The following is a 56,247-nucleotide window of genomic DNA, read 5'->3' on the forward strand; positions in this document are numbered from 1 at the left end:
GCGAACAGCCGGCGCTGCCGCTCGGCCTCCTCGGCGGGGAGCTCGTCCAGTGCCTCGGTGGCGATCCGGCCGGGGGAGACGGTGTTGACCCGGATGCCCTGCGGTCCGAGCTCGCGGGCCAGCGAGCGGGTCAGCCCGACCAGGCCGGCCTTGACGGCGGTGTAGTGGGCGCCGCCGGCCATCCCGATCCCGGTCACCGTGGAGCCGAGGTTGACGATCGAGGAGCCGGGGCCGAGCAGCGGCAGCGCGCGCCGGGTGACCAGGTGAGTGGCCGTCAGGTTGCCCTGGACGGTGGCCGCCCACTCGGCGGGGTCGAGGTCCCGGTAGGGCACCGGCCGGAACGCGCCGGCGTTGTTGACCACCACGTCCAGCCCGCCGAGGCCGGCGTCGCACTCGTCCAGCAGCCGCTCGACGTCCCGCTCGTCGGAGGCGTCGGCGCGCAGCACCCGGTGCTTGCCCGGGGTGGCGGCCAGTTCCCTTTCGAGCGAGCCGACGGCCTCGTCCCGGCGCCGGTGGCAGGTCACCACGTCGGCGCCCGCCCGGGCGGCGGCCAGCACGATGCCGCGGCCGATGCCCCGGGTGCCGCCGGTGACCAGGAACCGGCGGCCGGACAGCTGCGAGCCGGCCCGGGCGGCGGCCTCCACCTTGGCCTTGATCAGCCGCAGTTGGACCAGGGTGTTGCGGTTCAGCCGGTCGGTCATCCCGGCGTCGTCAAGCGGAGCGCCGGGCTTCATCGCGAAGTCCTGCAGCCAGCGCATCCGGACGCCGTCGGGCTGCTGGACGTAGGACCAGCGGATGTCCATGTGCTGGAACGGGCCGGTCTCGATCCGGCGGGCCCGCACGGTGCGGGTGCGCGGGTCCGGGGTCCGCTCGGAGACCCAGCTCCAGACCGTGCCGTTCTCGTCCGGGTGGAGCGCGAGCCGGAACCGCACGGTGTCCCCGTCCAGCTCCAGGATCTCGGCGCTCGCGTACTCGCTGAACAGCCGCGGCCACCCGGCCACGTCGTTGGTCATCTCCCAGACCAGCTCCATCGGGGCGTCGATGGTGATCGCGTTGTCGGTGTGCCCGGCCATCAGCGCACCGCCCCGGCGAGCCGTGCGTTGACGTAGTCGACCACCTGACGGGGCGTCTCCTTCTGCTCCACCTCGCCGTCCGGGATGCGGAAGCCGTACTCCCGCTCCACCCGGCCGGCCAGCTCCAGCAGGGCCAGCGAGTCGTAGCCCAGCTCGCTGAACGGCACGTCCGTCAGGTCCCTCCCGTCCGCAGCGCTCCGCTCGTCCGTGCCGGCACCCTCGCGCAGGATCCGCAGCAGGTCCTCCACCGTGAACTGGGCCATCAGCGGCCGCCTTTCGTCGTCTCGGGTCATGTCGTGGGATGCGGGCCGTCACCGGCGCCGACCAGCAGCGCGGAGGTGAAGCCGCCGTGGCCGCGGGCCAGCACCAGGGCGGTGCGCGGTGCGGTCGGCCGGGGGCGGTCCAGCACCAGGTCGATCTCGTGGCCGGGGGCCGGGCGGAGCGGGCCCGCGGTGTGCGGGACCAGTCCGTGGCGCAGTGCCAGCAGGGCGGTGGCGGTGTCCAGCGCCGCGCCGCCGGCGTAGAGCCGGCCGGTCAGGGTCTTCGGCGCCGTCACCGGCACCCCGCCGGGGCCGAACACCTCGGTGATCGCCCGGGATTCGGCCAGGTCCTGCTCCGGCCGGCCGGAGGCGTCGGCGAACACCACGTCCACCGCCTCGGCGGCCAGCCCGGCGTCGGCCAGCGCGCGCCGGATCACGGCGGCCAGCACCGGCGGACGGGCGGAGCCCGGCGGCGGGTCGAACCCGGCCGCGTAGCCCAGCAGTTCGCCGTAGTGCGGGGCGCCGCGCCCGGCCGCCCCGGCGGCGCTCTCCACCACCAGGAAGGCGCCGCCCTCCCCGGGGACGAAGCCCGTCGCGGCCCGGTCGAAGGGCAGGTAGGCGCGGGCCGGGTCGTCCTCGGTGGAGAGCCCGCCGGCCGACAGCTGGGCCACCAGTCCGTACGGGCAGAGCGAGGCGTCCGTGCCGCCGCTGAGCACCAGCCGCGAGCCGGAGGAGAGCAGCCGCCGGGCCTGCCCGAGCGCGTCCAGGCCGCCGGCCTGCTCGCAGCAGAGCACCCCGCAGGGGCCGCGCATGCCGTGCCGGATGGAGACCTGGCCGGTGGTCGCCGCGTAGAACCAGGCGATCGACTGATAGGCCGTCACCCAGGACGGGCCGCGCTGGTACAGCCGCTCCATCTCGTGCTGTCCGAACTCGGTGCCGCCGGAGGAGCTCGCGCTCACCACCGCCATCTCGTACTCGGGCAGCGCGGCCGGATCGGCGCCGGCGTCCTCCAGCGCGGCCGCTGCGGCCGCCAGCGCGAAGTGGGTGAAGCGGTCGGTCTGCGGGACCAGTCGGCCCGGCACCTGCTCCGCGGTTTCGAAGCCGGGCACCTCGCCGGCCACGCCGACCGGGTAGCCGGTGGTGTCGAAGCGGGTGATCCGGCCGAGGCCGCTCTTGCCCGCGAGCACCGACTCCCAGTGCTGCCGGGCGCCGATCCCGGTCGGGGCCACCACGCCGATCCCGGTCACCACGGCCCGGCCGGGCCGCCCGGTGCCGAGCCCCGAGGCGCTCACCGGACCACCCCCGTGCCCGGCCGGCCGAGCACCATCGCGGTCTGGAAGCCGCCGAACCCGCTGCCCACGCTGAGCACCCGGTCCATCCGGTGCTCGCGCGCGGTCACCGGCACGTAGTCCAGGTCGCACTCCGGATCGGCCACCGTGAGGTTGGCGGTCGGCGGCACCACCTGGTGGCGCAGCGCCAGCGCGCAGGCGGCGATCTCCAGGGAGCCGATGGCGCCCAGGGAGTGACCGATCATCGACTTGATCGAGCTCACCGGGACCTCGTGGGCCCGGGGCCCGAGACTGCGCTTGAAGGCGGCGGTCTCGTGCCGGTCGTTCTGCTTGGTGCCGGAGCCGTGCGCGTTGACGTAGTCGACGGCGGACGGGTCGGTCCCGGCCCGGTCCAGCGCGACCCGGATCGCCTCGGCCATCTCCCGGCCGTCCGGCTTCAGCCCGGTCATGTGGAAGGCGTTGCTGCGCCCGGCGAAGCCGAGCACCTCCGCGTACACCTCGGCGCCCCGGCGACGGGCCGCCGCCGCCTCCTCGATCACCAGCACCGCCGAGCCCTCGCCCAGCACGAACCCGTCGCGCCGGCCGTCGAAGGGCCGCGAGGCGTGCTCCGGGTCGGCGTTGCTCGGGGTGGTCGCCTTGATGGCGTCGAAGCAGGCGAGGGTGATCGGCGACAGCGGGGCGTCGGTCGCCCCGGCCAGCATCACGTCGGCGCTGCCCTCCTCGATCAGCTGCACGCCGTGGCCGATCGAGTCCAGGCCCGAGGTGCAGCCGGTGGAGACCAGCGCCACCGGCCCCTCGGCGCCGACCTGCCAGGCCACCTCGGCCGCCAGCGTGCTGGGCACCATGTAGCCGTACAGGTGCGGGACGCCGTAGCTGTGGTCCACCAGCCAGTCGCGGCCCTGGTCGGAGAGGACGGTGTACTCCTCCTCCAGGCCCATCGTGCAGCCGACCGCACTGCCGACCGAGACGGCCAGCCGGGCCGGGTCCGCGCCGGACAGGTCGAGGCCGCTGTCGGCCACCGCCTCCCGGGCCGCCACCACGGCGAACTGGGCGGCCCGGTCCATCCGCCGGACCTCCCGGGCGGTGAGCCCGGCCGCGCGCGGGTCGAAGTCGCACTCGGCGGCCACCTGGGAGCGGAAGCCGGAGGGGTCGAACAGGCTGATCCTGCGGGTGGCCGTGCGCCCCGCCGCGAGCAGGTCCCAGTAGGCCTTCCGGCCGATGCCGCCCGGCGCGACCACCCCGACGCCGGTGATGACGGCCCGTCGGCTCACCGCGCGCCTCCGGTCTGCGCGCCGCCCGCCCCCGGGGCGCCGACGTCCGGATTGCCGGCGGCGGCGTCCAGCGGCTGCTCGGTGTCGATGTGACCGAGCTCGGGCCGGGGGGCCAGCGGCGAGAGGTGGAAGACCGCCTCGGCCGTCTCGTCGCCGGTGTTGACCAGCCGGTGCCGGACCCCGATCGGGACCAACAGTGAATCGCCCACGGTGAGTTGCACCGGCTGGTCGTCCAGCGTCATCTCCAGCCGGCCCCGCACCACGTGCAGGAACTCCTCGGAGTACGGGTGCAGGTGCTCGGTGACGTACTCGCCCGGGGCCAGCGTGAGCCGCCCGCCGAAGCCCGAACGGCAGCCCACCGTCCGGGGGCTGAGGGTGACCCGGATGTCGCCGCCGCGCTTGGTGTTCGCCTCGACGGCGTCGACGGCCACCTTGACCGCGGGGGCGCTCATGCGCCACCGCCCAGGTTGGCGCCGTTCGGCCGGGTGATCTCGGCGCCGCCGTCCGGGGTCCAGGAGTAGAACGGCACGGCCATCGCGTCCCTGGGCTCGCGCCAGTTCGGGTCGAACGGGGTGATGAACTCGCCGAGCCGGGTGTTGATCTCCTGGTACCGCGGGTGGCTCCGGGCCCGGTAGAGGTTGGGTGCGATGTCCTGCTCGGCCTCGACCAGGTGGAAGTACAGGTTGTGGAAGGCGAACAGGGTCCGCCTGGACACGCCCACCAGATGGGGGAGTTCGGTGCCGTCCGAGTCGGCGAAGACCTGCGCCACGCCCTCGGCGTCGGCGAGGTCCATCCTCGCCACGATCAGCGTTCGATGCACGGTGCCTCCTTGCTCGTCGCTACCCGACCCATGCTGGTGGGCGGTGATCGAGGCGCTCTCGAAGGCTCCTGGAAGGCCGCTGGGCGGGGCCGGAGCGGGCCGGGACGCACCGCGGCCCGTCGCGCCGGGGAGGCGTGACGGGCCGGGATCGGTCGGACGGGGGAGGGGCGGGCCGGGTGGGCGGGGGTCAGCCGGCGAGGCCGGGGTGGGTCAGCAGGGCGGTGCCGGCGGGCTCGTGCCGCGGTGCCGAGGGCGGGGCCTCCTCGCCCCGGAGCAGCAGCAGGGCGTGCCGGGTGAGCCGCGGCACCGCGTACGCCGGGGCGGCCCCGGACTCCCGGTCCTCGGCGCTGACCGGCAGTTCGTCCACCAGGTGCACGTCCACCAGGTCCTCCAGCAGGGTCTCGGCGTCCTCCGCTCGCCGAGACAGCAGCTTGGCCGCGTCGTCCGCCCGCCAACACCGGCGGTTGCGCTCGGCCAGCAGGTGCAGCAACTTCCGGTGCGGCTCCGGCAGGTGACGGTAGCTCGACTCCACGGTGCCGGCCAGCGACTGGGTGCCGGCCGGCAGGCCGAGCAGCACCGACTGGTTGCTGCGCAGCCGTTCGGCCAGCCGGGCCGCCGACCAGCCGGGCCGGGCCGCGAGCCGGGCCGCGACCGCGCGGAGCACCAGCGGAAGCCCCTCGCACATCCGCAGCAGCTCGTGCGCGGCGGCCGGTTCGTCCTGCCAGTGCCGCCCGCCGGCCACCCGGTTGTACAGCCGCAGCGAGTCGTCGGTGGAGAGCGCCGACAGCACCACCTTGCGGCCCATGCCGAGGCTGTGCGCCCGGTACCGGTTGGTGGCGATCACCGCGCACCCGGAGCCGCCGGGGATCAGGGCGCGCAGCTGGGAGGCGGCCAGCACGTCGTCGACCACCACCAGCACCCTGCGGTCGGCGGTCCAGCTGCGCAGCAGCCGGCTGAGGTCGTCCAGCCCGGTCGGCAACTCGTCGCGGCGCAGGCCCAGCGAGCCCAGGGCGGCGGCCAGCACCTCGGTGAGCTGGGCCGTGCCGTGGCCCACCGCCGTCAGGTCGACGTAGAGCTGGCCGTCGGGGAAGTACCGGCGCAGCCGGTGCGCGGCGCGGATCGCGAACGCGGTCTTGCCGACGCCGGGGGCGCCGTGCACCTCCACCACCCGGGTGCCCGACTCGGCCCGCCGGGTGGCGCCTAAGTATCCCTCGAGTTCGGCGAGTTCCTCCTGTCGCCCGACGAAGTCCCCGACGTCGGCCGGGAGTTGGGCCGGGCTGAGCAGGGCGGTCCGCTGCGGGACCGGCCGCCCGGTGCCGCTTCTGGGCGGGGCGGCGGGTCGGCCGCGGTCGGCCAGCACCTCCTGGTGCAGCTGCTGCAGCGCCGCCGAGGGCTCCAGCCCGAGGTCGTCCACCAGGCGGGTGCGCAGGGTGCGGAAGACGTCGAGCGCCTCCGGGCGGCGGCCGCTCCGGTGCAGGGCCCGCATCAGCTGGTCGGCGAAGGCCTCGTGGGTCGGATGGGCCCGGAAGGCCGTCGACAGCTCGTCCAGCACCGCGTGGTGGCGGCCGAGCTCCAGCTCGATCGCGAAGCGCCGCTCCATCGCGTTGCGGCGGTGCTCCTCCAGCTGGGTGGACCAGGCGGCCAGCCGCCGGCTGCCGGTCACGTCGACCAGGGCCTGGCCCTGCCAGATCCCCAGCGCCTCGGCCAGGGTGTCGGCCGCCTGCCGGCCCAGGCCGGCCCGGTGCTCGCCGCGGCCGCGCTCCACCAACTGCTCGAAGCGGTAGGCGTCGACGGCCTGTTTGTCCTCCAGCTGGAGCTCGTAGCCGCCGACCCTGGTGAGCAGGGCAGGGCGGCCGCTCGGCGGGCAGGAGGCGAACGGTGCCCCGGTCTGTCCGGTGGCCAGCCGCAGCCGCCGGCGCAGCTGGTAGATGTAGGTCTGAAGGGTGGTCAGGGCGCTCAGCGGGGGGCGGTCCTCCCAGAGCTCCTCGCACAGCTGGTCGACGCTGACCAGGGTGTTGGCGTTGAGCACCAGCAGCGCGAGCACCTGGCGCAGCTTGGGGGCGGAGGGGGTGACGTCTCCGCCGTCACGGTGTACGCGGAGCGAGCCCAGAATTCCGATCTCCAGCATGGCGAATCCTCATTTCGGCCACATTCACACCTGGCAATCCCGGTGGGGCTGAGTACAGCGGCAAATGACCATTGCCCGTCTTTTGCCTTTTCTTTTCCTGGGCGGCAGTGGCCGCCTCGTCCCAGGCGCTGGGTGGCTACGGGACCGCTGGGGGGAGCGGCGGGCAATGGTGAAGAATTCACCTGCCCTGAACCCAATCTTTCCCAGTTCGCCCGCCACCATATTCGCCCGTGCACATATATGGCAAGGACGGTCCGAATCAAGTCAGCCGGGGAATGCGATCCGGACGAATGCGGCGGCCGAGGTGTGACGCCGCCACGTCAGAGCCGCAGGTCCACCCGGTACTCGGTCAGCCAGGTGTCGAGCTGGATCATCATCTCCATGCTGGCCCGCTCGACCCAGGCGAACGCCCCGCTGGGCGCGCCGCCCGGGGCCAGCGCGGCCCTGGTCGCGGCGGTGTCCAGCAGCGGCGCGACGGCCGCCCCGCGGTCGGCCGCCAGCTCGGCGAACCGGGCCCGCAGCCGCTCCCCGTACTCGGCGTCCTGGGTGGTCGGGTAGGCGCTCTTGCGCCGGTTCAGCACCGGCTCCGGCAGCAGGTCGGCGACCGCCGCCCGCAGCAGGCTCTTCTCCTGGCCGCCCACCCGCTTGAGCTCGGCGGGCACGTTGTAGACGTACTCCACCAGGGCCCGGTCGCAGAACGGCGGCCGCAGCTGCACGCCGTGCGCCGTGCTCATCCGGTCCGCCCGGTCCAGGTGGGTCGGCGCCCAGCGGGTCAGCGCCAGGTAGCTCACCTCGCGGGCCCGGCGCTCGGCAGCGCTCTCGCCGGCCACGTGCGGGACCTCGGTCAGCGCGTCCCGGTAGTGCTGGTCGGCGTACTCCAGGAAGTCCAGCTCCTTGCGCAGCCCGAGGTCCACCAGGGAGCAGCCGAGCCCGCCGGCCGCCGCGTCGTGGCCGCGCTCGAACGAGACCCAGGGGAAGGTGCGGGAGTTGCTGTGGTCCGGGTCGTACGCCCAGAAGTAGCCGTTGAACACCTCGTCCGCGGTCTCGCCGGAGAGCACCGCCGTCACCCCCGCACGGCGCAGCGCCGCGAAGAACAGCAGCAGCGAGACGTCCATGTCGCCCAGCGGGGACGGCACGTCCTGGCTGCGCAGCGCGGCCGCGTGCACCTCGCGGTCGGCCAGCGCGGCGGTGTCCAACAGGATCTCGGTGTGCTCGGTGCCGATGTGACGGGCCGCCAGCTCGGCGAACGGGGCGTCGGGGGTGGCCCGCATGGTCGGGTGCGGCTGGAAGTTCTCGGTGTAGCCGGTGAAGTTGACCGAGAAGGTGCGCAGCGGCCCGCCCCCGGCCTCCCGCAGGGTCCGCTGCGCCAGCGCCGTCAGCGCGCTGGAGTCGATCCCGCCGGAGAGCATCGCACCGACCGGGACGTCCGCCCGCAGGTGCCGCGCCACCGAACCGGCCAGCAGCTCCCGCACCGTGGCGACGGTGGTCGCGGTGTCGTCGGTGTGCGGCCGGGCCGGCAGCGACCAGTAGCGCTGCTCGGTGACGCCCTCCCGACGGACCGTCAGCCAGTGCCCGGGGAGCACTTCGCGCATCCCCCGGAACACGCCGGTGCCCGGCTTGCGGCTGTGCGCGAACAGCTCGCGCAGCCCGTCCGCGTCCACCACCGGGCTGACCTCCGGATGGGTTAGCAGCGCCTTCGGCTCGGAGCCGAACAGCGCCCCGGCGGCGGTGGTCACGTAGCACAGCGGCTTGACGCCCAGCCGGTCCCTGGCCAGCAGCAGCTCCTGCCGGCGGACGTCCCAGACCGCCAGCGCGAACAGGCCCTCCAGCCGCGGGAGGAACCCCTCGCCCCACTCCAGATAGGCGTGCAGCGCCGCCTCGGCGTCCGAACGGTCCGTCAGCCGGTGCCCCCGGGACGCCAGTTCGGCGGCCAGCTCGTCCCGGTTGGTGAGCGCCCCGTCCAGGGCCAGCACCGCCACCGGACGGCCGCCGTCGGCGAACACCGCGGGCTGCGCGCCCCGTTCGAGCTCCAGCAGCGCCAGCCGCCGGTGCGCCAGTGCGGCCGGCCCCTCGGCCCACTCGCCCGCGCCGTCCGGCCCGCGGTGCGCCAGCGCCGCGGACATCGCCCGCAGGGTGCCGGCCTGCCCGGCCGCGTCCCGCCCGAAGTCCACCCAGCCCGTGATCCCGCTCATCCTGCAGTCCTCTCGTCCGGTCCGATTCGCTTGCGGTTCACGGCAGTTCGCCGTCCGGCCCGCCCCAGGTGCCGGCCTGCGGCTCCACGTCCACCAGCGCCAGGCCCTCGGCCGCCACGGCGGCCCGGAACGCGGCCAGGTCCGGGGCCGCCGTCACCGCGATGCCCAGCCGCCGCCCGGCCGCCTCGCCGTAGCGGTGGTACAGCTCCAGATAGCCGCGGGCGGTCCGCTCGGCGTCCTCCGCCAGCCGGTAGCGGACCGGGCCGCGCAGGCCCCGCCAGGTCAGCTCACCTGCCGCGCCGCCCGCGAAGTTGTGCCGCCAGCCGCTGCCGGTGGCCACCACCAGAGCGCCGCCCAGCCGGTGCACCCCGGCCGGCACGGTGTACGGGCGGCCGCTGCGCCGCCCGGTGAAGTGCAGCAGCGCGAGGTGCAGCGCCACCGGCCCCGGGTCGGCCCGGGAGAGCAGTTCGCGCATCCGCTCGTCCGCCCCCGCCCGGTCCGGGCCCTCGGGCAGCGCCCGCCGGACGGTGCCGCCGGTCACGACAGCACCACCGCGGCCGCCGTCAGCGAGCAGCCGGCCGCCGCGCAGCAGGTGCGCACCAGGTGCCAGTCGCGCCACTGCGGCCGCGGGTCCTGCCAGCCGGGGCCCAGGTCGGCCGGCCCGGTGGCCTTGACCCGCCGGTTGATCGGCACGTTCCTGGTCTGCGACACCGCCGCCACCCCCGCCATGCACACCACCGCCGCACCGAACAGCAGCCGCGGCGGGCCCTCGGCCCGGACCGCCAGCACCAGGTCGGCCAGGGTGGACCCGGCCACCACGAACGGCATGATCCGGTCGTAGTGGCGGCCGAGCAGCTTGTGGGTGGCCACGTAGTGCTCCGGCGTCATCGCGATCAGCGCGGGCACCACGCTGATCGCCACCGCGAACAGCACCCCCGCCACCAGACCGGTGCCCACCAGCACCGCCACGCTCAAGGTCTCCACCACGCTCCCCGCCACCCCTCTCCGTCCGTCGGCCGGTACCTGACGAAGCATCGCCAGACCGGCTGGGACAGCGCTCGAATCCGCCTGGGACGTGGTACGGCACCGCGCTCCGCGGCTCGCCCGTCCCACCAGCCCGGCCCCAGCGGCCCGGTGTTCGCTTCGCCCGGCAGGGATCCGACACAGGCAACCGAAGGGAGCGGACATGGCCGTGGAGACGACCGACGTCCTGATCGTGGGCGGCAGCATGGTGGGTCTGGCCCAGGCCCTCTTCCTGGCCCGGCAGGGCATCCGGCCGGTCCTGGTGGAGCGGCACACCGAGGTCTCGGCGCACCCCCGGGCGCAGGCGGCCAGCCCGCGCACCATGGAGCTGCTGCGGGCGCTCGGCCTGGAGCAGCGGGTGCGCGAGCGCGAGACGCCCGGCGCCCAGTACGGCGACATCCTCCAGGTCACCTCGCTGACCGGGACCGAACTCGGCCGCTTCGACGGCCCGTTCCGGCACGACCCGAACGAGGTCGGCACCACCGGATGGACGCTGATCGGGCAGGACCGCCTGGAGCCGGTGCTGCTGGAGCGGGCCCGTGAGCTGGGCGCCGACCTCCGCTTCGGCACCGAGCTGGTGAGCCACCGTCAGGACGCCGACGGCGTCACCTCCGTGCTGCGCGACCTGCGCGACGGCACCGAACGGACGGTGCGCAGCCGCTACCTGGTGGCCGCCGACGGCTTCCGCGCCGAGATCCGGGAGGGCCTCGGCATCGGCGCGCACGGCCGCGGCGTGCTCGGGCAGCAGATGAGCGTCATCTTCCACGCCGACCTCGACCCGTACGTCGCCGGGCGGAGCTTCTTCCTCTGCTTCGTCAGCAACGAGCGGGTCAAGGGCGTGCTGGGGCGGATCGGCGGGCCGGAGTCGGACCGCTGGGTGCTGGCGCCGAGCCTGCCGCCGGGGGCCAGCCACCGGGAGTACTCCGCCGAGGAGTGCGTCGAACTGGTGCGGGCCGCCGTCGGGGTGCCGGAGCTGGCGGTCGAGGTGGAGTCGGCGAGCAGCTGGGAGGTGGCGGCCCAGGTCGCCGACCGGTTCCGCGACCGGCGGGTGCTGCTGGCCGGGGACTGCGTGCACGTGATGCCGCCCACCGGCGGCTTCGGCGGCAACATGGGCGTCCAGGACGCGCACAACCTGGCCTGGAAGCTGGCCCTGGTGCTGCGCGGCCAGGCCGGCCCCGAACTGCTGGACAGCTACGAGCAGGAGCGGGCGCCGGTCGCCGAGTTCACCGTGGAGCAGGGCGTCATCCGCTACCTCCAGCGCAGCGGACTGGACGCCGAGGCGGCCGCCCGGCACCGCCCGGAGACCACCGTGCTGTTCGGCCAGGTCTACCGCTCCGGCGCGGTGCTCACCGAGGACGGCCCGGACGACGGCGCCCCGGTCGAGGACCCGGTGGTGCCCTCCGGCCGCCCCGGCACCCGCGCCGCCCACCTCCCGCTGGTCGTCGACGGCCGCACCACTCCGCTGCACGACCTGCTGACCGGCGGCTTCCTGCTGCTGGCCGGCCCGGCCGGGGCCGCCTGGGAGCCCGCCGCAGCGGCCGTCCGGGCCGCCACCGGGCTGGACCTGACGGCCCGTCGGGTCGGTGCGGGGGAGCCGCCGGAGACGGTCGAGCGCTTCCTCAAGGCCTACGGCGTGGGCCCGGACGGAGCCGCGCTGATCCGGCCGGACGGCTTCATCGCCTGGCGCACCGCCGCACTCCCGGCCGACCCGGCCGAGGCCCTGGGCAGCACACTGGCCCGGCTGCTGCGCCCCTGACGGCACGACAGCACGGCAGCCCCAGCCCGGCGGTCCGACGGCTCGGTGGTCCGACGATCCGACGCCGCCGGCCCGGCGGCCTGGCTGCGCCGAGGCCCGGTGATCTGACAGCAGGACAGCGCGGGGCCTGGCGACTCGATGCCGCGGCGGCCCCAGCACGGTGGTCCGGCGGTCCGACGGTTCGGTGGTCCGACGATCCGACGCCGCCGCCGTCGCGGCGGCTTGGCTGCGCCGAGGCCCGGTGATCTGACGGCAGGACAGAGCGGCACGACGGAAGGGGCGCCCGGCTCGGCCGGGCGCCCCTTCCTGGTGTCGTCTGCTCAGTCGCGGTCCAGCAGCGTGCGCAGAGCCGCGGCCGCCGCCTCGCCGGGAGCGGTGTCCTCGCCAGTGGAGCGCCAGGCGACGAAGCCGTCCGGCCGGACCAGTGAGGCGCCGCCGAGCGGCAGCCCGTACCGGGCCCGGAACACTCCCTCCGGATCGGTGAACTCCCCGTCCGGGCCGATCCGGTGGACCGCGAGCGGCAGGCCGAGCCGGCCGGCCTCGGCCACCGCCCGCTCGGTCCAGTCGCCCGCCGCGCCGTCGGCCAGCAGCACGAAGCCCGCGCCGAACAGGTCCAGGCAGGAGAGCGGGCCGTCCGGTCCGCCGACCACCAGGTGCGGTGCCCGGGCCCCGGGCCGGCCGGTCGGCCGCGCCGGGTCCTCGAAGGGTTCGTCGTCGCCGTCGGGCTCGGCGGCGAACGCCCCGGCCGGGTAGCGGTAGCCGAAGGTCACCGTGGTCTCGTCCAGCAGCTCCGGCGCCACCTCCTGGAACTGCTTGCCCTCCCGCACCGCGAACCGCAGCATCGCCTGACGCACCGTCTGCTCCGCGACCGGGCGGCGCTCGGCCCGGTAGCTCTCCAGCAGGCCGGGCCCGGCCGTGCCGGCCAGCACCAGGGCGAGCTTCCAGGCCAGGTTGTACGCGTCCTGGATGCCGGTGCTGGCCCCGAACGCACCGGTCGGCGGCATCACGTGGGCGGCGTCGCCGGCCACCAGCACCCGGCCGGCGGCGAACGCGTCCGCGACCCGGGCCGAGATGTCCCAGGAGGGCAGGTGGGTGGACTCCACCTTCAGCGCCAGCTCCGGCACCCCGACCGCGGCCCGGATCACCGCCGCGCAGCGCTCCTCGGTGAAGTCCACGGCCCGCTGCCCGCGGTCGGGGAAGTAGGAGACGTTCAGCACCCAGCGCTGGTCGTTGTCGATCGGGATGAGGGTGCCCCGCACCTCCGGGTTGTTGACGTAGGCGGCGATGATCCGGCGGCCGCGCAGCGCCTCGGTCAGGTCCGCCTCGAAGAAGACCGAGACCAGGTTGGTGATGGTGCCGGGGCCGGCCGCGCCGATCCCGAGCAGTTCGCGGACGGGGCTGCGGCTGCCGTCCGCCGCGATCAGGTACGCGGCCCGCAGCTCCTCCCGACGGCCGGTGGCCAGGTCGGTGACGGTGGCCAGCACCCCGTCCTGATCCTGTGTCACCCCGTCCAGCCGGGTGTGGAAGCGGACGTCGGCGCCGACCTCGACGGCCCGCGCCCGCAGGATCGGCTCCAGCTGGTTCTGGTCGATCAGGGTCCACTGGGTCGGGCTGATCCGGCCGATGTCCTCGGGCGTCGCGTTGGGCATCCGCACCCGCTCCGCGCCGGCCAGCGTCTCCACGTGCACCAGGTCGGTGTTGCCGGAGATCGGCGAGCGCCCGGCCCGGACCAGTTCCTCGATGCCGACCGCGCGGTACAGCTCCATGGTGCGCGGGTTGATGGCCCGGGCCTTGGGGTGGGTGGAGGTGTCGGGGTGGCGCTCGACCAGGGTGGCTCGGACACCGTGGTGGGCCAGGAACACCGCCGCCGACAGGCCGGTCAGCCCGCCGCCGACGATCAGGACGGGGAGCTGCTCCGCGTTCACGCCGCCTCCTTGCGGGCCGTCACCAGGGTGTGGGTGCCGAGCAGCGGCTCGGCCGTGTCGTCCGTGAAGCCGGCCTCCCGCAGCCAGGATCGGCAGTCGCCGACCCGGTACTCGGAGCCGTCCGGGCTGACCAGCCGCATGTGCAGACTGCTCAACAGCCGCTCCGGGTCCCGCCGTTCGTCGTCGATCATCCGGTCGTAGACCAGCACCGCACCGCCCGGCCGGACGGCGGCGAAGACCCGGCGCAGCAGCTCCCGCCGCCGCTCGTCCGAGAATCCGTGCAGGATGTGGCCGAGCACCACCACGTCGGCGGGCGGCAGCGCGTCGGTGAAGAAGTCGCCGCCGACGAAGGAGACCCGGTCGGCCAGGCCGAGCCGGCCGATGTGCTCGGTGAACAGCGGCCTGGTCCGCTCCAGGTCGAAGCAGACCGCCGCCAGGTGCGGGTGGGCCCCGGCCAGGACGGCGGCCAGGTTGCCCCGGGCCCCGCCCAGGTCCACGAAGGAGCCGTACCGGGCCCAGTCGAGCCGGCCGGCCAGCTCGGTGCCCATCCGGTCGCTGTACGCGTCGAGCCCGGCCAGGAAGCGCTTCATCTTCGCCGGATCCTGGTGCCGGTCGCCGACGAAGCCGCCCTTGTCCGGGTCCAGGTGCTGCGGCTCGCCGGTGCGCAGCGCCTCGCTGAGCCGGCCCCAGGTCCCGTACAGGGTCTCGTTGGTGAGCTCCACGAAGCCGCCCAGGTAGGAGCCGGAGCCCGGCACCAGGTAGGCCTCGGCGAGCGGGCCGTTGCGGTACCGGTCGCCGGTGCGTTCCAGCAGGCCGAGGCCGGTCAGCGCGTCGAGGAAGTCGTCCGCCATCCGCGGGTGCAGGCCGGTGCGCCCGGCCACCTGGGCGGCCGCGGCGGGCCCGGCGGCCAGCGCGTCGAACACGCCGAGCGTGACGGCGCTGTGCAGCACCTTGGCCGCGCAGTCGGCGATGGTCAGCCGGATCAGCGGGCCCGGGTCCACCCGGCCGGCCGTTTTCGGGTCCTCGGTCGTCGTCACGCACGCCTCCTGGTCTCGGTGCCGTCTGGTCCTGCCCCGACCATCGCGGGCCGCCGTCGAGGCGGGCTCGAAGCCCGCTGTAACTCCGGTAGGTCGCGGGCGGGGTGCCGGAACGCCGCCGGGCCGCCCGCCGGAGGTGTCCGGCGGGCGGCCCGTGGTGCGGGTCGACGGTGCGTCAGGAGTGCTGCTCGGCGGGCTGGTCGTGGCCGTGACCGTGGCCGCCCCCACCCTCGCCGTGGCCGCCCTCACCGCCGCCGCCCTCGCCGCCCCAGGTGCGCAGCGGCAGGTCCTTCATCAGCAGGGCGCAGACCAGACCGACCGCCAGCACCGGGACGGTGGCCAGGAAGACCGGGCTGAGCGCCGCGGCGTAGGCCTGCTCGACCGCCTGGCGGGTGGTGTCCGCGAGCCGGTCCAGCACCTCGTGCGAGGCGAGCGAGTCGGCGCTCACCCCGTTGAGCCCGCCGGCCGGCACCCGGGCGGTGAGCTCCTCGGTGAGCCGGTTGTAGAAGATCGCGGCGAACACCGAGATGCCCAGCGTGCTGCCCAGTTGGCGGGAGAAGGCGACGGTGGCGTGCACGGCGCCGATGTCGTCGCGCGGCGCGGTGTTCTGCGCGGCCATGGTGAGCACCTGCATGTTGAGGCCGGCCGCGACGCCGAAGACCAGCATGTAGCCGACCACCACCGCCCGCGGCGTCCCGGTGTCCATGGTGGAGAACAGCAGCGCGCCGACGATGCCGGTGGCCATGCTGGCCACGGGGTACCACTTGTAGCGGCCGCTCTTGGTGATCAGCTTGGTGGAGACCACCGAGGCGGCGACCAGGCCGGCCATCATCGGCAGCAGCACCAGGCCGGACATGGTCGGGGTGGCACCGGTGGCGACCTGGACGTACAGCGCGAGGAAGACCACCGCGCCGAGGAAGACCACCCCGGCGGCGGCGCTGACCAGCACGCTGACCGAGAAGGTCGAGTCGCGGAACAGGTGCAGCGGGATCACCGGCTCGGCGGCCCGCCGCTCGGCGGCCACGAACAGCGCGCCGAGCACCACCGCGACGGCCCCGAGGCCGAGGATCTGCGGCGAGGCCCAGTCGTACTTGCCGCCGCCCCAGCTGGCCACCAGGGTGAGCGCGACGATGGCACCGCTGAGGGTGAGGAACCCGGCGTAGTCGATCTTCGCCTGCCGGGTCTTCGGCGGCAGGTGCAGGAAGGCGGCGAGCATGCCGAGCACCAGCAGGCCCAGCGGCAGGTTGACCAGGAACACCCAGTGCCAGCTGAGCAGGTCGGTGAGCACCCCGCCGACGGCGGGGCCGGCCACCGCGGCGCCCGCGAAGACCATGCCGAACATGCCGTAGTACTTGGCGCCCTCGCGCGGGCTGAACAGCTCGCCGATGATCGCCAGCACGGAGACGAACAGGCCGCCGGCGCCCAGGCCCTGGACCACCCGGAAGGCGATCAGCTGCTCCATCGACTGGGCCGCGCCGCTGAGCAGCGAGCCCAGGATGAAGACCGCGACGGCGACCAGGAAGACGGTCTTGCGGCCGAACAGGTCACCGAGCTTGCCGTAGACCGGCGTGGTGACGCTGCTGGTGATGATGTAGGCGGTGGTGACCCAGGCGAAGAGCTCGAGGCCGCCCAGGTCGCCGACGATCCGGGGCAGGGCGGTGGCCACCACCTGGGAGTCGAGCATGGCCAGGAAGATCGCGAGCATGCAGGCGAAGATCACCGGCTTGATCCGGGTGCCGGGCGGCGGGCCGGCGGTGGGCGGCCCTTCCTCGGGACGGGTGGTCGGAGCTGACACGGGTCTACCTTTCGAGCGGTGTGATCAGGGTGGTGCGGCGGCCTGTGCCGCCGCGGACGGTGCTCGTCCCCGACCTGCCGGCCGCGGTGCGACCGGTGTCATTTCGGATGTGTCCGACCAGGGGAGTGGGGCTGGGGGTGGCCGGTCGCGTACGGGGGCGCCGCGACCGGCCACCGGCTGAGGGGGTGTCAGGGGACCAGGACGACCTTGCCGAGCTGGGCCCGGGCCTCCATCAACTCGTGGGACTTGACGGCGTCCTCGAGCGGCAGGCGCTCGTGGACCACCGGCTTGACCAGGCCGGTGCGGATCATCTCCAGCAGGTCGCGCTGACCCGCGGCGATGGCCTCCGGCCGGTTGTAGAGCATGGCGTAGAGCGCGAAGCCCGCCACGGTCTTCATCCGGCTCAGCATCAGCGGGTTGACCGGCTGGATGTCGCCGCTGGCCGAGCCGTAGAAGACCAGCCGGCCGAACTGGGCGGTCAGCGCGACGCTCTTGGTGAGGATGTCGCCGCCGACGGTCTCCAGCACCACGTCGGCGCCGCGGCCGTCGGTGGCGGCCCGGACCTGGTCGTCCCAGTCGGCGTCGGTGTAGTTGATCGCCACGTCGGCACCGAGCGAGCGGACGAAGTCCAGCTTGGCCGCGGTGCTGGCGGTGGCGATCACCTTGCCGGCGCCCATCGCCTTGGCGATCTGCACCGCGAGGTGGCCGACCCCGCCGGAGGCGGCGTCGATCAGCACCGTCTCGCCGGGCTTGAGCTGGCCGGCCTCCTTGAGCGCGTGGTACGCGGTCTGGGCGGGGCTGGGCAGCAGGGTGGCCTCGGCGGCGTCCATGTCCTGCGGGATGGTGATCAGCCAGGCGGCGTCGGCGGTGACGTAGTCGGCGTAGGCGCTGTGGTCCACGTCCACCACCACCCGGTCGCCGACCTTGACGTTGGTGACGCCCTCGCCGAGCGCCTCGACGGTGCCGGCGACGTCGCCGCCGGGGGCGCCGGGCAGACCGGCGTGGCCGCCGATCGGGATGCCCTGGCGGCGCTGGACCTCGGCGAAGGTGACGCCGATGGCCTCGGAACGGATCAGCACGTGGCCCGGCCCGGGCTGCGGCTTCTCCGCCTCCTCGACACGCAGCACCGACGGAGCTCCGTGCTCGTAGTGGCGGACGATTCGCATGTGGTTCTCCTTTGATGACGTATGCACTTGTATGTTGGCATGCATGCGTTTGCGAGTCTACATATTTCGGTGGGCCGCGCAAGGGCGGCCGGGGTCAGACGGTGCCGAACCAGCGCGCGAGCGCCTCGCGCAGTCCGTCGCGGAGCTCCTCGGCCGAGGCGTCCCGGTCGGCGGCCCAGGCCACGTAGCCGTCGGGGCGCACCAGCAGGCCGGCCAGGCCGGGCTCCTGGTCGCACTCGGCCACCACGTGCCGCACCCGGCCGCCCCAGGAGACGCCCGCGGCCCACTCCTCGTAGACCCCGGCCAGCTCGGGCCGGGCCGCCAGGTCGAGCAGCAGGCCGGTGCCGCGCTTGAGGTACTCGGGCAGGGTGCTCTTGCCGTCGGCGGTGCGCAGCTCCAGGTCGCGGGCGAAGTCGCCGAGCAACCGGTGCTCCGGGCCCGGGAGTTGGTACCGCACGGTGACGCCGCTGAGCATCTCGGCCAGGTGCCGGTTGACCTGGTCCTTGCGCATCAGGTCGGTGAACAGCTCGCGCAGCTCGGTCACGTACGGGTCCGGGTTCATCAGCGCGATCTGGGCCCGGGTGTTGGCCAGCACCCGGCGGGCCGGCTCCTGCCGCTCCCGGTCGTAGCTGTCGAGCAGGCCCTCGGAGGCCCAGCCGTGCACGGTGGCGGCCAGCTTCCAGCCGAGGTTGAGCGCGTCCTGCAGGCCGAGGTTGAGGCCCTGGCCGCCGACCGGGAAGTGGGTGTGGGCGGCGTCGCCGGCCAGCAGGATCCGGCCCTCCCGGTAGCGGTCGGCCTGGCAGGCCGAGTCGGTGAACCAGGACAGCCAGCGGGCGTCGCGGGCGCCGAGGTCGTCGCCCCAGATCTCCCGCAGGCTGGCGGTGAGTTCGTCGAGGGTGAGCTCCGAGCCCGGCTCCTTGCCCTGCTCGAAGTCGAAGGTGGCGACCCGGTGGTAGGTGTCGTCCAGCGGGACGCAGAACAGCAGGCCGCGTGCGGTCCGCTCCATGCCCATCGGCGCGTTCTCCGGGTCGGCCAGCCGGACGTCGCCGAGCCGGGCGGTGACCCGGCCGCCGGTGCCGGGGAAGCCGATGCCGGCCGCCTTGCGGACCTGGCTGCGCGCGCCGTCGCAGCCGACCAGGTACTTGGCGCGCAGGGTGTACGGGCCGTCCGGGCCGGTGACGTCCAGCTCCACGCCGTCCGCGTCCTGCCGGGCGGCGGTCACCTCGTGCCCGCGCCGGATCTCGGCGCCGACCTCGATCGCGCGCTCCTCCAACAGCCGCTCGGTGCGGGCCTGTTCGGAGAGCAGCGCGTAGCCGTGGGCGCTGTCCAGGGTGGAGAAGTCCACCCAGACGTCCAGCCCGGCGAAGTGGCCGTTGTTCCAGGAGCGGGCCCCCTCCTTGAAGCGCTTGAGCAGACCGCGCCGGTCGAGCGACTCCAGCGAGCGGGCGTGCAGCCCGAAGGCCTTGGAGTGCGGCGAGCGCTCGGGCAGCCGCTCCAGTACGAGGGCCCGGACGCGGGCGATCCGCAGTTCCGCGGCGAGCAGCAGGCCGACCGGCCCGCCGCCCACCACGAGGACGTCGTAGTCCTGATCCGATGACATGACCCCTCCTTCACTCGTCGGGAGAGCATCTAGATGCATGCTCTCAGATATATGCTTTCTGTCATGCAGTCATTTGCGAGCATACAGATGCTCGCTTGCTGTAATCAAGTCGCTTAGGATGTGACGCATGGAGACTTCGACCGAGAGCACACGGCGGACGGCCGTCCTCGACGCCGTGGGCCCGGCGTTCTCGCGCCTGCGCCGAACGGCGGCGCTGAACGTCGAGGAGGGGGTGTCCCGCAAGGACATGACCCGGACCCTGGTGCTCAACGTGGTCCAGGACGGCCCCGAGCACGACGGCCAGGAGATCACCGTCGGCGTGGTCGCCGAGCGGCTCGCGGTCGACCCGTCGGTGGCCAGCCGGATGGTCTCCGACTGCATCACGGCCGGCTACCTGGTGCGCGCCGCCTCGCAGGCGGACGGCCGCCGCACCATCCTGCGGCTCACCGACGAGGGCGACCGGATGCTGGACCGCTTCCGCGCCCACCAGCGCTCCGCGTTCGAGCGGATCACCCGGGACTGGCCGGACGGCGAGCGGGTCGAGTTCGCCCGGCTGCTGATCAAGTACGTCGACTCCATCAGCGAGCTGCAGAACGGCAGTTGACGGACCGGGTCCGCGCACCGACCCGGCCGCGGGTCGGTGCGCGGACCTCGTTCAGCGGGCCAGCACCCGCCGCAGCACCCGCTCCAGGGCGCCGTCCGGATCGCCGTCCGGCTCCGCCCCGACGGCCCGCCAGGCGACGAAGCCGTCCGGGCGGACCAGCACCGCCCCCGCCGGCCCGATCCCGTACGCCGGGCCGAACCCGCCCTCCGGGTCGGCCGGTTCGGCACCGATCAGCTGTGCCGTCAGGCCGACGCCGAGCCGTTCGGCCACCTCGGTCGCGGCGGCGGCCCAGGCGGCCCCCCGCTCGCCCGCCAGCAGCACGAAGCCCCGCCCGAACAGGCCGAGCGTGCCCGCCGGCCCGTCCGCACCCGCCGGCACCAGGTACGGCGCCCGGGTGCCGGGCCGCCCGCCGAGAGCCCGTGGGTCGGAGGTCACCGGCAGCGGCTCCGCCCCGTCCTCGGCGACCACCGCCGCCGAGCGGTAGGACTGACCCATCGTCACCGTGAGCGCGTCCTCGACCTGCGCCCGCTGCTCCTCGGAGGCGCTGCCGGAGCGCACCGCGAGCTGCAGGGACCCCTGGGTGGCGGTGTGTTCGCCGACCGGGCGGCGCTCCGCGTCGTAGCTGTCCAGCAGCTCGGGGCCGGCCTCGCCGCGCACCACCAGGGCCAGCTTCCAGGCCAGGTCGCGCGCGTCGGCGATCCCGGTGTTGGCGCCGTAGCCGCCGGTCGGCGGGATCACGTGGGCGGCGTCCCCTGCGAGCAGCACCCGGCCGTGCCGGAAGCCCTCGGCGACCTGCTCGGCCATGTCCCAGGGGAAGCGCGAGCGGATGGTCACCTCGACCCCCGGGTCGCCGATCGCCGCGCCCACCAGCTCGCGGCAGCGCTCCTCGGTGAAGTCCGCCAGGTCCTCGCCGTCCTGCGGCGACCAGCCGACGATCAGGGTGCCCTCGGTGAGCGTGTCGTCGTGCACCAGGATGCCGGTGACCTGAGGGTTCTTCACGTGCACCACGCTGTACCGGCGTTCGCCGAGGACGGGCGCCAGATCGGCCCGGAACGCGATGCTGACGTGCCGGGAGAGCAAGCCGCGCCCGCGCCGGGGCACCTTGAGCGCCTCCCGCACGGTCGAGCGGGGCCCGTCGCAGGCCACCAGCCAGCGGCTGCGCAGGGTGGAGGTGGAGCCGTCCGAACCGAGCACGGCGGTGACCCCGTCCGGGGTCTCGTCGAAGGAGAGCAGCTCGGTGCCGAACCGCAGGTCCGCCCCGAGCTCCTCGGCCCGGGCCCGCAGCAGCGGCTCCAGCCGGTCCTGCGGGAGCAGCAGCAGGCGGTGCGGGGTCAGCCCCGCGAGCTCGTCCGCCCCCTCCAACTCCTCGCGGGCGAACAGCACTTCGCCGGCCAGCGAGACCACGCCGGCCCTGGTCCGGTGCCGCTGGAAGCCGGCCGCCGCCCGCTCGGCGGCCTCCGCCACCCCGGCCTGCGCCAGCAGCTCGACGGTCCGCGGGTAGTAGCCGACGGCGCGGGGGTGCACCGAGGTGGAGGGGTGGCGCTCCACCAGGGTGGCCCGTACGCCGTGGTGGGCCAGGAACAGCGCGGTCGACAGGCCCACCAGGCTGCCGCCGACGATCAGTACGGGTGCGTCCGTCGAACTCATCGAAGTCCCTCTCGTGGTGCGGGTGGTGTTCAGGGGGTGGGGAGGCCGGCCTCCTGGAGGGCCAGGTAGTCGACCACCTCCCAGTGCTCGGCGACCTTGCCGCGCTCGATCCGGAACTGGTCGCAGGTGCGCATCTCCAGCCGGGCGTCGGACGGTCCGCCGCCGCTCCAGGCGCCGGTGAGGGTGCCCCGCCAGGTGACGAAGACCATCACCCGGTCGCCGGAGGCCACCACGTGGTCGACGTCGGTCAGCAGGTCGGGGAAGGCGGCGATGTTGTCGGCGAAGAAGGCCTTGAACGCCTCCAGGCCGTCCGGCACCGCGTCGGTCCGCACGTTGTGGTGCTTGTAGTCCGGGTGGTAGTACCGCTCGGCCAGCTCCAGCCGGTGCTCGCTGAACACCTCCCGGTAGGCGTCAAGGACCAGCTGGGCGTTGGCCCGCTCGGCCTCGGTGTGCGGGCCGTGCAGGCCGGGCGAGGCCGGCTGGCCGGGCTCCGCCGGGCCGGTGCCCTGGGCGGCCAGCGCGGCCCGGTCCACCACGTTCCAGTGCTCGGCGACCCGGCCGTCCGCCAGCCGGTACAGCTCGGCGGTGTGCAGCAGGAAGCCGCCCGGGCTGCGCCAGGTGGCGAACAGCATCACCCGGTCCGGGCCGGCCACCAGGTGGTCGACGGTGGCGGCCAGGCCCGGGTGACGGGTGGTCAGGTCCTTCCAGTGACGGCGGAAGTTCTCGGTGCCGCCGCCGAGCAGCGCGTCGTGGTCGGTGTAGCCGGGGTGGAAGAACTCCTCGGTCCGGTCGAGCTGGTGCTCGCCGTGCAGCACCCGGTACAGCTCGCGGACGGTGCGCTCGTTCCCGGCGGGGGCGTCGGTGCGTCTCTCGGTGGTCATCGGTCCTCCGGTGGGTTCGGGTGGTCAGGCCTTGAGCGTGTACGTGGCCCAGGTGGAGTCGGTGCTGAAGCCGAGCCGGCGGTTGAGCGCCACCACCGCCTCGTTGCGGACGTCGTTGAAGACCTGGACCAGGGCCAGCCGCGGTTCGCGCGCGGCCGCGTCGAGCAGCAGGCCGGCCTTCAGCCAGGAGGCCAGTCCCCGGCGCCGGTGGCCGGGCAGGACGAGGGTCTCGCCCGCGTCGGCCATCGGGCTGTCGCGGACGAACAGCGTGCTGTAGCCCACCAGTTCGCCGCCCTGCTCGGTGACCGCGGCCACCGCGTGCAGGCGGTGGCCGGCCCGCTCGGCCTCGGCCTCCCGGGCCCGGACGTCGGCCACGCCGGGGGCGGACATCCGGGCCTGCCCGTTGACCGGGGCGTCCAGTGCGGCCCAGGCCCGGGCGTAGCCGGTCACCAGCGGATCGGGGCAGCGGCCGGTCCAGCGGACCAGCCGGTAGCCGGGCACCGGCCGTCCGGCGGCCTCCTCCAGCGCGGGCCGGGCCGGGCCGGCCGGCAGCAGCCGGCTGCGCAGCGTGGTGGCGGTGCACTCCGCGCCCAGCGCCTCGGCGAAGGCCCGCGAGGCCTCCCCGGCAGGGGCGTCCACCCGGAGCAACGAGCGCCCGCAGGAGCGGAGTTCGGCCCGGGCCGCCTCGGCCAGGGCCCGTCCGGCGCCGCGGCGCCGGAAGCCCGGGAACACCCAGAGCGAGCCGTGGCCCGGCCCGGTCGGATCGGCCAGGTCGAGGCCGAGCTTGACGCATCCGGCCGGCTCGCCGTCCGCGTAGGCGGCCAGCAGCAGGCGGTCGGCGCCGTGGCGGCGCTGGAACAGCCGGGCCAGCAACTGCTCGGACACCGGGGGGTCGTGGGGCAGTTCGAGGCCCATGGTGGCCCGGAAGCCGGGCAGCAGGGCGGTGATGGTGGCCGGATCGTCTCCGTCCAGACGGCGAATCTCCATGGCCGCCACCCTGGCGGTCGGCCCTCGAAGCGCCGTCCAGGAGTGCTGGACGGCGCCCCGCGGACCTCGGTTCAGCGCAGTTCGATGGCCTGCACCGGGCAGGCCTGGGCGGCCTCTTCGACCTCCGGCTCCTCCTCGCGGACCGCGCCGCCGGGCAGCAGCGCGACCACCCCGCCCTCGTCCTGGGTGAACACGGCGGGCGCGTGCAGCACGCACATCGCCGCCCCGATGCACCGGTCGGTGTCCAGCTCGATGGCCACCGCGGGCTACCAGGCGACCGGCAGGGCGGCCACGCCCTGGAGCACGTACGGGGCGTTCAGCGGCACCTGGTCGCCGGGCACGGCCATCCGCAGGGTCGGGATCCGCCGGAACAGCGTGGCCAGCGCGATCTCCATCTCGGCCCGGGCCAGGTTCTGCCCGATGCACTGGTGGATGCCGTAGCCGAAGGCGACGTGCCGGCCCGCCCTGCGGGTGACGTCCAGCTCGTCCGGCCGCTCCCAGGCCCGCGGGTCACGGTTCATCAGCATGGTGGACATCATCACGCCCTCGCCGGCCCGGATGGTGGTCCCGGCGATCTCGATGTCCTCGGCCGCCACCCGGGGCAGCACGTCGCCGATCGAGGTGAAGCGCATCAACTCGTCGACGGCGCCCGGCCACAGGGACTCGTCGGCCCGCAGCCGGGAGAGCTGCTCGGGGTGGTCGAGCAGGGTCAGGGTGGAGAGCGCGATCATGTTCGAGGTGGTCTCGTGCCCGGAGACCAGCAGCAGCGAGCAGATCATCGCCAGCTCGTCGCGGTCGAGCGCGCCCTCGGCCAGCTGATGGGCGATCAGCTGGTCGATCAGGCCCTCGCCCGGCTCCCGCTCCTTGCGGGCGATCAGCCCGTACAGGTAGTGCAGGATCTCGGTGAACGACTTCCGGGCCAGCTCCGCCTCGTCCTCGCCCGTGGAGGAGAGCACGTGCCGCGAGCGTTCGTCGAAGAAGGAGCGGTCCTCGTAGGGCACCCCGAGCAGGGCGCAGATCACCGCCGAGGGCAGCGTCAGCGCGTAGGAGGCCAGCAGTTCGGCCTCGGAGCCGGCGGCCAGCATGGCGTCGATCAGCTCGTCGGCGATCCGCTGGATCTCGGGCCGCAGCTCGGCGACCCGGCGGATGCCGAAGCCGGGGATCACCATCCGGCGCTGCCGGCCGTGGTCCGGGTCGTCCACGCCGACCAGCGGCGGCGCGGCGTGCTGCTGGGTCTGCGCGGCGATCCGGGGGGCCAGGAACGGGAAGGCCGGGTCCAGCACGTACGAGGAGAGCCGGTGGTCCGGGAAGAGCGCCCGGCCTTCGGCGTTCCCGGACACCAGCCAGACCTGGCGGCCGTCGTAGAGCGTCACCCGGGACAGCGGTCCGCTCTCCCGCAACTCCTCGTAGCCGACGGGCATCCGGTACGGGCAGGTGCGCTCCATCGGGTAGGCGGGGGCCTCGGTGGGCCGGGCGGGGGTCTGGGGCACGGTCTTCCTCCTGGGTGAACGGTCCGCCGGTGGGACGGGCGAACGCCATTGAGCCCCGCGGCCCTCAAGGAGTCCTGGAAGGACCCTCGAGGGCCGCGGGGCCCGGTGCGGACGGGAGCCGACGGGGCGTCAGGCGCCGCCGGTGACCCGCAGGGTCTCGCCGTTGACGTTGCCGTTGGCCGCCGAGCCGAGGAAGACCACCGCCCGGGCCACGTCCTCCGGCACCGACATCCGGCCGGAGGGCAGGGTGCGGCCCTTCTCCTCCAGGACGGCGGCCGGGACGTGCGCGCGGACCGTCTCGGTCAGGGTCTGCCCCGGCACCACCATGTTCACCAGGATCCCCTCCGGGCCCAACTCCCAGGCCAGGCTGCGCATCAGGCCGTACAGGCCGGACTTGCCCGCCCCGTAGGCGCCCGCCCCGGGCTTGCCGGTGTCGGCCAGCCCGGCGCCGATCAGCACCACCCGGCCCCACTCCCGCCCGCGCATCGCGGGCAGGGCGGCCTGCAGGGTGTGGAAGGTGGCGTCCAGCGAGTTGTGCAGCACCTCCTGCCACTGCTTGGCCGGCACGTCCTCGAACCGGGGCACCGGCAGGCCGGGCCGGGGGATGGCCTCGCTCCACACCACCGCGCTGGCCACCAGGACGTCGATGCCGCCCCACTCCTCGGTGACCCGGCCGACCGCCCGCCGGATCGACTCCTCGTCCGTCAGGTCGTAGCGGACCACCAGCGCGGTGCCGCCGGCCTCGGTCACCTGAGCCGCCGTCAGCTCGGCGCCCTCCCGGTCGGTGTGGTAGGTGACCGCCACCCGGGCGCCCTCCGCGCCGTAGGCCACCGCCGTCGCCCGGCCGATGCCCGAGGAGGCGCCGGTGACCAGGACGACCTTGTCCCGCAGAGCTGTGATCACGGTGCTGCCTCCGTCATGAGCCGGGCCGGACGCTCTGTCCGTGCCGGAAGAAGTCCTCGGGGTCGTAGGCCCGCTTCACCGCGCGCAGCCGGGCCGCGTTCGCGCCGAAGTGGGCCTCCTCCCAGCCCGGGACGACCCGGGAACTGGGGAAGTTGACGTACGAGCCGCAGGCGAGCGGGGCCAGCGCCAGCTCGGCCCGGTCGGCCCAGGCGGTGAGCTCGGCGGCGGTGTCCGGGCCGGGCTCCCGGCTGGCGATCTGGTAGCCCGTCAGGAACCGCGCGGTGCGGTGCGGGTAGGCGCTCTCGCCCACCGGGATCCGGTTGGCCGCGCCGCCGAGCGCGATGCACAGCAGGTAGCGCTCCCGGTCGATGGACGGGTCCCAGGCGGCCAGCAGCGCGGCCGCCTCGGCCGGGGTGGCGGGCCGGTCGGTGAGCCGGTAGCTCTGCCGGGTGTACGGGTGCCGGTGCCCCTCCGCCTCCGGGTTGTGGCCGGTGCGGTGGCACTGCTGCACCGTCTTGGAGTCGCACAGCGCCTCGTGCATCACCCGGGAGTACCCGGCCCGCTCGCCGACCGTGCGGACCATCGGCTTGCGCCCGGCCCGCTCGGCCAACTCGTCGAGCAGCAGCTCCAGTTCGGCCGTGGAGCCGAGGTGGACGCCCCAGATCTTCAGCACCGGCTCACCGGCCGGGCCGAACATCCCGGGCAGCACCACCAGCGAGCAGCCCAGCCCGTCCGGGGCGTCGGTGCACCACTCCTGCCAGGCCGTCAGCAGTCCGGCCGCGTCCCCGTACTCCCAGAGCGTCTCGAACCCGGTCAGTTCCGGCGCGTCCACCGGCCGCACCTCGAACTCGGTGACCACCCCGAAGGTGCCGCCCCCGCCGCCGCGCAGCGCCCAGAACAGGTCCGGCTCCTCGCGCGCCGAGCAGCGGACGGTCCGGCCGTCGGCCAGCACCACGGTGGCGGCCGTCATCCGGTCGCTGCCGACGCCGAACGCGCGGGTCTGCCAGCCGAGGCCGCCGCCGGTCAGGAAGCCGGCCGCGCCGACGGTCGGGAAGGTGCCGGTGACGATCTGCCGGCCGAGCCGCCCCAGCGCGTCCAGCGCCTCCAGGGACTGGGTCCCGGCCCCCAGCCGGACGGTGCCGGGGCCGAGCGAGACCCGGTTCATCCGGGAGACGTCCACCACCAGCCCCGGTCCGGTCGACCAGCCGTTGAAGCTGTGCCCGCCGCTGCGCAGGTGGACCGCGAGGCCCTGGTCCCGGGCGTGCCGCAGGCAGTGGCGGACGTCCTCGGCGCTCTCGCTGTACGCGATCCCGTACGGGGTGACGGTGTCGTACTCGGTGTTCTGCAGTTGGCGGGCGTACGGGTAGCCCGGGTCGGACGGCAGGACGAGTTCGCCCTGGAGCCGGTCGCGCAGCATGGTCCCTCCAGTGGAGCCGAGCTACTTGTCGAGGCCGAACTTGCGGGCGGTCACCCTGGCGCCGTCGTGGCCGCGCAGCAGCTCTCCCCGCGGGTCGTAGAAGTTGGCACCGCCGGTGCCCTCCCAGCTGCCGTCCCCGGTGAGCTTCCCCTCGACGTGCACGCGGGCCTCGCCGACGTGCACGCCCTCCTCGTTCACGGCCAGGATGTGGAAGTTGTAGCTGAAGGTCCCGTCGCCGGTGCTCTCCCAGTTGCCCAGCCCGATGTTCTTGGTGTTCACCTGGGTCGAGGTGACCCGCCCGTCAGCGGTGAAGGCGACCAGCCCGGGCACGGACTTCCCGCCGTCGTCCAACGCGGTGGTCCAGGTCCCCACCAGCCGTGCGTCGGTCATGAGAGCTCTCCTTCTGGTCGTCGGATCGGTTGTCGGACAGGTTGCTCCGCGGTTCTCAAGCGGGGCTCGAAGGGCCCTGAAGCCCTGGGTCAGCCGCGGCCGACGGTCCGCCAGGACCGGGCGGCGGGGTGGCCGCCGGGCCGGCGCACCGCCCAGCCGGGCACCCCGGCCCGGCCGCGGCCCGGCGCGCGGGCGGCCTGTCGCGCCAGCGCGGCCAGCACCGCCACCAGCACCGCCAGCTCCCGGGGTTCGGGCCGCCCCCTGACGATCCGCCAGCCGTCGTCCCGCTCGGCCCTGTCGTCCCGCTCGGCCGTGGCCATCAGAGCGGCGGGTTGCCGTGCTTGCGGCTGGGCAGCTCCGCGTGCTTGGCCCGCAGCATGGCCAGCGCCCGGATCAGCACCGACCGGGTCTCGGCCGGGTCGATCACGTCGTCCACCAGCCCGCGTTCGGCGGCGTAGTAGGGGTGCATCAGCTCGGTCCGGTACTCCTTGATCCGCTGCGCCCGGACCGCCTCCGGGTCCGCCGCCTCCGCGATCTCCCGGCGGAAGACCACGTTGGCCGCGCCCTCGGCGCCCATCACGGCGATCTCGTTGGTCGGCCAGGCCAGCGAGAGGTCGGCGCCGATCGAGCGGGAGTCCATCACGATGTAGGCGCCGCCGTAGGCCTTGCGCAGGATCAGCTGGATCCGCGGCACGGTGGCGTTGCAGTACGCGTACAGCAGCTTGGCGCCGTGCCGGATGATCCCGCCGTGCTCCTGGGCGACCCCGGGCAGGAAGCCGGGCACGTCCACCAGGGTCACCAGCGGGATGTTGAAGGCGTCGCAGAACTGGACGAAGCGGGCCGCCTTCTCGCTCGCCCCGATGTCCAGCACCCCGGCCAGCGCGGTCGGTTGATTGGCCACCAGACCGGTCACCTTGCCGTCCAGCCGGGCCAGCGCGCAGATGATGTTGGGCGCCCACCCGGGCTGGAGCTCCAGCACCTCCCCGTGGTCGACGAGCTCCTCGATCACCTCGCGCATGTCGTACGCCTGGTGGGGACCGGCCGGGACGAGGTCGAGCAGCGCCTCCGTCCGGCGGTCGGCCGGGTCGGTGCAGGGCTCGTCCGGCGGCAGTTCGCGGTTGTTGGAGGGCAGCAGCGAGAGCAGGTACCGGACCTCGGCCAGGCAGCTCGCCTCGTCGTCGTGGGCGAAGGTGGCCACCCCCGAGACGTCGGCGTGCACGTCGGCGCCGCCCAGCCCGTTCTGGCTGATCTTCTCGCCGGTGACCGCCTGGACCACGTCCGGGCCGGTGATGAACATCTGCGAGGTCTCGCGGACCATGAAGACAAAGTCGGTCAGCGCGGGGGAGTACGCCGCCCCGCCGGCGCACGGGCCGAGCATCACCGAGATCTGCGGGATCACCCCGGAGGCCCGGGTGTTGCGCCGGAAGATGCCGCCGTAGCCCGCCAGCGCGGACACCCCCTCCTGGATCCGGGCGCCCGCCCCGTCGTTGAGCGAGACCAGCGGGGCACCGGCCGACTCGGCCAGGTCCATCACCTTGTGGATCTTCTCGGCGTGGGCCTCGCCGAGCGCACCGCCGAAGATCCGGAAGTCGTGGGCGTAGACGAACACCGTCCGGCCGTGCACGGTGCCCCAGCCGGTCACCACCCCGTCGGTGTACGGCCGCCGGTCCTCCAGGCCGAAGCCGGTGGCCCGGTGCCGGCGCAGCGCCTCGACCTCCTGGAAGGAGCCCTCGTCCAGCAGGAGGGCGATCCGCTCGTGCGCCGTCAGCTTGCCCCGGGCGTGCTGCCGCCGGGTGGCGCGCTCGTCCGGGCCGGCGACGGCCGACTCCTTGATCCCGGCCAGCTCGACCAGCCGCTCCCGCAGGTGCGGCACCGCCTCGGTGGCGTCCGTCCGCGGCGTCACCCCCGCTCCTCGGACAGCTGCCGCTGGAGCCGCGCTTCCACGTCGGTGAGCGGGACGCCCGGGCACATCCGCTCCGGGTGCAGCGGCGGCGGCCCGGCCGGGTACTGGTCGGTGGGCGGCCAGGGCGGTGGCAGCGGAGCGAAGAACCAGACGCTGCCCAAGGCGGCCAGGGCTCTCATCGCCCAGCGCAGGACGTCTCCGGTCGTCACATGGTGGGGCATGGGCGCTCCTCTGCCGTTCGGGCCCTCTAGGGGCTGTCTCCTTGATGGGGCCGGGTCCGCGCCGCCGGGGCACGCACCTCGCCGGCTTCTCGTCAGTCGCCGATGCTCCGCATGGACTCCCTCCTCGGCGCCGCCGAGGCACGCACCCCGACGACGCGGCCTGATCCGACCCCATCAAGGAGTCAGCCCCTAATCCGGCCCTACGGTCGCCCCGGACTCTCGACCGGCGGTCGAGACCTACTCGAACCCCCCTGCCGTCCCGTCCCCGCTCCCCGTCCCCGTTTCCCGGACACGCGAAGGGCCCCCGCCGCGGAAGGTCCGTGACGGGGGCCCTGGGCCCTGGGGGTGACGCGGCGTCAGCCGGCCTCGGCCGCGCGCTGCCCGCGCTTGTCGAGCGAGGCCAGGTAGGCGTTGTACGCCGCCAGCTCGGCGTCGCCGTCGCGGTCCGCCTTGCGGTCGCGGCGGCGGGCCTGGCGCTCCTCGGACTTGGCCCACTGGAGGGTGAGCGCGATCAGCACGATCGCGGTCGGGATCTCGCCGAACGCCCAGGTGATGCCGCCGGCGATCTTCTGGTCGTTCAGCAGGTCGGTGCCGGGCGGCGCCATCGCGCCGTCGAAGGTCTTCACCAGCGGGTGGGTGGCCATCATCACCGCCACGCCGAAGAAGGCGTGGAACGGCATCCCCATGAACAGCTCGATGATCCGCATCACGTACCCCGGCCGGTTCGGACCCGGGTCCACGCCCATGATCGGCCAGAAGAACAGCATGCCGACCGCGAGGAAGTGCACCATCATCCCGATGTGCCCGATCCGGTACTGCATCAGGAAGTCGAACAGCGGGGTGAAGTAGAGCGCGTACAGGCTGGCCACGAAGAGCGGGATGGTGGCCGCCGGGTGCGAGACGATCCGCACGTACCGGCTGTGCAGCACCGCGACCAGCAGCTCGCGCGGGCCGCGGCCGCTGCCCTTGGGGGCCGGGCGCAGCGAGCGCAGCGCCAGGGTGATCGGGGCGCCGAGCAGCAGCAGGATCGGCGAGAGCATGGAGAGCACCATGTGCTGGATCATGTGGGCGCTGAACAGGGCCATGCCGTAGTCGTTCAGCCCGGTGTTGGTCACCAGCAGCACGGTGCCGACGCCCAGCACCCAGGCCAGCGTGCGGCCGACCGGCCAGCGGTCGCCGCGCCGCACCAGGCGGACCACGCCCGCGCCGTACAGGGCGAGCGCCAGCAGGCAGCCGATCAGGAACGGCCAGTCGGTGGACCAGACCAGCGCCGAGCCGGGGGTGAAGGGGCCGAGCGGCTCCATCCCGCCGTGGTGCATCCCGGAGTGGTCCATCCCGGTCATACCGTCGCCCATCGGCGGGTCCTGCTTTCCCTCGTCACTGCCGGACGGCCCGTCAGGTCCGGTTCGTCCGATTTTGCTTCGAGGGTCAGCCTAGGCGCCGCTTATCCGCCCGCCGCACCCGGGGGCGTCACGGCCTGTCGAGGTGGTCGCCCGGGACGGCCAGGTCCTCCACGGCTCCGGCGGCTACCACCGCGCCGGTGGAGCGGCGGCCCCGGCGCAGCCGGCGCTCCAGCCAGGCGGCGAAGGTGGTGAGGGCGAAGTTGAGGATCACGAAGAGGACGGCGACGATGGTGAAGCTGGCGATGGTGTTGGCCCCGTAGTTGGCGCTCATCGGGCGGACGGAGGCGAGCAGCTCGGAGAAGCCGAGCAGGGCGCCGCCGAGCGCGGTGTCCTTCACGATCACCACCAGCTGGCTGACGATGGCCGGCAGCATCGCCGTCACCGACTGCGGCAGCAGCACCGAGCGCATGACCTGGCCCTTGCGCAGCCCGATCGCCATCGCCGCCTCGCTCTGGCCCTTGGGCAGGGCGAGGATGCCGGCCCGGACGATCTCGGCCAGCACCGAGGCGTTGTAGAGGACCAGGCCGGTGACCACCGCGTACAGCGGGCGGCTGTCCGGGCTCACGTCGGTGAACTCGGAGTAGGCGGCGTTGGCGAAGAGCATCAGGATCAGCACCGGCACCGCGCGGAAGAACTCCACCACCACCCCGGCGGGCAGCCGCACCCACCGGTGGTCGGAGAGCCGGGCGATGCCGAACAGCGCGCCCAGCGGGAGGGCGATCGCCATCGCCAGCGCGGCGGCGATCAGGGTGTTCTCCAGCCCGGGCAGCAGGTAGGTCTCCCAGGCCCGGCCGTCGGCGAAGAACGGCCGCCACTTCTCCCACTCCAGCTGGTTCTTGGCGGCCAGGGAGCTGACGACCCACCAGAGGAGCCCGCCGAGCGCCAGCAGGAACGCCACCGCCAGCAGCCGGTTGTGCCGCCGGGCCCGGGGGCCCGGCACGTCGTAGAGGGGCGAGGGGGACTCGGAGGGGGACTTCACCGCTTCACCGAGACCTTTCGGCCCACCCAGCCCAGGAACAGCCCGGCGGGCAGGGTGAGGCAGACGAAGCCGAAGGCGAAGACCGCGGAGATCAGGATCAGCTGGGCCTCGTTCTCGATCATCTCCCGCATCAGCGCGGCCGCCTCGGCGACCCCGATCGCGGCGGCCACCGTGGTGTTCTTGGTGAGCGCGATCAGCACGTTGGCCAGCGGGCCGACCACCGAGCGGAAGGCCTGCGGCAGCACCACCAGCCGCAGCACCTGGGGGAAGGTCAGGCCGAGCGCGCGGGCCGCCTCGACCTGGCCGGCCGGCACCGTGTTGATCCCGGCCCGCACCGCCTCGCAGACGAAGGCGGAGGTGTAAGCGGTCAGGCCGAGCACCGCCAGCCGGAAGTTGACGGAGGTGAAGTCGTCGGCGCCGAGCGAGACGCCCAGGGTCTGGAACAGGCCCAGCGAGGTGAAGACGATGATCACGGTGAGCGGGATGTTGCGGACCACGTTCACGTACGCCGTGCCGAAGCCGCGCATCAGGGGCAGCGGGCTGACCCGCAGCGCGGCCAGCACCGTGCCCCAGACCAGGGAGCCGAGGGCGGCGTACAGCGTCAGCTGCACCGTCACCCAGAAGGCGCCGAGCAGGTCGTAGCCGTCGAGGAAGTCGAACACCGGAGCCGCCTCAGCGGACGACCACGCCGATCTGCGGCGCGGGCTCGTTCTTGTAGTTCGCCGGGCCGAAGTTCTTCTGCACGGCCTTGTCCCAGGAGCCGTCGGAGACCATCTTCTGCAGCGCGGTGTCGATCTGGCCCTTGAGCGCGCTGCCCTTCTGGACGCCGATGCCGTAGTTCTCGTTGCTCATCTTGAAGCCGCCGAGCTTGAACTTGCCCTTGAACTGGGCCTGCGAGGCGTAGCCGGCCAGGATCGAGTCGTCGGTGGTCAGCGCGTCCACCACCTTGTTCTCCAGCCCGGTCAGGCACTCCGAGTACCCGCCGTACTCCTGGAGCTGGGCCTGCGGGGCGAGCTTGGTCTTGACGTTCTGCGCCGAGGTGGAGCCGGTGACGGAGCAGAGCTTCTTGCTGTTCAGGTCGGCGGGCTGGGTGATGGAGGTGTCGTCCGCGCGCAGCAGCACGTCCTGATGGGCCAGCAGGTAGGGGCCGGCGAAGTCCACCTTCTCGGAGCGGGCCGGGGTGATGGAGTAGGAGGCGGCGATGAAGTCCACGTCCCCGCGCTGGAGCAGGCTCTCGCGGTCGGCGCTCTTGGCCTCCTTCCAGACGATGTCCTTCGGGTCGTGGCCCAGCTGCTTGGCGACGTAGGTGGCGACGTCCACGTCGAAGCCGGTGTAGGTGCCGTCCGGGGTCTTCAGGCCGATGCCGGGCTGGTCGAACTTGATGCCGACGGTGATCTTGTGACTGCCGCCGCCGGCGTCGTCCTTGGTGTCGTCCCCGCAGCCGGCCAGCGCGAGGGGGAGGAGGAGCGCGGCCGCCGCCGCGAGGGCTGTCTTGCGGTGCGTCATGGTGATCATCCCTGCCGGTCGGGGTCCGTCAGTGGTGCAGGATCTTGGAGAGGAAGTCCTTGGCCCGTTCGCTGCGCGGGTCGGTGAAGAACTGTTCGGGCTCGGCGCGCTCGACGATGGAGCCGTCGGCCATGAAGACCACGCGGTTGGCCGCGGTCCGCGCGAAGCCCATCTCGTGGGTGACCACGACCATCGTCATGCCGTCCCGGGCGAGTTGGCGCATCACCTCCAGCACCTCGTTGATCATCTCCGGGTCGAGGGCGGAGGTCGGCTCGTCGAAGAGCATCACCTTCGGGTCCATCGCCAGCGCCCGGGCGATCGCCACCCGCTGCTGCTGGCCGCCGGAGAGCTGGGCCGGGTACTTCTCCGCCTGGGCCGCCACGCCCACCCGCTCCAACAGCTCCCGCGCCCGGGCCTCCGCGCTCCGCCGGTCCTTCTTGCGGACCTTCACCTGACCGAGCGTCACGTTGCCCAGCACGGTCTTGTGGGCGAAGAGGTTGAAGGACTGGAAGACCATCCCGACGTCGGCCCGCAGGGCGGCCAGCGCCCGGCCCTCGGCCGGCAGCGGCTTCCCGTCGATGGTGATGGTGCCGGAGTCGATGGTCTCCAGGCGGTTGACCGTGCGGCAGAGCGTGGACTTCCCGCCGCCGGAGGGGCCGATCACGACCACGACCTCCCCCCGGGCGATCGTCAGGTCGATGTCCCGCAGGACGTGGAGCTCGCCGAAGTGCTTGTCGACTCCGCTCAGCACGACCAGGTCGTCCGCGGCCGCAGGGGGTGCTTCGTTCGTCATGGCCACCGCGCTCCTCGGCTTTCATGGTCCGTCCGCGCGAGGGCGCCCGCACCCGGGACGGGGTGCGGGCGCCCGACGGGCGGAGGCGGATCAGGCCAGCAGGACGGGGCGACTCAGCCGGTCGGTGGTGATGAAGGAGGGCTGGGTGGGGCTGGACTCCCCGCCCGGGGCCGCGCGCAGCCCGGGGAAGCGGGCGAACAGCGCGGGCAGCGCGACCTTGGCCTCCAGGCGGGCCAGCGGGGCGCCCAGGCAGTAGTGGACGCCGTGACCGAAGGCCAGGTGCTGCTTGTCGGCCCGGTCGATGTCGAACTCGCCCGGGCGCTCGTGCACCTCGGGGTCCCGGCCGTGCGCGCCGAACGCCAGGATCAGCAGGTCCCCGGCCCGGACGGTCTCGCCCTCCAGGTCGATGTCGGCGGTGGCGTAGCGCAGCGGCAGGTGCATCACGGGGGAGTGCAGGCGCAGGGTCTCCTCGATCACGTCGTCCCAGCGGGTCGGGTCGGCCAGCACGGCGGCCAGCTGCGCCGGGTGCGCGAGCAGGGCCTGCGCGGCGTGGCCGATCAGCGAGACGGTGGTCTCCGAGCCGGCCCCGATCAGCAGGATCAGGGTGGAGACCAACTCCTGTTCGCCGAGCCGGTCGCCGTCCTCGCCGTGCACCGCCAGCAGCACGCTGGTCAGGTCGTCGCCGGGCCGCTCGCGCTTGGCCGTGATCAGCCGGTCCATCGCGGCGAAGAGCTCGTACCCGATCCGCTCGGCCTCCTCGGGCGTGACGGTGGTGTCCAGCACCCGGTCGATCACCCGGAGCATGGCGGGGCGCTGCTCCTGCGGCACGCCGAACAGGTCGCAGATCACCCTGGTCGGCAGCGGGTAGGCGAACAGGGCCCGCAGGTCGGCCTCCTGACCCTGCGGCAGACCGGCCATGGCGTCCAGCAGTTCGGAGGTGATCCGCTCGACGGCGGGGCGCAGCGCGTTGATCCGGCGCGGGGTGAAGGCCTGGCCGACCAGCGAGCGCAGGCGGTGGTGGTCGGGGCCGTCGCTGGTGAACATCGAGACCAGGTCCACCCAGACCGTCAGCCACGGGACGGCGCCCGGCCGGTAGCCGGGCCAGCTCTTGCGGGCGTCCTTGGAGACGTCCGGGTGCACCAGCAGCCGGCGCACCAGCTCGCCCCGGCTGACCGACCAGGCGGTCAGGCCGCCGGGCAGCGAGACCCGGACCGCAGGGCCGGCGGCCCGCAACTCCTCGGCCTGCTCGAAGAGTCGGGCTCCGGTGGTGTCCAGTACGGTCGGTCTCACGTGATCCCCCCGGGTCAGGTCCGTCGCACGGGGCGGTGGCTGCCCCGTGAACGGAGGGTCGCCGAGCGGGCCCGGCCGGTCCAGGTGGGCGGGACGGCTCACGGAAGCGCTGGGGGCTCAGCGGACGGCGCTCGCTCCCCACCCCGGCCGCTCCGCTCGCCGACCCGGGAGGCCCGCTCCGCCCGCGCGCTCGCCGGGCCGGCGGCCGGCCGCACCCACCACCCCAAGGGTGGTGGGTGTGCGGAGGATGTGACGAAAACGTGCTGGTGGGTACTGCGGATGCCCCCGTAGACTCCCGTGCTCGTGACCGAGATCAACACCGACCAGACCTTCCCCGCCGAACCCGGAGCCGTACCGACGGCCGCCGACGCCGAACTGATCGCGGCCGCCGTCCGCGCTGCGGGCCGGGGGCTGCTCGGCCGTGAGTCGGTGGCCGAGGTCGTCGTGCTCTGCGCCGTCGCGGGGGAGCACCTGCTGGTGGTCGGTGCGCCGGGCACCGCGAAGTCCGAGGCCGTCCGCCGGATGGCCGGTCAGCTCGGCGGCCGCTACTTCGAGTACCTGCTCGGCCGGTTCACCGAACCGAACGAGCTGTTCGGGCCGGTCGACCTGCGCGGGCTGCGCGAGGGCCGGGTCGAGTACGAGACCGAGGGGATGCTCCCCGAGGCCGAGATCGCCTTCCTGGACGAGGTCTTCCTCGGATCCACCGCGGTGCTGAACACCCTGCTCGGCCTGCTCAACGAGCGGGTGTTCCGCCGTGGCCGGACGGTGCTCGCCAGCCCGCTGCGGATCTGCGTGGGCGCGGCCAACCACCTGCCGCAGGACCCGGCGCTGGCCGCCTTCGCGGACCGCTTCCTGGCCCGGGTGTTCGTCGAGCCGGTGGCCGACTCCCGGCTGGAGGAGCTGCTGGAGGCCGGACGCCGCCCCGCCGTGCCGGCTCCGCGGGACGGCGGACCGGGCCTGCTCGCCGCCGTCGACCGGCTGGCCGCCGCGGCCCGGGCCTGTGACCTCGACGAGGCCACCCCGCTGGTCGCGACGGCGCTGCGGCGGCTCCGCGCCGCCGGGGTGCCGATCAGCGACCGGCGGGCGGTGCGCTCGCAGAAGCTGGTCGCGGCCGCCGCGGTGCTGGACGGCCGGACGGTGGCCTCCGCGCGCGACCTCTGGGTGCTCCCGTTGGTCGCCCCGACCGCCGACGCCCAGGCGCTGGCCCGGGACGTCCTCGCGGACCTGGTGGAGAAGTCGGCCAACGGCAGTATGGTGCACGCCGCCGAGGAGCTCTCCCGCAGCACGGCCGCCCGCGCGGAGCGGCTGGCCCACGCCGGTGCCGCCCTGCTCGCCGAGCACCGCGACCTGCCCGAGGGGCGGGACTCACGGCTGCGGCTGGAGGCCGCCCTGCGGGAGATCGACGCGGGCTTCGACCCGGCTGCCCTGCCCGCCGCGCTGGCCGGGATACGCGCCGAGCTGGTCGCGGCGGTCTCGCCCTCGTGACTCCCGAGCAGTCGTCAGTACCCGCCCCGCGGACGGCGCCCGCCTCGCCCCCGCCGCCCGCCGGGCCGCCCGGGTCGTCGTCCCGTCAGGCCTTCGCGCTGCGCTGGGAGCGCCGTGAGCCGCCGCTGCCGTCCGTCGCCGTCCTCGCGCTCGGGGCCGCCGTGCCCGGCCTGGCGCTCGCGGCCCGGGAGCGGATCCGGGCCGGGGCGCGGCTCGCCGTGCTCGCCGACGACGGCCCCGGCCTGCCGGCCGCCGAGCGCTCGCTGCTGGTGCTCGGCGCCGAGGCGGACCTGCCGTGGGCGGACGGCGTGCGCTACCTCGCCCAGGACGAGGGCCTGCTGACCCCCACCACCGCCCGCCCCGCCCCGGCCGCCGCACTCTGGCGACGGGCCCTCGGTGCGGCGGAGGGGCAGCTGTGCGTCCTGGTCCCCGGCCGTGCGCTGATCGCCGACCCGCCGGTGCCGCTCGGCTCCGCCGAGGTGCTCGACCCGTACACCGTGTCGACGGGCACCGGGCCCGACGGCGGAGCGGATGGCACCCCGTGACCCGCCGCGGATGTGCCCAGCGGCACGTCGAGCCCGCCCGGAGGGCCGCCCGGTGACCGACTCCCGACTGCCCGCCGCCCTCGCCCCGTGGGCCGGCGCCCTCTCCGCGCTCTCGCCCGAACTCGCCCTCGCCCTGGGCCCGTTGCTGCGCCGCCTGGACTCCCTGATCGCCGACCACGCGCCGGTGGCCGACCAGCACGGAGAGCCCGACGGTCTCGGCGGGCTGGCCCGCGCGGGACATCCCGAGCGGCTGCTGCCGTCCGAATGGCTGCTCGCCGAGGAGTGTCCGGAGGAGTTCCTGCGCCGCCTGGTGGACGGTGAACTCCTCTACACCGCAGCGGAGTTCACCACCCCTGCGGTGCGTGGCCGGATGGTCGCGCTGGTCGACGCCGGGCCCGCTCAGGCGGGTGCCGGGCGCTTGGTGCAGCTCGCCGCGCTGCTCGTCCTGCACCGCCGGGCGGCCGCGCACGGTGCCGAACTGGTCGTCCGGGTGCTCGGCGATCCTTCCGGCCGCCGGCTGACGGGCGAGCCCGCCGACCTGCTGCCCGCCTGGCTGGCCGCGCGCCGCTCCGAGGACCCGACGCCCGAGGACGTGGCCGAGGCGCTGGAGGCCCTGGACGCGGCCGACCGCGCGTGGCTGCTGACCTCGCCCCGGCTGGCCGAGCGGATCCCGCCGCGCCCCGGTGTGCTCACCAGCGAGCCCGCTGCCTGGACCGCCGACGGTGCGGGCCGCGTGCTGGTCGGGATCGACGGCACGACGGCCGAACTTCCGCTGCCCGCAGGCCCGATCGCGGTCCGAGCGCTGCGCGGGGCCGAGTTCCGCCGGGGCCCGGCTCCGGCCGCCCCGGTGGACGCCGCCAGCCCGGCCGGGCACGCGACCCAGCCCGTCTTCACCACCGACGCCCGGACCCTGCTCGCCAGGGGAGCCCGGCCCGGCACCCTGCTCGCCGTCAACCTGCCGAACCACGGCGGAGGAACCGCGACACCGCTGCGGATGCGTCGCCACGACTTCCCCGGCCCGGTGCTCGCCGCCGGGCGGACCGGCCGCCGCCTCTTCGCCCTGTGCGTCGAGGGCGAGCGGCTCACCACCCACGTGATCGGCCGTCAGCTCGCCGACGCCGGCGGCTACTCCACCGAGCTCGCCACCTTCGGCCTCGGTCCCGCCCGGCTGGACGAGCTGCTCGCCGGGCCGGTGCTGCCGGTGCTGTTCCGGAGCGGGGACCTGGAGTTCCCGCTCGGCGGCCGGTGGTGGCGGCTCGGCCCGGACGGCGGGGCCACTGACCACGGCCCGATCGGCCATGGCAACCGCGACCGCACGCCCTTCCTCCTGTGCCGCGACCCGCGGCTCTTCGAGGGCCAGGTGCACGAGGAGGCGCGCGGCCGGTTCCACTTCCTGCACAGCGCCGGAACCCAGGCCTGGTCGCGGGACAGCCGGACCTGGACGGTGCGCGCCGCCGACGGCGCCGTCGACCACCTCGCCTTCCGCGAGCGGGCCGAGGTGATCGGGCTGGTCCCCGGGGCACGGCCCGCGTTGGTCACCGTCAGCCGCAGCGGTCACCTCGTGCGGAGCGTGCGGTCGGACGGCGTGCGGACGCTGACCCGCTTCTCCGGCGGCACCGGGGAGCCCACCGTCCACCCGACCCGGCCGCTGATCGCCGCCGAGGTCCGACCCGGCCGGATCGTGGTCGGTGACGTGACCACCGGGCGCGTCCAGTTCCTGATCGGAGGCGTCGAATGACCGCCACCCCCGAGGCGGCGTTCCGCGCCGTCGTCACGGCCACCGGTTACGTCCTCGACGTGCCCGTGATCGGTGAGGACGAGGCCACCGCGCGCGTGCTCGAACTCTGGACCGACGGGGCCGACCTGCGTCGACTGCCGGACGGCCGCTGGCTGTTCACCCTGGCGGCCCCGGTGGAGGTCCGGGCCGACCGGGCCCCGGGACTGCCCGTGCTGCGCACTCCCGCCGGAGGCTCCGCCACGCTTGGGGCGGACGCCCCTGACGTCTCCGCCGGACAACTCGCCCTCGCCGCAGGCGGGTCGACGACCACCCTCGCGGTCGCGGCACTCGCCCCGCTGGACCCGGCGGAGCGCCTGGACCTCACCGGGCTCACGGTGCACCGCCCGCGGCCGCTCGGCCCCGCCGTACCCGAGGCAGCGCCGGTGGCGGAGGCCCTGCCCGAACGGCCGCGCCCCGACCTGCGTGCGGCGGCCCGCATCGCACCTCCGACCGCACGGGCCCGGCGGCTGACGGCGGAGCGCCCGGACCACCGGCCGCGGTCGGCACGGCAGCCACGGCAGCCACGGCGGGGCGGTCACCGGCGGGCCCGGGTTGTGGCAGCCATCCCCGTCATCATCCTGCTGCTGCCGCTCCTCTGGGTGGTCCTCACCTCGGCGGCCTCCGCCCAGCGCCTTCCCAGCTGGGGGCTGGGCCTGCTGGTCGCTTTCGCCGTGGTGTGCGTGCGCTCCTGGCGCGCCGCTCGGGCCGCGGAGGTGGCCGGGACGGTTCCGGCGGCGGCTGACGGAGCGTCGGCTCCGGTCGGCGCACGGCCCGGCCGACCGCTCTTCGCCTCCCTCCGGGCGTGGCTGCGTTCCGGGTGGGTCCTGCCGGCAGCCGGTTCCGCCCAGGCCGCGTCCGGCGCGACGGCGGCTGACGGAGCGTCGGCCGCAGCCCGGGCGAAGCCGCGCCGGCCGCTGTTCGCGCCGCTGCTGGCGCGCCTGACGATGCGCACGGCGGGCGGACTGGTCCGCGGCCGCCAGGCCCGTTACCTGCGTGAGCTGACCCGGGCGTTCGAGCAGCACCAGTACGAGGACGCGCTGCGCGACGCGATCCGGCTCTCCGGCGGGAGGGCGGCGGGCGAGGAGTCCTGGCTCACCCTCGGTCTGCCCCGGCGCCATGCCGGCGAGCTGCGTGCCACGCCCCGCGCCGACGGGCCGGGCGGCACCTCCGTGCTCTCCGGTCCTGACGTGCACCAGCACCTCGCCGCGCTCTACCGCGGCGCCGCCGAGCAGTTGGAGCGGTCGGGCCGGATCGACGAAGCGGCCTACGTCCTGGCCGACCTGCTGGACGCCCCCGCTGAGGCGGTCGGGCTGCTGGCCCGGCACGGGCGGCTGACGGCGGCCGCCGAACTGGCCGAGGGCCGCGGGCTCGCCGCCGATCTGGTGGTCCGCCTCTGGTGGCGAGCGGGCGAACGCACCCGCGCCGTCCGGACGGCCCACCGGACCGGCGTCTTCGCCCGCGCCGTGGAGCTGCTCTCGGCCGAAGACCCGGACGCGGCACGGGAGTTGCGCTCTGCCTGGGCGGAGGACCGTCGCGCGTCCGGCGACCGGCTGGGAGCGGCCGAGGCACTCTGGCCGGACCCGGCCCTGCGCCCCTCGGCCGCCGCCGACCTCAGCGCGGCGGTCGCCCTCGGCGGCCCGACCCGCAGCCGCGCCCTGCCCTACCTGCTGGCGCTGGGCGCGGGCGACGCCACCCGGGCACTCGCGCTGGCCGTGCTCGACAGTACGGGGGACCCGGCCCTCACCGGCCGCTCGGTGCTGGCCGCCGGGCTGGCCCAACTGCCCGCCGCCGACCCGGCGGTGGACCGCGAGCTGGCCACGGCGGCGGCCCGCGCGGTGGTCCGCGACGGCGGCCTCGGCGGCACCCTCCCCGAGCGGGAGGAGCGGGCCCGTCACCAACGGCTGCTCGGTCGGGCCGACCCGCTGGTGGCGGCCGACCTCGCCAAGCCACGCCGCCGACCGGCCACGCGCGGCGCCTCGGGGGCCGTCGGGCACACTGCCGCCGACCGCCCCGGCACGCTGCCGGTGCTGGACGCCGCCCTGCTGGTCTCCGGCTCCGTCCTGGTCGCCTGCGGCCAGGCGGGCGTGCGGCTGCTCACCCCGGACGGTCGTACCAAGGCCCACTGGGACGTGCCCGCCGACCAGTTGGTGCTCGCCGACCACGGCGGGTCCGCCCTGCTGGTGGCCTCCTACGGGCAGACCCGCGAGGTCTCGCGGCTGGACCTCGCCACCCACACCGTCCGGCCCTGGACGACCCTGCGCGCCTCCCGGATGGCCCGCTCCTACGACGGCCGCCACCTGATCACCGCTGACGGCGACGGCATCGTGGTGCTGGACGCCCTCGCCTCCGGACCGACCGCGGTCTGGCGCGAACTCGGGCGCGAGGAGAGGCTGGTGAGCGACGTGGCCCGCTCGGCCGACGGCTGCGCGGCGGTCGTGGCGTCGGCGCTGCCCGACGGCTCACCCCTGCTCGAACTCTGGCACTGGGAGCTGCCGGGCTGGCAACTGCGCTCCCGGCAGCGGCTGGAGGGCTACCAGCCGCTGCAGTCCGTCCCCTTGGCGGCCGGGGGGTTGCTCGCCGCCGAGCTGCCCGAGGCCGACGGACCGTCGGACGACGACAGCACCGTCCTGCGGCTGGTGACCGGCACCGGCCCCGGCCACCGGCTCGCGGCCGCCGAGCCGTCCGGCCCGATCGGTGACGGCGACCACTGGGCCCTCCCGGCCATCGACGCCGCGGGCACCGGCATCCTGCTCCACGCGGGCAGCGGTCCGAGCGCCGTCCCGGCGGCGACCGTCCACTTCCCCGGGGCCGACCTCCGTCATGCCCCGGGGCTGCGGCAGCACGCGGACGCGGTCACCTACTGGCACCGCTCCGGCCGCATCCTGGCCACCAGCACGGACGGCACCACCCTCCGGGCCTCCCTCCGCGTCACGGGCACCCGCTGACCGCCCCTAGGCTGGTCGCCGTCGCCCGACGGGCGTCGAGCGAGAGGGCGAGTGACATCAGCGTGGCCGTAGTCGAGTTGAGGGTTCGGTTCGGAGTCGACGACCGGGAGCTGTCCGAGCTGCACGCGCGGGCGTTCGGCGCGGACGCCGGGCCCGGCGTCACGCCGTGGGCGAGTCGGCTGGAGCGGCACAGCCTCACCTGGGTCGGTGCCTTCGAGGCCGACCGTCTGGTCGGCTTCGTCCACGCGGTCTGGGACGGCGGCAGGCACGCCTTCGTGCTGGACACCGCCGTCCACCCCGACCACCAACGCCTCGGCATCGGAAAGCGGTTGGTCGACGCGGTGGCCGAGGAGGCCTTCCGCGCCGGTTGCGACTGGGTGCACGTGGACTACGAGCCGGAGAACGCCGGCTTCTACGAGGGGGCCTGCGGCTTCCGCCCCACCCCGGCCGGTCTGCGTTCCCGGCACCGGACGGCCTGAACCGGCGCGTCCGGTCTGTGAGCTGCGCTACAGCACCGCTCACTGACTTGTACGCGTCGGAACGGCTGCTAGCCTGCTCCGAGTCGCCCGCTCCGCGCGGGCCCCTCCGGTGGGCCGCCGAATCCCGTCCACCCGCCGGTGGTCTTTCGAGCACGGACACGGACGGGAGCGGGGGAACCAGGTCAGCCGCCTGCTGCCCCCCGCCAGCGCCCGTGCGTTCGCGGTGGCCGCCGCAGGCTCGGGGTGAAGCCGCTCCCACAGCCGCGGCCGGGCCGTACCTCCGGTCCGAACCCGACAGCTCACCTCGCAGGCGTCGCAGAGGAACCTGTCCATGCGCTTTTCTGCCACCCCTGTACGGGTCGGCGCGGTGGCCGCAGCCGGCCTGCTCGCCCTTCCCCTCCTGGTCAGCACCCAGGCGTCCGCCAGCGGTCCGACCGTCGTCGAGGACCGGATCACCCCGGCCCCGGCGGTCACCGGACCCTCGGTCACGGCCTCGCTCGCCGTGCACTCCTCGCGCTGCTTCACCGCGGACAGCGTCGGGGTCGCCGTCCGCGACGCGGCCGGCCGCCGGACCGACTTCCCCGGCGCGGCCCGGAACGTCCGGATCTGCCCGAGCGGAACCACCGTCACCACCGGCGCACTCGACCTGCCGGCCGGCACCTACACGGAGTTCGGCCGCTGGCGGGGCCTCGACGGCCGCTGGCACAACCTGCCCACCCACACCCTGACCGTGGGCACGGCGCCGACTCCCACCCCGACGCCCAGCCCCACCCCCACGCCGACGCCCTCGCCGAGTCCGACGCCGACGCCGAGTCCGACGCCGACGCCGACGCCCACCCCGACCCCGAGCCCGACCCTCACGCCAACGCCCACCCCGAGCCCGACCCCGACGGTGGCGCCCACCACGCCCGCAGGCATGCGCGCGCTGCCGGACCCGCTCTACGGCGTCACCGTCGACGACGTCTCCAAGCTCTCCGCCATCGTGGACTCCTCGCGCCACCTGGCGCGCACCCCGACCACCCGCCTGGTCTTCGACGAGACCGAGGGCCCGAGCTCCTACAGCGCGGCGGTCGACCAACTCCAGCCCGTCAGCTACCTCATGGGCGAGATCCTGGACTCCGAGTTCGTCAAGAGCTTCTCGCCCCAGGCCTACCACGACCGCGTCGCCCAGTACCTGAACGCCTTCGGCGGCAAGGTGGACGTCTGGGAGATCGGCAACGAGGTCAACGGCAACTGGCTCGGTAGCTACGCCGACGTCTCCACCAAGATCACCGATGCCTACCGCCAGGTCGAGGCGGCCGGCAAGCGCAGCGCGCTGACCCTCTACTACGACATCGGCTGCGGCAACGGCCCCTCGGAGCTCGACCCGCTGGCCTTCACCAGGCAGTACGTCCCGGAGGACATGCGCAACGGCCTGGACTACGTGACCCTCAGCTACTACGAGGGTCAGTGCAACAACATCCGCCCCAGCGCGGCGACTTGGACCTCCTACTTCCAGCAGCTGCACGCGCTCTACCCGAACGCCAAGCTCGGCTTCGGCGAGATCGGCCTCCCCGACGCCGCGACCTCCTCCACCCAGGCGGCGGCCCAGGCCATGCTGACGTACTACTACGGCCTGAAGATCGACCTTCCCTACTACGTGGGCGGCCACTTCTGGTGGTACTACGCCGAGGACATGATCCCCTACGCCACCAAGCCGCTCTGGCAGACCCTGAACACGGCCCTCCAGCGCTGACCCCACCCGCCGGTCGGGTGAACTTCGGCCGCGGTCGGAGGGGCGGCGGCGTGACGGCACGTCGGGTGTGCGCTGATGGTCCGGCCCGACCCAGGCCGCACCCCGGAGGATGATCCGATGCCGATCCGCCCTACCACCGGCCGTGCCCGTCGGTGCGCCGCGGCCGCAGCTGTGCTCCTGCTCGGGGCGGCGGGTTGCTCGGACGACAAGGACGGCGGGGGCGGGCCCAGTACGACGCCCACCCCCGCCGCCACGGCCTCGGCCAGCCCGTCGGCTTCCCGCTCCGCCACGGCCACCGCCTCCGCTTCCGCAACGGCCTCGGCTTCGGCTTCGGCGAGCCCGTCGGCCGGCGCCTCCACGGCGGCGACCGTCACCACCGTCGTCATCCGCGACTTCACCTTCACCCCGGCCGAGCTCACCGTCGCGCCGGGGGCCAGGATCACCGTGACCAACCAGGACGGCACCCCGCACACGCTCACCGCGACGGGCAGCGGCGGCTTCGACACCGGGACCCTCTCCCGGGGGCAGTCCAAGACCATCACCGCCCCGTCCACGCCCGGGAGTTACCCCTTCTTCTGCACGCTGCACCCGACCACCATGAAGGGCACCCTGACGGTCCGCTGATCAGGGCAGCCGCTGCTCGGCCCAGATGACCTTGCCGCTGCCGGTGTACCTGGTGCCCCAGCGGTCGGAGCACTGGGCGACCAGGAAGAGCCCGCGCCCGCCCTCGTCGGTGGTGGCCGCGTACCGCAGGTGGGGGGAGGTGCCGCTGCCGTCCCAGACCTCGCAGACCAGGGTGCGGGTGCGGAGCAGACGGACCTTGATCGGGGCGCGGCCGTAGCGGATGGCGTTGGTGACCAGCTCGCTGAGGATCAGTTCGGTGGTGAAGGCGAGCTCGTCCAGGCCCCAGTCGGTCAGCAGCCGCGCCACCTCCGCGCGGACCGTGCGCACGGCGGTGGGCTCCGCGGGCACGTCCCAGACCCGGACCTGACGGTCGGTCAGGGCGCGCGTGCGGGCGACCAGCAGGGCGACGTCGTCGGTCGGGGCGGTGGACGGCAGGGCGCCGAGCACGTCCTCGCAGGTCTGCTCCGGGTCGCGGTCCGGGCGGGCGAGGGCGGCGGCCAGCTGGTCGAGCCCGCGGTCGATGTCGTGGCCGCGGACCTCGACCAGGCCGTCGGTGTAGAGGACCAGCTTGGAGCCCTCGGGCAGGTCCAGCTCCGCCGTCTCGAAGGGCAGGCCGACCAGGCCGAGCGGGGGGCCGGCGGGGACGTCCGGGAACTCCACCGTGCCGTCGGGGTGGACCACCGCCGGCGGCAGGTGCCCGGCCCGCGCCACGGTGCAGCGCCGCGAGACCGGGTCGTAGACCGCGTACAGGCAGGTGGCTCCGGTGATCGGCGCCTTGTCGTGGTCGGCGGACTGCTCCTGGTCGATCCGGTTGACCAAGTCGTCCATCAGGCCGAGGAGTTCGTCCGGCGGCAGGTCGAGGGAGGAGAAGTTGTGCACCGCTGTGCGCAGCCGTCCCATGGTGGCGGCGGCGTGCAGCCCGTGCCCGACCACGTCGCCGACCACCAGTGCGACCCGGGCCCCGGGCAGCGGGATGACGTCGAACCAGTCGCCGCCGACACCGGCCTGCGCGGGCAGGTAGCGGCGGGCCACCTCCAGGGCGTCCTGCTCGGGCAGCCCGCCCGGCAGCAGGCTGCGCTGGAGGGTGACGGCCATGGTGTGCTCGCGGGTGTAGCGGCGGGCGTTGTCGATGGCGACGGCGGCCCGGGCCACCAGACCCTCGCCGAGCGCGGTGTCCTCCGGGTCGAAGGGCTCCCGCGGCCCGGCCCGCCAGAAGGTGGCGATCCCCAGCACCACGCCCCGGGCCTGCAGCGGCACCGCGAGCATGGCGTGGACGCCGTGCTCGCGCACCAGCCGCGCGTGCTGCGGGCTGTGCGCGCTCCAGGCGGTCAGGGTCGCGTCGAGGTCGGCCTCGGCCACCGCGTGCCCGCTGCCCAGACTACGGGCGCGCGGTGTGCCGGGGACCAGCGGGACCGGTTCGCCCAGCGGGATGAACGGACTCCCGGGGCCGGCCGGGCTCAGCCCCGCCCGCCGCATCGGCGCCCCGGCCGGGGGCTCCTCGCCGCGGAGCACGGGCTCGGCCAGGTCCACCGTGACGTGGTCCGCGAAGGCGGGGACGGCCAGCTCGGCCAGCTCCTGGGCGGTCCGCGTCACGTCCAGCGTGGTGCCGACCGCCAGGCCCGCCCCGTAGAGCAGCTCCAGCCGGTCGCGGGCCAGCTCGGCCTTCCCGGAGAGGGCGCGGAGCTCGGTGGTGTCGCGCAGCGTGGCCACCAGCCCGGGCGGGCCGCCGTGCCGGTCGGTGGGCCGGACGTTGACCGCCAGCAGCCGCTCCCCGGCCGCCAGCACCTCGTCGGTGACGGGCCGTCCGGAGGCGAGCAGCTCGGCCGCGCGGGGGTCGAGCCCGAGCTCGCCGACGCGTCGGCCCTCGGCGTCGGCGGGCAACCCCAGCAGCCGCTCGGCCTCGTCGTTGGCCAGCAGCAGCCGGCCGTCCCGGTCCAGGATCAGCACGCCCTCGCGGACCGCGTGCAGCACCGCGTCGTGGTGCTCGTACATCCGGGTCATCTCGGAGGGCCCGAGGCCGCGGGTCTGCCGGCGCAGCCGGCGGCTGACCAGGGCGGCGCCGAGGGTGGCCAGGGCGAGGGCGGCGGCGGCACTGCCGAGCAGCACGGGCAGCTGCCGCTCGGCGCTGTCGCTGACCCGGCTGATCCTGATGCCCGCCGAGACCATGCCGACCACCTGCCCCCCGTCGTCGCGCACCGGGACCACGGCCTGCACCAGCGGACCGATGGTGCCGTTGACCTGTTCGGTGATCGACTCGCCGGCGAGCACCGGCGCCGTGGTGCCGACGAACTTCTTGCCGATCCGGTCGGTCATGGGGTGGGTGTAGCGGATCGCGTCGGTGTTCAGCACGACCACGAAGTCGACCCCGGACCCGATCCGCGCCGCCTCGGCCTTCGGCTGGAGCACGGCGGTCGGGTCGGGGGAGCGCAGGGCCTCGACCAGACCGGGCGAGCTGGCGAAGGTCTCGGCCACCGCGAGGGAGCGCAGCCGGGCCTCGTTCGCGCTGTCGCGCTGCGCCCGCACCACGGACTCCACGCCGATCGTGACCACAAGCAGGAGCACGATCACGAGCTGGAGGACGAAGACCTGGCCCGCCACGGTGCGCGGGACCAGCCGGGGCCGCCACCGTCGGCGCCGGCCGTCGGAGCCGGTGACGGCGTCGGTCCCGGCGTCGCTCCCGGGCGGGTCCGAATTCGGAGCCATGTGCCCAGGTGTACCCCTCCCGGCCCGTCAAGGCCAGGAGGAGCGCGGTCCTCGGCTCACCTGCCGCCCGTCGGGACCAGGGTGTTCTCGCTGCGGCGGCCGGCCTGGAAGTCGTCGACGTTGCGGAGGGTGGCGTCGATGATCTGGCCGACGGCGGTGCGGGTGAAGTAGGCCTGGTGGGAGGTGACCAGCACCTGCGGGAAGCTGATCAGGCGGGCCAGCACGTCGTCGCCGATGCCCTCCATGGAGCGGTCGTAGAAGAAGACGCCGGTCTCCTCCTCGTAGACGTCCAGGCCGACCCCGGCGAGGCGGCCCTCGCGCAGGGTCTCGACCAGGGCGGCGGTGTCCACCAGGCCGCCCCGGCTGGAGTTGACCAGGATGGCGTCGTCCTTCATCCGGGCCAGCGCGGCCGAGTCGATCAGGTGGTGGGTGTCGGGGAGCAGCGGGACGTGCAGGCTGATCAGGTCGCTGCGCTCCAGCAGCTCCTCCCGGGGGACGTAGGTCATGCCGAGCTCCCGGCAGGCCGGGTTCTCCGCGATGTCCCAGCCGAGCAGCTCGGTGCCGAAGCCGGCCGCGATCCGGGCGAAGCACTCGCCGATCTTGCCGGTGCCGATCACCCCGACCGTCATGCCGTGGACGTCACGGCCCATCAGCCCGTCCAGCCGGAAGTCGAACTCGCGGGAGCGGTTGGCGGCGCGGGAGAGGCGGCGGTTGACCGCGAGGGCGAGGGTCCAGGCGTGTTCGGCCACCGCGTAGGGGGAGTAGTAGGAGACCCGGGAGACGGTCAGGCCGAGCTCCGCCGCGGCCTCCAGGTCGATGTTGTTGAAGCCGGTGGAGCGCTGGGCGATCAGCTTGGTGCCGCCCTCGGCCAGCAGGCCGAGCACCTCGGCGTCGAGCTCGCAGTTGACGCTGGTGCTCAGCGCCGGGTAGCCGGCGGCCAGCGGGGCGGTGTCGGCGTTGAGGAAGACCGCCAGGGTGCGCAGCCGGTGGCCGTCCTCGAAGGCGGCGCGCAGCATCGGCTGCTCGTCGGCCTGGACTCCGTAGGCGAGGATCTCCATCGGGCCTGTGTCCTTCCGGTCGGTCGTGGCTGGCTCTCCTCGTACGCTAACCGCCGGGTGGCCGACGGGCCGTCAGGGCGCGCTTGCCGCCGCTATTCTGGACATGTAGGGTCCAGGTTGTGAAGATGAGCGAGGGCGTCGAGTGGGCACTGCACTGCTGCCTCAACCTGGTCTGGGTCGAGGGTGCCCGGGCGCTGCCCGCGGTGAAGCTGGCGGCCTACTACGAACTGCCGCCCGCCTATCTGAACAAGCAGCTCCAGGCGCTGGCCCGGGCCGGCATCGTCAGCTCGGTCTCCGGCCCGAGGGGCGGCTTCCGGCTGGCCCGGGAGCCGGAGCGGATCACGCTGATGGACGTGGTGGCGGCGATCGAGGGGCCGGAGCCGGCCTTCCGGTGCGCCGACATCATCGGGCGCGGGCCCGGTGCGCAGGCGCCGGGACGCGAGCCGGAGAGTTGCCTGATCGACCGGGCGATGGGCCGGGCCGAGCTGGCCTGGCGCCGGGAGCTGGCCGCGCAGACGCTGGCCGAGCTGATGGCGCAGGTGGAGCGGAGCAGTCCGGGCGTGCCGGGCCGGGTCCGCCGCTGGTTCGCCGACGCCTGAACTCCCGTCCCCTGGGCGGGAGTTCTTCGGAGCCATATTCCGGACATAAAACATCCAGGTTATCGAGAGGGCAGAGAACCATGCCGCACACCGTCGTCAACCCCACCGCCTTCGGCTACAGCCAGGCCGTCGTCACCGCCGATGGCACCGCCTACATCGCCGGCCAGTACGCCGCCGACGCGGAGGGCAAGGTGGTCGAGGCCGACTTCGCCGAGCAGGTCCGGATCGCGCTGGCCAACCTCGGCACCGCGCTGGCCGCCGTCGGCCTCGGGTACGAGAACGTCGTCCGCCTCGGCAGCTACGTGGTCGACCACGACCTGGCGAAGCTCGGCGTCCTGCTGGAGCAGCTCACCGCCATCTGGGGGGACGAGCCCCCGGCCCAGACCCTCTCCGGGGTCGCCGCGCTCGCCCTGCCGGGGATGCTCTTCGAGATCGACGCCATCGCCGTCGCCTGACCCCGGGCGCGGCGAAGGGCGGGCCTCCCAGGAGGGAGGCCCGCCCTTCGGCGTGCGACGGTGCGTCAGATGACGGTCTCGGCCTCGGTGTAGCGCTCGGCCGGGACGGTCTTCAGGTCGGCCACCGCGTCGGCCAGCGGGACCAGCTTGATCTCGGTGCCCTGGAGCGCGGTGATGTGGCCGAAGGCGCCCTTGTGGGCGGCCTCGACGGCGTGCCAGCCGAAGCGGGTGGCGAGGACGCGGTCGTACGCGGTCGGGGTGCCGCCGCGCTGGGTGTGGCCGAGGATGACCGGCTTGGCCTCCTTGCCAAGGCGGTGCTCCAGCTCGCGGGAGAGCTGGTTGGCGATCCCGGTGAACCGCTCGTGGCCGTAGATGTCCTTGACGCCCTCCTCCCAGTGCATGGAGCCGGGCTCGGGCTTGGCGCCCTCGGCGCAGACCACGATGGCGAACTTCTTGCCGCGGTCGAAGCGCTCGCCCACGACCTCGGTCAGCTTGTCGATGTGGAACGGCCGCTCCGGCACCACGATGGCGTGGGCGCCGGCCGCCATGCCCGCGTTGAGCGCGATCCAGCCGGTGTGACGGCCCATCACCTCGACCACCATGACCCGCTGGTGCGACTCGGCGGTGGTCTTCAGCCGGTCCAGCGCCTCGGTGGCGACCGAGACGGCGGTGTCGAAGCCGAAGGTGACGTCGGTGCAGGCGATGTCGTTGTCGATGGTCTTCGGGACGCCGACCACCGGCAGGCCGGCGTCGCTCATCAGCTTCGCGGCCTTGAGCGTGCCCTCGCCGCCGATCGGGATGACGGCGTCGATCCCGAGGTCGGCGCAGAGCTGCTTGGCCCGCTCCACACCGTCCCGCAGGTGGCTCGGCTGGACCCGCGAGGAGCCGAGGATGGTGCCGCCCTGGGCCAGGATGCCGCTCACCGAGTCGAGGGTCAGCGGGCGGTGGACACCCTCCAGGAGACCCCGCCAACCGTCCTGGAAACCGATGATCTCGTCGCCGTGGTCGACCACCCCCCGGTGGACCACGGAACGGATCACGGCGTTCAGGCCGGGGCAGTCACCGCCGCTGGTCAGCACTCCGATACGCATTGTTTTGCAACTCCCGAGCAGATGGGACAGCCGGACTTCCACCATAAAGGCGCCCGTGTCCGGCCGGGCAGGCGCCGACGCGGGCCACGTCACCTTTGAAGTGGCCCCCGCGGTACTGCACCGAACGCCGAGGAGGGTGTGCGTTCGAGGTCTCTATTCTGGCCCGGATCGGGCGGGGGCAGCAGCCCCCGCCCAACCAGCGGACAGGTCAGGCGGGCTGACGGGCCGCCGCGATCCGCTCCGCGCGCAGCGCGTCGTACCAGGTGGTGTCGGCCGGCGGCAGCGCGTTCACGTCCAGCGCCAACTTGATGAGCATGTCGGCCACCTGGGGGTTGCGGGCCATCACGGGCCCGTGCAGGTAGGTGCCGAAGACGGTGTCCCGCCAGGCGCCCTCGGTGCCGTCACCGGTGCCGTTGCCGTTGCCGACCTGCACCGTGGCGAAGGGCCGCACGCCCTGGCCCAGGTGAGTGACGCCCTGGTGGTTCTCGAAGCCGGTGAGCTGAGGGAGGTTCAGCTGGGGGTCCGTCTCGGCGAGCACGTCGCCGACGCAGCGGGCGCCCTCGCCGCGGCCGGTCCAGACGTCCAGCAGGCCGAGGCCCGGCTGGCGCTCGCCCCGGTCGTTGAGGAACTCGTGGCCGAGGATCTGGTACCCGGCGCAGACCGAGAAGATGATCGCGCCGTTCTCGGCCGCCCGGACCAGGCCCTGGTCCGCCGCCAGCCGCTCGGCGGCCAGCCGCTGCGGGCGGTCCTCGCCGCCGCCGATCAGGTAGATGTCACCGCTGGTCGGCACCGCCTGGTCCGAACGGACGTCGATCCGCTGGACGTTGAGCCCGCGCTGGCGGGCCCGGCGCTCCACCACGAGCGCGTTGCCGCGGTCGCCGTAGGTGGACAGCAGGTCGGGGTAGACCCAGACCAGCCGCAGGGTGCTCTCGGTCATCCGCTGGGACCTTCCGTACTGAGCCTGCGCCTGCGGCGGCTGCTGCGGCTGGGCCGGTGCGGCCGGCGCGGGCTGCTGGGGGTGGACCTGGGGGGTGTAGTTCGGGTCCTGGTACGGGTTCGACATCAGTTCGCCACCGCCTTCCGGAGCTGCTGGAACGCGGTGTAGTTGGCGATCGCCTCGATCCGCCCGGGCGGGGCCATCTGGACGGCCTGCTCCAGGGTGTCGACCACGTGGAACTGGAGGCCCGCGACCTCCAGCCGGACCGCGAGGTCCAGCTTGCGCTGGCCCATCACGAAGATCGGGTGGCCGGACAGGCGCTCGTAGTCCACGTCCCAGAGCCAGGAGGTGTCGGTGCCGTCCGCGTCCAGCGCGTTGACCGCGAGCACCACCGGGGCCGGGGGCTGGTCGATCAGCGAGAAGGTCTCCAGCCAGCCGGCCGGGTTCTTGGCCAGCAGCAGGCGGACGTCGCGGCCCAGGTACTGCACCACGTCGTAGCGGCCGGCCACCGCGGTGACCGCCTGCATCCGCTGCAGCGCCACCTGCGGGGCGACGCCGAAGACGGCGGCCACGGCGGCCGAGCTGGTCGCGTTGGCGAGGTTGGCCCGGCCCGGCAGCTGGAGCTGGATCGGCCAGGCGCCGCGCTGAGGGTCGATCACATGGGTGCCCTGGAGCGCCCAGTGGGGCTGCGGACGGCGGAAGCCGCAGTCCTGGCAGAACCAGTCGTCGCCCGGACGCTGCATCACACCGCCGCAGGACGGGCAGGACCACGCGTCCTCCTTCCACGCCTGACCGGCGGCCACCCAGACCACCTTGCGGCAGGAGGAGGCGGCCCAGGTCACCAGCGGGTCGTCGGCGTTGGCCACGATCACCGCGTCGGTGTCCTTGAGGCCCTCGCGCCACTTCTCCGCCATCATGCGGGTCTCGGCGGCGCGGTCCAGCTGGTCGCGGGAGAGGTTGAGCAGCGCTATGGCCTTGGGGCGGGTGTCGCGGGCGACCCCGGCCAGGTACTTCTCGTCGACCTCGATCACGCCGAAGCGGGCGTCGCCGCCGCCGGCCAGGGCGGCGGTGATGCCGGCCGGCATGTTGGCGCCGAGGGCGTTGGAGACCACCGGGCCGGCCGCGCGCAGGGCCTCCGCGATCAGGCGGGTGGTGGTGGTCTTGCCGTTGGTGGCCGAGACCAGGACCACGTCGAGGTGGTCGGAGAGGGTCGCCAGCAGGTCCGGGTCGAGCTTGAGGGCGATCTTGCCGCCGATCACCGAACCACTGCCCCGGCCGGCCTTCTGCGACAGGGCGGCGGCCATCCGGCCGGCCGTCACGGCGATCTTGGCGCGGGCGGGCAGCGAGGCGTCGCGCACGGCTGCGGCTTCCGAGTCGGGGCCTGGCATGCTCAGTCGTTCCTCCTTGGCGCGGCACCGCTATCGCGGCTGGGACGAGCATCAGCCTACCGACTCTCCGTCAGCCAACCGCGCAGGGTGTCGCCGAGCGGGCGTGCGGAGGCGCGCGACGGCGTGCGGAGGGCCTCCGGCCCGGCGCGCGCCAGGGTCGGAGGCCCTTGCCGCAGCAGGCCTTCCGGGGGTTTTCCCGGGTCATCCGGCCAGTGCGGCGTCCGGGATCCAGGAACCGTGGATCATGGCCGGGACCCGGCGGGGGAGGTGCACGGTGGCGACCGTCGCCAGGTCGGAGGCGTCGACCACCAGCAGCCGGGAGGCGTCCGTGTTGAGGTCGCTGACGACGGTCAGCAGGTACCCGGCGTCCTCGGCCCCGCCGCCGTCCGCCGCCTCGACGAAGACCGCCTCGCTGGGGAGCTGCCCGGTGCCGAAGGGGCGCAGCCGGCGGGCGCCGGTGCTGCGGTCGTACTTCACCAGGGCGTGGTTGCCGATGCCGAGGTCGTCCGGGAAGGAGAGGGCGTACTGGTAGCGGTGGTGCTGCCCGGTGCGGGCGTCGTTGATGGTCGGGAACTCCACCACCAGGTCGTCCGTCCGCTCCTCGGCCACCCGGCCGGTGGCCAGGTCCACCGTCCAACGGGTCGCGTACGCGCCCGAGTTGGGCTCGGCCCCGCGGTCCGGCGCCCCGACCCACCAGTTCCAGGAGCGCTGCCAGCCCTGCCGCCCCACCGACGGGCCCTCGACGACGATCCGTCCGTCGGCGTCCTCGTAGGCGTTGGCCAGGTGCATCGCGTACCCCGGCGCCACGTCGAACCAGCGCACCCGCGCCGCCCCGCCGGCGCCGCGCGGCATCACCCCGATCCGGGACGGCTGGGTATCGCTCCAGCCGTACGGGATGCCGGAGTGCTCGGCGGGGTCGAAGGTGACCGAGCCCTCCAGGAAGACCACGTACCGCTCGGTCAGGGCGAAGTCGTGCTTCAGCGCGGCGGTCGCGCCCGGCACCTCCTGGCTGCGCAGCTCCTTGCCGTCGGCGGAGGAGACGTGGTGGACCAGGTACGGCGGGAGGGGCGCGGAGGCGAAGAAGTGCAGTTCGCCGGTGGCCGGGTCCTCCTTGGGGTGGGCGGTCATCGCGGTGGTGAGCTTCCCCTCCCAGTCGAAGGCGCCGACGGTCTCCAGCCCGGGGGTCAGCTCGAACGGCAGGGCCGCCTCGGAGAGCGCCAGCAGCCGGCCGCCGTGCTCGATCACGTGGGTGCCGGCGGTGCTGGCGGTCAGGTCGGGGCCGTGCTCGGTCAGGTACGGGGCGCCGTCCAGGGCGGGGGTGTGCACCCAGCGGTTGCGGTACCACTCGGCGCGGCCGTCGCGGAGCCGGATGCCGTGCACCATGCCGCTGCCCTTGAACCAGTGGGTGGGGGTGATGCCCGGCTTGGGGTTGTGGCTGTTGCGGATCAGACGGCCCGTCAGCTCGGGCGGCAGGGTGCCCTCGACGGTGAGGCCGGTGGCGGTGATCTCGTCGGCGACGGGGGTGTAGTGGCCGGTCAGGTACGGGGGCTTGGTGCTCATGGTGGCGGTCCTTCCGGGAGTGGCGGGGGTCAGCGGGCTTCGGCGGTGGTGCGGAGCGTGGTGAGCCAGCTCTCCAGCGACTGCCGGAGGGCCTGGCCGAGCGCCTCGGGCTCGGCGTCGACGGGGGCGCCGCTCCAGGACTCCTCGGTGCGGACGGTCACCTCGTCCGGGGCGGTCTGCTCGAAGGTCCAGACGTGGACGCCCTCGATGCCGTGGGCCGGGCCGCCCCAGACGATCCGCTCGCCGGGGACGAGCTCCAGCACGGTGGAGGTGATGTCCAGGCCGTGGGTGTGCCAGCGGAAGACCGAGCCGACGCCGAGCGGGCCGCCGTCGGTCTCGGCGCGGTCGACGTCGGGCAGCCAGCTCGGCCAGGCGGCGATGTCGGTGTGCAGGTCCCAGAGGCGGGTGAGCGGGGCCCGGACGGTGGTGGAGAGTTCGACGACGGCGGGGGCGGTGCGGTCGATCTGGATGTGCTGGGTGTTCCGGGCGTTCATCGGGTGGCTCCTTCGGTGGTGGTGTTGCGGAGGAAGGGGGTGAGCGCGGCGGCCGTGGTGGCCAGCGCCGCGGTGAGCAGGAAGGCGGTGCGGTGGGTGGTGGCCGGGGTGGTGGCGGAGGCGGTGGAGAGCAGGGCCAGGCCGACGGCGCCGCCCAGTTGGCGGGTGGTGTTCACCAGTCCGCCGGCCACGCCGGTGTGCTCCGGCCGGACCCCGTCCACCGCCGCGCCGGTGAGCTGGACGAAGGCGGTGCCGAGCCCGAGGCCGATCAGCACGGTCGGTGCGGTCAGGGCGGCGAGCGCGGTGCCGGGGGCGGCGAGCAGCGCCAGCCAGAGAAGTCCGGCGGCCTGGGCGAGCAGGGCGGTGGCCAGGGTCCGGTGCGGGCCGAGCGTCCCGGCCAGCCGTGGCGCGAGTGCGGCGCCCGCCATGTTGGCGACGGCGAGCGGGAGTTGGGCCAGGCCGGTGGCCAAGGGGCCGGCGCCGAGCACCTGTTGCTGGAGGAGCGGGAGGAAGAAGAACAGTCCGACCCAGACGGCACCGAGCAGGGCCATCAGCAGGTTGGCCGGGCGGACGGTGCCGCTGCTCAGCAGCCCTGGCGGCACCAGCGGTGCGGCCGAGCGTCG

At 74.3% G+C, this 56,247-nt stretch carries 51 protein-coding genes, 1 pseudogene and 1 riboswitch (2 of these 53 running past the window's edge); of the genes and pseudogenes, 11 read left to right on the top strand and 41 right to left on the bottom strand.

Annotated features, from left to right (window positions below; genetic code table 11):
• The 11 genes and pseudogenes from ACWCYY_RS05310 to ACWCYY_RS05360 form a co-directional block, all read right to left on the bottom strand.
• Nucleotides 1-644 carry the 5' portion of an SDR family NAD(P)-dependent oxidoreductase gene (locus ACWCYY_RS05310; protein ID WP_380148685.1) on the bottom strand. The gene continues 124 nt to the left of window position 1, outside the view, so the window shows 644 of its 768 coding nt (coding positions 1-644); its start codon is at nt 642-644; its stop codon lies off the left edge, out of view.
• Nucleotides 621-1,073, bottom strand: a pseudogene (locus ACWCYY_RS05315) (SRPBCC family protein); the annotation flags it as partial. The pseudogene ACWCYY_RS05315 and the gene ACWCYY_RS05310, both read right to left, overlap by 24 nt.
• Nucleotides 1,073-1,336: an acyl carrier protein gene (locus ACWCYY_RS05320; protein ID WP_345280906.1), complete on the bottom strand. Its 264-nt coding sequence runs from the start codon at nt 1,334-1,336 to the stop codon at nt 1,073-1,075. The gene ACWCYY_RS05320 and the pseudogene ACWCYY_RS05315, both read right to left, overlap by 1 nt.
• A 26-nt stretch (nt 1,337-1,362) precedes the next feature.
• Nucleotides 1,363-2,625 carry a ketosynthase chain-length factor gene (locus tag ACWCYY_RS05325; RefSeq protein WP_449795172.1) on the bottom strand — a complete coding sequence of 421 codons (1,263 nt, stop codon included), beginning with the start codon at nt 2,623-2,625 and terminating at the stop codon, nt 1,363-1,365.
• The gene (locus ACWCYY_RS05330) at nt 2,622-3,893 is read right to left on the bottom strand and encodes a beta-ketoacyl-[acyl-carrier-protein] synthase family protein (RefSeq protein WP_449795173.1); all 1,272 of its coding nucleotides are present in this window, start codon (nt 3,891-3,893) and stop codon (nt 2,622-2,624) included. Before ACWCYY_RS05330 ends, ACWCYY_RS05325 begins: the two co-directional genes overlap by 4 nt.
• On the bottom strand, nt 3,890-4,345 hold the full coding sequence (locus ACWCYY_RS05335; RefSeq protein ID WP_449795174.1) for a cupin domain-containing protein: 456 nt from the start codon (nt 4,343-4,345) through the stop codon (nt 3,890-3,892). Before ACWCYY_RS05335 ends, ACWCYY_RS05330 begins: the two co-directional genes overlap by 4 nt.
• On the bottom strand, nt 4,342-4,713 hold the full coding sequence (locus ACWCYY_RS05340; RefSeq protein WP_449795175.1) for a TcmI family type II polyketide cyclase: 372 nt from the start codon (nt 4,711-4,713) through the stop codon (nt 4,342-4,344). The genes ACWCYY_RS05335 and ACWCYY_RS05340 overlap by 4 nt, the downstream gene beginning before the upstream one ends.
• 187 nt (nt 4,714-4,900) lie before the next feature.
• Nucleotides 4,901-6,841, bottom strand: a complete 1,941-nt coding sequence (locus ACWCYY_RS05345) for a BTAD domain-containing putative transcriptional regulator (RefSeq protein ID WP_449795176.1) — start codon at nt 6,839-6,841, stop codon at nt 4,901-4,903.
• A 320-nt stretch (nt 6,842-7,161) separates the two neighbouring features.
• On the bottom strand, nt 7,162-9,033 hold the full coding sequence (asnB, locus tag ACWCYY_RS05350; protein ID WP_449795177.1) for an asparagine synthase (glutamine-hydrolyzing): 1,872 nt from the start codon (nt 9,031-9,033) through the stop codon (nt 7,162-7,164).
• A gap of 37 nt (nt 9,034-9,070) precedes the next feature.
• A complete protein-coding gene (locus tag ACWCYY_RS05355; RefSeq protein WP_449795178.1) occupies nt 9,071-9,574 on the bottom strand; it encodes a hypothetical protein in 504 nt (167 codons plus the stop codon).
• Nucleotides 9,571-10,020: an anthrone oxygenase family protein gene (locus tag ACWCYY_RS05360; protein ID WP_449795179.1), complete on the bottom strand. Its 450-nt coding sequence runs from the start codon at nt 10,018-10,020 to the stop codon at nt 9,571-9,573. The genes ACWCYY_RS05355 and ACWCYY_RS05360 overlap by 4 nt, the downstream gene beginning before the upstream one ends.
• Before the next feature lie 199 nt (nt 10,021-10,219).
• Here ACWCYY_RS05360 and ACWCYY_RS05365 point away from each other — a divergent pair, with 199 nt between their 5' ends.
• Entirely contained in the window at nt 10,220-11,812 is a 1,593-nt protein-coding gene (locus tag ACWCYY_RS05365) for an FAD-dependent monooxygenase (protein ID WP_449795180.1), read from the top strand.
• Between the two features lie 320 nt (nt 11,813-12,132).
• On the opposite strand, the gene ACWCYY_RS05370 is transcribed toward ACWCYY_RS05365, so the two are convergent.
• The 5 genes from ACWCYY_RS05370 to ACWCYY_RS05390 all read right to left on the bottom strand — a co-directional run bounded on the left by ACWCYY_RS05370 (nt 12,133) and on the right by ACWCYY_RS05390 (nt 19,335).
• The gene (locus ACWCYY_RS05370) at nt 12,133-13,737 is read right to left on the bottom strand and encodes an FAD-dependent oxidoreductase (protein ID WP_449795181.1); all 1,605 of its coding nucleotides are present in this window, start codon (nt 13,735-13,737) and stop codon (nt 12,133-12,135) included.
• Entirely contained in the window at nt 13,734-14,774 is a 1,041-nt protein-coding gene (locus tag ACWCYY_RS05375; protein ID WP_345280885.1) for a methyltransferase, read from the bottom strand. The genes ACWCYY_RS05370 and ACWCYY_RS05375 overlap by 4 nt, the downstream gene beginning before the upstream one ends.
• 175 nt (nt 14,775-14,949) lie before the next feature.
• Complete coding sequence (locus tag ACWCYY_RS05380) at nt 14,950-16,569, bottom strand: MDR family MFS transporter (protein ID WP_449795182.1); 1,620 nt, start codon at nt 16,567-16,569, stop codon at nt 14,950-14,952.
• A gap of 188 nt (nt 16,570-16,757) precedes the next feature.
• The gene (locus tag ACWCYY_RS05385) at nt 16,758-17,735 is read right to left on the bottom strand and encodes a quinone oxidoreductase family protein (RefSeq protein ID WP_345280881.1); all 978 of its coding nucleotides are present in this window, start codon (nt 17,733-17,735) and stop codon (nt 16,758-16,760) included.
• A 94-nt stretch (nt 17,736-17,829) separates the two neighbouring features.
• Nucleotides 17,830-19,335, bottom strand: coding sequence for an FAD-dependent monooxygenase (locus tag ACWCYY_RS05390; RefSeq protein ID WP_449795183.1), 1,506 nt, complete (start codon nt 19,333-19,335; stop codon nt 17,830-17,832).
• A 127-nt stretch (nt 19,336-19,462) separates the two neighbouring features.
• On the opposite strand from ACWCYY_RS05390, the gene ACWCYY_RS05395 reads away from it, so the two are divergent.
• On the top strand, nt 19,463-19,939 hold the full coding sequence (locus tag ACWCYY_RS05395; protein WP_345280877.1) for a MarR family winged helix-turn-helix transcriptional regulator: 477 nt from the start codon (nt 19,463-19,465) through the stop codon (nt 19,937-19,939).
• Nucleotides 19,940-19,990: 51 nt separating this feature from the next.
• Here ACWCYY_RS05395 and ACWCYY_RS05400 read toward each other — a convergent pair whose 3' ends face one another.
• From ACWCYY_RS05400 to ACWCYY_RS05480, 17 genes are all read right to left on the bottom strand, one after another.
• Entirely contained in the window at nt 19,991-21,586 is a 1,596-nt protein-coding gene (locus ACWCYY_RS05400; RefSeq protein WP_449795184.1) for an FAD-dependent oxidoreductase, read from the bottom strand.
• A gap of 29 nt (nt 21,587-21,615) precedes the next feature.
• On the bottom strand, nt 21,616-22,467 hold the full coding sequence (locus ACWCYY_RS05405; protein WP_345280873.1) for an ester cyclase family protein: 852 nt from the start codon (nt 22,465-22,467) through the stop codon (nt 21,616-21,618).
• 24 nt (nt 22,468-22,491) lie between these two features.
• Nucleotides 22,492-23,454, bottom strand: a complete 963-nt coding sequence (locus tag ACWCYY_RS05410; RefSeq protein ID WP_345280871.1) for a GNAT family N-acetyltransferase — start codon at nt 23,452-23,454, stop codon at nt 22,492-22,494.
• 71 nt (nt 23,455-23,525) lie between these two features.
• A complete protein-coding gene (locus tag ACWCYY_RS05415; protein ID WP_345280869.1) occupies nt 23,526-23,714 on the bottom strand; it encodes a ferredoxin in 189 nt (62 codons plus the stop codon).
• 6 nt (nt 23,715-23,720) lie between these two features.
• Nucleotides 23,721-24,899, bottom strand: a complete 1,179-nt coding sequence (locus ACWCYY_RS05420) for a cytochrome P450 (protein WP_345280923.1) — start codon at nt 24,897-24,899, stop codon at nt 23,721-23,723.
• A 174-nt stretch (nt 24,900-25,073) separates the two neighbouring features.
• Complete coding sequence (locus ACWCYY_RS05425; protein WP_449795185.1) at nt 25,074-25,847, bottom strand: SDR family NAD(P)-dependent oxidoreductase; 774 nt, start codon at nt 25,845-25,847, stop codon at nt 25,074-25,076.
• A 13-nt stretch (nt 25,848-25,860) separates the two neighbouring features.
• Nucleotides 25,861-27,264, bottom strand: coding sequence for an FAD-binding oxidoreductase (locus ACWCYY_RS05430; protein WP_449795186.1), 1,404 nt, complete (start codon nt 27,262-27,264; stop codon nt 25,861-25,863).
• Between the two features lie 21 nt (nt 27,265-27,285).
• Nucleotides 27,286-27,654, bottom strand: a complete 369-nt coding sequence (locus ACWCYY_RS05435) for a hypothetical protein (RefSeq protein ID WP_345280863.1) — start codon at nt 27,652-27,654, stop codon at nt 27,286-27,288.
• 89 nt (nt 27,655-27,743) lie between these two features.
• The gene (locus ACWCYY_RS05440) at nt 27,744-27,974 is read right to left on the bottom strand and encodes an acyl-CoA carboxylase epsilon subunit (protein WP_345280861.1); all 231 of its coding nucleotides are present in this window, start codon (nt 27,972-27,974) and stop codon (nt 27,744-27,746) included.
• Nucleotides 27,974-29,557, bottom strand: coding sequence for an acyl-CoA carboxylase subunit beta (locus ACWCYY_RS05445; protein WP_449795187.1), 1,584 nt, complete (start codon nt 29,555-29,557; stop codon nt 27,974-27,976). The genes ACWCYY_RS05440 and ACWCYY_RS05445 overlap by 1 nt, the downstream gene beginning before the upstream one ends.
• Nucleotides 29,554-29,778 (bottom strand): DUF6059 family protein, encoded by a 225-nt coding sequence (locus ACWCYY_RS05450; protein ID WP_449795188.1) that lies wholly within the window; start codon nt 29,776-29,778, stop codon nt 29,554-29,556. Before ACWCYY_RS05450 ends, ACWCYY_RS05445 begins: the two co-directional genes overlap by 4 nt.
• A 356-nt stretch (nt 29,779-30,134) precedes the next feature.
• A complete protein-coding gene (locus tag ACWCYY_RS05455) occupies nt 30,135-31,112 on the bottom strand; it encodes a cytochrome c oxidase assembly protein (RefSeq protein ID WP_449795365.1) in 978 nt (325 codons plus the stop codon).
• A gap of 136 nt (nt 31,113-31,248) precedes the next feature.
• Nucleotides 31,249-32,160, bottom strand: a complete 912-nt coding sequence (locus tag ACWCYY_RS05460) for an amino acid ABC transporter permease (protein WP_449795189.1) — start codon at nt 32,158-32,160, stop codon at nt 31,249-31,251.
• The gene (locus tag ACWCYY_RS05465; protein WP_345280854.1) at nt 32,157-32,822 is read right to left on the bottom strand and encodes an amino acid ABC transporter permease; all 666 of its coding nucleotides are present in this window, start codon (nt 32,820-32,822) and stop codon (nt 32,157-32,159) included. Before ACWCYY_RS05465 ends, ACWCYY_RS05460 begins: the two co-directional genes overlap by 4 nt.
• Nucleotides 32,823-32,832: 10 nt before the next feature.
• Nucleotides 32,833-33,666, bottom strand: coding sequence for a glutamate ABC transporter substrate-binding protein (locus ACWCYY_RS05470; RefSeq protein ID WP_345280851.1), 834 nt, complete (start codon nt 33,664-33,666; stop codon nt 32,833-32,835).
• Between the two features lie 28 nt (nt 33,667-33,694).
• Nucleotides 33,695-34,459 (bottom strand): amino acid ABC transporter ATP-binding protein, encoded by a 765-nt coding sequence (locus ACWCYY_RS05475; protein ID WP_380148467.1) that lies wholly within the window; start codon nt 34,457-34,459, stop codon nt 33,695-33,697.
• A gap of 90 nt (nt 34,460-34,549) precedes the next feature.
• Nucleotides 34,550-35,749, bottom strand: a complete 1,200-nt coding sequence (locus tag ACWCYY_RS05480; protein ID WP_449795190.1) for a cytochrome P450 family protein — start codon at nt 35,747-35,749, stop codon at nt 34,550-34,552.
• 303 nt (nt 35,750-36,052) lie between these two features.
• On the opposite strand from ACWCYY_RS05480, the gene ACWCYY_RS05485 reads away from it, so the two are divergent.
• From ACWCYY_RS05485 to ACWCYY_RS05515, 7 genes are all read left to right on the top strand, one after another.
• Nucleotides 36,053-37,234, top strand: a complete 1,182-nt coding sequence (locus ACWCYY_RS05485; protein ID WP_449795191.1) for an AAA family ATPase — start codon at nt 36,053-36,055, stop codon at nt 37,232-37,234.
• On the top strand, nt 37,231-37,779 hold the full coding sequence (locus ACWCYY_RS05490) for a bpX5 domain-containing protein (RefSeq protein WP_449795192.1): 549 nt from the start codon (nt 37,231-37,233) through the stop codon (nt 37,777-37,779). Before ACWCYY_RS05485 ends, ACWCYY_RS05490 begins: the two co-directional genes overlap by 4 nt.
• 52 nt (nt 37,780-37,831) lie before the next feature.
• Nucleotides 37,832-39,517 carry a hypothetical protein gene (locus ACWCYY_RS05495; protein WP_449795193.1) on the top strand — a complete coding sequence of 562 codons (1,686 nt, stop codon included), beginning with the start codon at nt 37,832-37,834 and terminating at the stop codon, nt 39,515-39,517.
• A complete protein-coding gene (locus tag ACWCYY_RS05500) occupies nt 39,514-42,501 on the top strand; it encodes a bpX6 domain-containing protein (RefSeq protein WP_449795194.1) in 2,988 nt (995 codons plus the stop codon). Before ACWCYY_RS05495 ends, ACWCYY_RS05500 begins: the two co-directional genes overlap by 4 nt.
• A gap of 62 nt (nt 42,502-42,563) precedes the next feature.
• Nucleotides 42,564-42,980, top strand: coding sequence for a GNAT family N-acetyltransferase (locus ACWCYY_RS05505; RefSeq protein WP_345280840.1), 417 nt, complete (start codon nt 42,564-42,566; stop codon nt 42,978-42,980).
• 191 nt (nt 42,981-43,171) lie between these two features.
• Nucleotides 43,172-43,308, top strand: a riboswitch (cyclic di-AMP (ydaO/yuaA leader).
• Nucleotides 43,309-43,311: 3 nt separating this feature from the next.
• Complete coding sequence (locus ACWCYY_RS05510; protein ID WP_449795195.1) at nt 43,312-44,715, top strand: hypothetical protein; 1,404 nt, start codon at nt 43,312-43,314, stop codon at nt 44,713-44,715.
• A gap of 117 nt (nt 44,716-44,832) precedes the next feature.
• Nucleotides 44,833-45,339 carry a cupredoxin domain-containing protein gene (locus ACWCYY_RS05515; RefSeq protein WP_449795196.1) on the top strand — a complete coding sequence of 169 codons (507 nt, stop codon included), beginning with the start codon at nt 44,833-44,835 and terminating at the stop codon, nt 45,337-45,339.
• Here the strand turns inward: ACWCYY_RS05515 and ACWCYY_RS05520 are convergent, their stop codons facing one another.
• Together ACWCYY_RS05520 and ACWCYY_RS05525 are read right to left on the bottom strand one after the other, a co-directional pair.
• Nucleotides 45,340-48,042 (bottom strand): SpoIIE family protein phosphatase, encoded by a 2,703-nt coding sequence (locus ACWCYY_RS05520; protein ID WP_449795197.1) that lies wholly within the window; start codon nt 48,040-48,042, stop codon nt 45,340-45,342.
• Between the two features lie 56 nt (nt 48,043-48,098).
• Nucleotides 48,099-49,100: a 2-hydroxyacid dehydrogenase gene (locus tag ACWCYY_RS05525; RefSeq protein WP_345286735.1), complete on the bottom strand. Its 1,002-nt coding sequence runs from the start codon at nt 49,098-49,100 to the stop codon at nt 48,099-48,101.
• Between the two features lie 125 nt (nt 49,101-49,225).
• Between ACWCYY_RS05525 and ACWCYY_RS05530 the strand changes: the two genes are divergently transcribed.
• Both ACWCYY_RS05530 and ACWCYY_RS05535 read left to right on the top strand, forming a co-directional pair.
• Nucleotides 49,226-49,699, top strand: coding sequence for an RrF2 family transcriptional regulator (locus tag ACWCYY_RS05530; RefSeq protein ID WP_449795366.1), 474 nt, complete (start codon nt 49,226-49,228; stop codon nt 49,697-49,699).
• Between the two features lie 80 nt (nt 49,700-49,779).
• Nucleotides 49,780-50,154 carry a RidA family protein gene (locus ACWCYY_RS05535; RefSeq protein ID WP_345286731.1) on the top strand — a complete coding sequence of 125 codons (375 nt, stop codon included), beginning with the start codon at nt 49,780-49,782 and terminating at the stop codon, nt 50,152-50,154.
• Between the two features lie 65 nt (nt 50,155-50,219).
• On the opposite strand, the gene ACWCYY_RS05540 is transcribed toward ACWCYY_RS05535, so the two are convergent.
• The 6 genes from ACWCYY_RS05540 to ACWCYY_RS05565 all read right to left on the bottom strand — a co-directional run.
• The gene (locus tag ACWCYY_RS05540; RefSeq protein WP_345286729.1) at nt 50,220-51,245 is read right to left on the bottom strand and encodes a 6-phosphofructokinase; all 1,026 of its coding nucleotides are present in this window, start codon (nt 51,243-51,245) and stop codon (nt 50,220-50,222) included.
• 208 nt (nt 51,246-51,453) lie between these two features.
• The gene (locus ACWCYY_RS05545; protein WP_345286740.1) at nt 51,454-52,182 is read right to left on the bottom strand and encodes a type 1 glutamine amidotransferase; all 729 of its coding nucleotides are present in this window, start codon (nt 52,180-52,182) and stop codon (nt 51,454-51,456) included.
• 125 nt (nt 52,183-52,307) lie between these two features.
• Nucleotides 52,308-53,570 (bottom strand): MurT ligase domain-containing protein, encoded by a 1,263-nt coding sequence (locus tag ACWCYY_RS05550; RefSeq protein ID WP_345286727.1) that lies wholly within the window; start codon nt 53,568-53,570, stop codon nt 52,308-52,310.
• Between the two features lie 201 nt (nt 53,571-53,771).
• A complete protein-coding gene (locus tag ACWCYY_RS05555) occupies nt 53,772-55,130 on the bottom strand; it encodes a carotenoid oxygenase family protein (RefSeq protein WP_449795198.1) in 1,359 nt (452 codons plus the stop codon).
• A gap of 29 nt (nt 55,131-55,159) precedes the next feature.
• Nucleotides 55,160-55,624, bottom strand: a complete 465-nt coding sequence (locus ACWCYY_RS05560) for an SRPBCC family protein (protein WP_449795199.1) — start codon at nt 55,622-55,624, stop codon at nt 55,160-55,162.
• Nucleotides 55,621-56,247, bottom strand: the 3' portion of a protein-coding gene (locus ACWCYY_RS05565; RefSeq protein ID WP_449795200.1) for an MFS transporter. 729 nt of this gene lie beyond the right edge of the window; only the last 627 of its 1,356 coding nucleotides appear in the window; the start codon falls outside the window, past its right edge; its stop codon occupies nt 55,621-55,623. The genes ACWCYY_RS05560 and ACWCYY_RS05565 overlap by 4 nt, the downstream gene beginning before the upstream one ends.

It is taken from the genome of Kitasatospora sp. NPDC001664, from assembly GCF_053596675.1.

Coding starts and splice junctions, on each gene's coding strand:
- ACWCYY_RS05420 (WP_345280923.1), bottom strand. CDS start 24,899: ATGGAGCGCACCTGCCCGTACCGGATGCCCGTCGGCTACGAGGAGTTG.
- ACWCYY_RS05475 (WP_380148467.1), bottom strand. CDS start 34,459: ATGACGAACGAAGCACCCCCTGCGGCCGCGGACGACCTGGTCGTGCTG.
- ACWCYY_RS05405 (WP_345280873.1), bottom strand. CDS start 22,467: ATGACCACCGAGAGACGCACCGACGCCCCCGCCGGGAACGAGCGCACC.
- ACWCYY_RS05530 (WP_449795366.1), top strand. CDS start 49,226: ATGAGCGAGGGCGTCGAGTGGGCACTGCACTGCTGCCTCAACCTGGTC.
- ACWCYY_RS05520 (WP_449795197.1), bottom strand. CDS start 48,042: ATGGCTCCGAATTCGGACCCGCCCGGGAGCGACGCCGGGACCGACGCC.
- ACWCYY_RS05410 (WP_345280871.1), bottom strand. CDS start 23,454: ATGGAGATTCGCCGTCTGGACGGAGACGATCCGGCCACCATCACCGCC.
- asnB (WP_449795177.1), bottom strand. CDS start 9,033: ATGAGCGGGATCACGGGCTGGGTGGACTTCGGGCGGGACGCGGCCGGG.
- ACWCYY_RS05540 (WP_345286729.1), bottom strand. CDS start 51,245: ATGCGTATCGGAGTGCTGACCAGCGGCGGTGACTGCCCCGGCCTGAAC.
- ACWCYY_RS05400 (WP_449795184.1), bottom strand. CDS start 21,586: ATGAGTTCGACGGACGCACCCGTACTGATCGTCGGCGGCAGCCTGGTG.
- ACWCYY_RS05470 (WP_345280851.1), bottom strand. CDS start 33,666: ATGACGCACCGCAAGACAGCCCTCGCGGCGGCGGCCGCGCTCCTCCTC.
- ACWCYY_RS05555 (WP_449795198.1), bottom strand. CDS start 55,130: ATGAGCACCAAGCCCCCGTACCTGACCGGCCACTACACCCCCGTCGCC.
- ACWCYY_RS05510 (WP_449795195.1), top strand. CDS start 43,312: ATGCGCTTTTCTGCCACCCCTGTACGGGTCGGCGCGGTGGCCGCAGCC.
- ACWCYY_RS05390 (WP_449795183.1), bottom strand. CDS start 19,335: ATGTCATCGGATCAGGACTACGACGTCCTCGTGGTGGGCGGCGGGCCG.
- ACWCYY_RS05430 (WP_449795186.1), bottom strand. CDS start 27,264: ATGCTGCGCGACCGGCTCCAGGGCGAACTCGTCCTGCCGTCCGACCCG.
- ACWCYY_RS05500 (WP_449795194.1), top strand. CDS start 39,514: ATGACCGCCACCCCCGAGGCGGCGTTCCGCGCCGTCGTCACGGCCACC.
- ACWCYY_RS05435 (WP_345280863.1), bottom strand. CDS start 27,654: ATGACCGACGCACGGCTGGTGGGGACCTGGACCACCGCGTTGGACGAC.
- ACWCYY_RS05560 (WP_449795199.1), bottom strand. CDS start 55,624: ATGAACGCCCGGAACACCCAGCACATCCAGATCGACCGCACCGCCCCC.
- ACWCYY_RS05395 (WP_345280877.1), top strand. CDS start 19,463: ATGGAGACTTCGACCGAGAGCACACGGCGGACGGCCGTCCTCGACGCC.
- ACWCYY_RS05525 (WP_345286735.1), bottom strand. CDS start 49,100: ATGGAGATCCTCGCCTACGGAGTCCAGGCCGACGAGCAGCCGATGCTG.
- ACWCYY_RS05385 (WP_345280881.1), bottom strand. CDS start 17,735: ATGCGAATCGTCCGCCACTACGAGCACGGAGCTCCGTCGGTGCTGCGT.
- ACWCYY_RS05320 (WP_345280906.1), bottom strand. CDS start 1,336: ATGGCCCAGTTCACGGTGGAGGACCTGCTGCGGATCCTGCGCGAGGGT.
- ACWCYY_RS05450 (WP_449795188.1), bottom strand. CDS start 29,778: ATGCCCCACCATGTGACGACCGGAGACGTCCTGCGCTGGGCGATGAGA.
- ACWCYY_RS05440 (WP_345280861.1), bottom strand. CDS start 27,974: ATGGCCACGGCCGAGCGGGACGACAGGGCCGAGCGGGACGACGGCTGG.
- ACWCYY_RS05515 (WP_449795196.1), top strand. CDS start 44,833: ATGCCGATCCGCCCTACCACCGGCCGTGCCCGTCGGTGCGCCGCGGCC.
- ACWCYY_RS05365 (WP_449795180.1), top strand. CDS start 10,220: ATGGCCGTGGAGACGACCGACGTCCTGATCGTGGGCGGCAGCATGGTG.
- ACWCYY_RS05335 (WP_449795174.1), bottom strand. CDS start 4,345: ATGAGCGCCCCCGCGGTCAAGGTGGCCGTCGACGCCGTCGAGGCGAAC.
- ACWCYY_RS05345 (WP_449795176.1), bottom strand. CDS start 6,841: ATGCTGGAGATCGGAATTCTGGGCTCGCTCCGCGTACACCGTGACGGC.
- ACWCYY_RS05545 (WP_345286740.1), bottom strand. CDS start 52,182: ATGACCGAGAGCACCCTGCGGCTGGTCTGGGTCTACCCCGACCTGCTG.
- ACWCYY_RS05550 (WP_345286727.1), bottom strand. CDS start 53,570: ATGCCAGGCCCCGACTCGGAAGCCGCAGCCGTGCGCGACGCCTCGCTG.
- ACWCYY_RS05535 (WP_345286731.1), top strand. CDS start 49,780: ATGCCGCACACCGTCGTCAACCCCACCGCCTTCGGCTACAGCCAGGCC.
- ACWCYY_RS05455 (WP_449795365.1), bottom strand. CDS start 31,112: ATGGACCACTCCGGGATGCACCACGGCGGGATGGAGCCGCTCGGCCCC.